At 71.0% G+C, this 55,521-nt stretch carries 50 protein-coding genes and 3 tRNA genes (1 of these 53 running past the window's edge); 34 read left to right on the top strand and 19 right to left on the bottom strand.

Going from position 1 to position 55,521, the window contains the following annotated elements; all coding sequences use genetic code 11:
• Positions 1-201: 201 nt before the first annotated feature.
• The 6 genes from ACFWPA_RS08375 (at position 202) to ligA (ending at position 7,547) form a co-directional block, all read left to right on the top strand.
• Positions 202-972 carry a GNAT family N-acetyltransferase gene (locus ACFWPA_RS08375; protein ID WP_378506544.1) on the top strand — a complete coding sequence of 257 codons (771 nt, stop codon included), beginning with the start codon at positions 202-204 and terminating at the stop codon, positions 970-972.
• Complete coding sequence (locus ACFWPA_RS08370; RefSeq protein WP_378569975.1) at positions 969-1,850, top strand: lysophospholipid acyltransferase family protein; 882 nt, start codon at positions 969-971, stop codon at positions 1,848-1,850. Before ACFWPA_RS08375 ends, ACFWPA_RS08370 begins: the two co-directional genes overlap by 4 nt.
• A gap of 63 nt (positions 1,851-1,913) precedes the next feature.
• Positions 1,914-3,191, top strand: a complete 1,278-nt coding sequence (locus ACFWPA_RS08365; RefSeq protein WP_378569974.1) for a cysteine desulfurase family protein — start codon at positions 1,914-1,916, stop codon at positions 3,189-3,191.
• Positions 3,191-4,297 (top strand): tRNA 2-thiouridine(34) synthase MnmA, encoded by a 1,107-nt coding sequence (gene mnmA, locus ACFWPA_RS08360; RefSeq protein ID WP_378569973.1) that lies wholly within the window; start codon positions 3,191-3,193, stop codon positions 4,295-4,297. Before ACFWPA_RS08365 ends, mnmA begins: the two co-directional genes overlap by 1 nt.
• Positions 4,294-5,325 (top strand): methionine synthase, encoded by a 1,032-nt coding sequence (locus ACFWPA_RS08355; protein WP_378569972.1) that lies wholly within the window; start codon positions 4,294-4,296, stop codon positions 5,323-5,325. The genes mnmA and ACFWPA_RS08355 overlap by 4 nt, the downstream gene beginning before the upstream one ends.
• A gap of 98 nt (positions 5,326-5,423) precedes the next feature.
• Positions 5,424-7,547 (top strand): NAD-dependent DNA ligase LigA, encoded by a 2,124-nt coding sequence (ligA, locus tag ACFWPA_RS08350; protein ID WP_378506549.1) that lies wholly within the window; start codon positions 5,424-5,426, stop codon positions 7,545-7,547.
• A 57-nt stretch (positions 7,548-7,604) separates the two neighbouring features.
• Here ligA and soxR read toward each other — a convergent pair whose 3' ends face one another.
• Entirely contained in the window at positions 7,605-8,084 is a 480-nt protein-coding gene (soxR, locus tag ACFWPA_RS08345) for a redox-sensitive transcriptional activator SoxR (RefSeq protein WP_378506550.1), read from the bottom strand.
• A gap of 285 nt (positions 8,085-8,369) precedes the next feature.
• Between soxR and ACFWPA_RS08340 the strand changes: the two genes are divergently transcribed.
• Positions 8,370-8,858: a GNAT family N-acetyltransferase gene (locus ACFWPA_RS08340; protein ID WP_378506551.1), complete on the top strand. Its 489-nt coding sequence runs from the start codon at positions 8,370-8,372 to the stop codon at positions 8,856-8,858.
• A gap of 13 nt (positions 8,859-8,871) precedes the next feature.
• Here the strand turns inward: ACFWPA_RS08340 and ACFWPA_RS08335 are convergent, their stop codons facing one another.
• Positions 8,872-9,522 carry an amino acid-binding protein gene (locus tag ACFWPA_RS08335; RefSeq protein WP_378506552.1) on the bottom strand — a complete coding sequence of 217 codons (651 nt, stop codon included), beginning with the start codon at positions 9,520-9,522 and terminating at the stop codon, positions 8,872-8,874.
• Between the two features lie 291 nt (positions 9,523-9,813).
• Here ACFWPA_RS08335 and gatC point away from each other — a divergent pair, with 291 nt between their 5' ends.
• Both gatC and gatA read left to right on the top strand, forming a co-directional pair.
• Positions 9,814-10,113, top strand: coding sequence for an Asp-tRNA(Asn)/Glu-tRNA(Gln) amidotransferase subunit GatC (gene gatC, locus ACFWPA_RS08330; RefSeq protein ID WP_378506553.1), 300 nt, complete (start codon positions 9,814-9,816; stop codon positions 10,111-10,113).
• Positions 10,110-11,594: an Asp-tRNA(Asn)/Glu-tRNA(Gln) amidotransferase subunit GatA gene (gene gatA / locus ACFWPA_RS08325; protein WP_378506554.1), complete on the top strand. Its 1,485-nt coding sequence runs from the start codon at positions 10,110-10,112 to the stop codon at positions 11,592-11,594. The genes gatC and gatA overlap by 4 nt, the downstream gene beginning before the upstream one ends.
• An 80-nt stretch (positions 11,595-11,674) precedes the next feature.
• On the opposite strand, the gene ACFWPA_RS08320 is transcribed toward gatA, so the two are convergent.
• Both ACFWPA_RS08320 and ACFWPA_RS08315 read right to left on the bottom strand, forming a co-directional pair.
• The gene (locus ACFWPA_RS08320) at positions 11,675-13,021 is read right to left on the bottom strand and encodes an alpha/beta-hydrolase family protein (RefSeq protein WP_378569971.1); all 1,347 of its coding nucleotides are present in this window, start codon (positions 13,019-13,021) and stop codon (positions 11,675-11,677) included.
• A complete protein-coding gene (locus ACFWPA_RS08315; RefSeq protein WP_378569970.1) occupies positions 13,021-13,686 on the bottom strand; it encodes a hypothetical protein in 666 nt (221 codons plus the stop codon). Before ACFWPA_RS08315 ends, ACFWPA_RS08320 begins: the two co-directional genes overlap by 1 nt.
• 188 nt (positions 13,687-13,874) lie before the next feature.
• Between ACFWPA_RS08315 and ACFWPA_RS08310 the strand changes: the two genes are divergently transcribed.
• The 5 genes from ACFWPA_RS08310 to ACFWPA_RS08290 all read left to right on the top strand — a co-directional run bounded on the left by ACFWPA_RS08310 (position 13,875) and on the right by ACFWPA_RS08290 (position 19,746).
• Complete coding sequence (locus tag ACFWPA_RS08310) at positions 13,875-15,101, top strand: sensor histidine kinase (RefSeq protein ID WP_378506743.1); 1,227 nt, start codon at positions 13,875-13,877, stop codon at positions 15,099-15,101.
• A 9-nt stretch (positions 15,102-15,110) separates the two neighbouring features.
• Positions 15,111-15,773, top strand: a complete 663-nt coding sequence (locus ACFWPA_RS08305) for a response regulator (protein WP_378506557.1) — start codon at positions 15,111-15,113, stop codon at positions 15,771-15,773.
• Between the two features lie 77 nt (positions 15,774-15,850).
• Positions 15,851-16,882 (top strand): ATP-dependent 6-phosphofructokinase, encoded by a 1,032-nt coding sequence (locus tag ACFWPA_RS08300; RefSeq protein WP_378506558.1) that lies wholly within the window; start codon positions 15,851-15,853, stop codon positions 16,880-16,882.
• A 90-nt stretch (positions 16,883-16,972) separates the two neighbouring features.
• On the top strand, positions 16,973-18,481 hold the full coding sequence (gatB, locus tag ACFWPA_RS08295) for an Asp-tRNA(Asn)/Glu-tRNA(Gln) amidotransferase subunit GatB (RefSeq protein WP_378569969.1): 1,509 nt from the start codon (positions 16,973-16,975) through the stop codon (positions 18,479-18,481).
• Between the two features lie 65 nt (positions 18,482-18,546).
• A complete protein-coding gene (locus ACFWPA_RS08290; RefSeq protein WP_378506560.1) occupies positions 18,547-19,746 on the top strand; it encodes a cation:proton antiporter in 1,200 nt (399 codons plus the stop codon).
• A 20-nt stretch (positions 19,747-19,766) separates the two neighbouring features.
• Here ACFWPA_RS08290 and ACFWPA_RS08285 read toward each other — a convergent pair whose 3' ends face one another.
• Positions 19,767-20,906: a PQQ-dependent sugar dehydrogenase gene (locus tag ACFWPA_RS08285; RefSeq protein ID WP_378506561.1), complete on the bottom strand. Its 1,140-nt coding sequence runs from the start codon at positions 20,904-20,906 to the stop codon at positions 19,767-19,769.
• A 77-nt stretch (positions 20,907-20,983) separates the two neighbouring features.
• On the opposite strand from ACFWPA_RS08285, the gene ACFWPA_RS08280 reads away from it, so the two are divergent.
• Positions 20,984-21,787 (top strand): DoxX family protein, encoded by an 804-nt coding sequence (locus ACFWPA_RS08280; RefSeq protein ID WP_378506562.1) that lies wholly within the window; start codon positions 20,984-20,986, stop codon positions 21,785-21,787.
• Between the two features lie 72 nt (positions 21,788-21,859).
• On the opposite strand, the gene ilvD is transcribed toward ACFWPA_RS08280, so the two are convergent.
• Together ilvD and ACFWPA_RS08270 are read right to left on the bottom strand one after the other, a co-directional pair.
• Positions 21,860-23,701 carry a dihydroxy-acid dehydratase gene (gene ilvD, locus ACFWPA_RS08275; protein ID WP_378506563.1) on the bottom strand — a complete coding sequence of 614 codons (1,842 nt, stop codon included), beginning with the start codon at positions 23,699-23,701 and terminating at the stop codon, positions 21,860-21,862.
• 88 nt (positions 23,702-23,789) lie between these two features.
• Positions 23,790-24,311, bottom strand: a complete 522-nt coding sequence (locus ACFWPA_RS08270; protein WP_378506564.1) for a PH domain-containing protein — start codon at positions 24,309-24,311, stop codon at positions 23,790-23,792.
• 286 nt (positions 24,312-24,597) lie between these two features.
• Here ACFWPA_RS08270 and ACFWPA_RS08265 point away from each other — a divergent pair, with 286 nt between their 5' ends.
• The 5 genes from ACFWPA_RS08265 (at position 24,598) to ACFWPA_RS08245 (ending at position 31,136) form a co-directional block, all read left to right on the top strand.
• Complete coding sequence (locus tag ACFWPA_RS08265; protein ID WP_378506565.1) at positions 24,598-26,538, top strand: acetolactate synthase large subunit; 1,941 nt, start codon at positions 24,598-24,600, stop codon at positions 26,536-26,538.
• On the top strand, positions 26,535-27,038 hold the full coding sequence (gene ilvN / locus ACFWPA_RS08260; protein WP_378506566.1) for an acetolactate synthase small subunit: 504 nt from the start codon (positions 26,535-26,537) through the stop codon (positions 27,036-27,038). Before ACFWPA_RS08265 ends, ilvN begins: the two co-directional genes overlap by 4 nt.
• A gap of 63 nt (positions 27,039-27,101) precedes the next feature.
• Complete coding sequence (gene ilvC, locus ACFWPA_RS08255; protein ID WP_378506744.1) at positions 27,102-28,103, top strand: ketol-acid reductoisomerase; 1,002 nt, start codon at positions 27,102-27,104, stop codon at positions 28,101-28,103.
• Positions 28,104-28,434: 331 nt separating this feature from the next.
• Positions 28,435-30,027, top strand: coding sequence for a phosphoglycerate dehydrogenase (gene serA, locus ACFWPA_RS08250; RefSeq protein WP_378506567.1), 1,593 nt, complete (start codon positions 28,435-28,437; stop codon positions 30,025-30,027).
• 95 nt (positions 30,028-30,122) lie between these two features.
• Entirely contained in the window at positions 30,123-31,136 is a 1,014-nt protein-coding gene (locus ACFWPA_RS08245) for a 3-isopropylmalate dehydrogenase (RefSeq protein WP_378569968.1), read from the top strand.
• A 235-nt stretch (positions 31,137-31,371) separates the two neighbouring features.
• Here ACFWPA_RS08245 and ACFWPA_RS08240 read toward each other — a convergent pair whose 3' ends face one another.
• On the bottom strand, positions 31,372-32,571 hold the full coding sequence (locus ACFWPA_RS08240; protein WP_378506569.1) for an MFS transporter: 1,200 nt from the start codon (positions 32,569-32,571) through the stop codon (positions 31,372-31,374).
• 76 nt (positions 32,572-32,647) lie between these two features.
• Here ACFWPA_RS08240 and ACFWPA_RS08235 point away from each other — a divergent pair, with 76 nt between their 5' ends.
• The 5 genes from ACFWPA_RS08235 (at position 32,648) to ACFWPA_RS08215 (ending at position 35,457) form a co-directional block, all read left to right on the top strand.
• A complete protein-coding gene (locus ACFWPA_RS08235) occupies positions 32,648-33,421 on the top strand; it encodes a fumarylacetoacetate hydrolase family protein (RefSeq protein ID WP_378506570.1) in 774 nt (257 codons plus the stop codon).
• Between the two features lie 87 nt (positions 33,422-33,508).
• Entirely contained in the window at positions 33,509-34,981 is a 1,473-nt protein-coding gene (gltX, locus tag ACFWPA_RS08230; protein ID WP_378569967.1) for a glutamate--tRNA ligase, read from the top strand.
• Between the two features lie 139 nt (positions 34,982-35,120).
• Positions 35,121-35,192 (top strand) — tRNA-Gln (locus tag ACFWPA_RS08225).
• 86 nt (positions 35,193-35,278) lie between these two features.
• Positions 35,279-35,354 (top strand) — tRNA-Glu (locus ACFWPA_RS08220).
• Between the two features lie 30 nt (positions 35,355-35,384).
• Positions 35,385-35,457: transfer RNA gene (locus ACFWPA_RS08215), tRNA-Glu, on the top strand.
• A 58-nt stretch (positions 35,458-35,515) separates the two neighbouring features.
• Here ACFWPA_RS08215 and ACFWPA_RS08210 read toward each other — a convergent pair.
• The 3 genes from ACFWPA_RS08210 to ACFWPA_RS08200 all read right to left on the bottom strand — a co-directional run bounded on the left by ACFWPA_RS08210 (position 35,516) and on the right by ACFWPA_RS08200 (position 37,122).
• Complete coding sequence (locus ACFWPA_RS08210) at positions 35,516-35,683, bottom strand: DUF5302 domain-containing protein (protein WP_378506572.1); 168 nt, start codon at positions 35,681-35,683, stop codon at positions 35,516-35,518.
• 121 nt (positions 35,684-35,804) lie between these two features.
• The gene (locus ACFWPA_RS08205; protein ID WP_378506573.1) at positions 35,805-36,302 is read right to left on the bottom strand and encodes a PPOX class F420-dependent oxidoreductase; all 498 of its coding nucleotides are present in this window, start codon (positions 36,300-36,302) and stop codon (positions 35,805-35,807) included.
• A gap of 100 nt (positions 36,303-36,402) precedes the next feature.
• Complete coding sequence (locus ACFWPA_RS08200; protein WP_378506574.1) at positions 36,403-37,122, bottom strand: IclR family transcriptional regulator; 720 nt, start codon at positions 37,120-37,122, stop codon at positions 36,403-36,405.
• 159 nt (positions 37,123-37,281) lie between these two features.
• On the opposite strand from ACFWPA_RS08200, the gene leuC reads away from it, so the two are divergent.
• From leuC to ACFWPA_RS08185, 3 genes are all read left to right on the top strand, one after another.
• Entirely contained in the window at positions 37,282-38,715 is a 1,434-nt protein-coding gene (leuC, locus tag ACFWPA_RS08195; protein WP_378506745.1) for a 3-isopropylmalate dehydratase large subunit, read from the top strand.
• Between the two features lie 28 nt (positions 38,716-38,743).
• The gene (leuD, locus tag ACFWPA_RS08190; protein WP_378506575.1) at positions 38,744-39,358 is read left to right on the top strand and encodes a 3-isopropylmalate dehydratase small subunit; all 615 of its coding nucleotides are present in this window, start codon (positions 38,744-38,746) and stop codon (positions 39,356-39,358) included.
• A 153-nt stretch (positions 39,359-39,511) separates the two neighbouring features.
• The gene (locus ACFWPA_RS08185; protein ID WP_378506576.1) at positions 39,512-40,231 is read left to right on the top strand and encodes an HU family DNA-binding protein; all 720 of its coding nucleotides are present in this window, start codon (positions 39,512-39,514) and stop codon (positions 40,229-40,231) included.
• Positions 40,232-40,299: 68 nt separating this feature from the next.
• Here the strand turns inward: ACFWPA_RS08185 and ACFWPA_RS08180 are convergent, their stop codons facing one another.
• The 3 genes from ACFWPA_RS08180 to cofC form a co-directional block, all read right to left on the bottom strand.
• Positions 40,300-41,244, bottom strand: coding sequence for an NUDIX domain-containing protein (locus ACFWPA_RS08180; RefSeq protein ID WP_378506577.1), 945 nt, complete (start codon positions 41,242-41,244; stop codon positions 40,300-40,302).
• A gap of 28 nt (positions 41,245-41,272) precedes the next feature.
• A complete protein-coding gene (locus ACFWPA_RS08175) occupies positions 41,273-43,438 on the bottom strand; it encodes an RNA degradosome polyphosphate kinase (RefSeq protein WP_378569976.1) in 2,166 nt (721 codons plus the stop codon).
• A gap of 124 nt (positions 43,439-43,562) precedes the next feature.
• A complete protein-coding gene (cofC, locus tag ACFWPA_RS08170; protein WP_378569966.1) occupies positions 43,563-44,222 on the bottom strand; it encodes a 2-phospho-L-lactate guanylyltransferase in 660 nt (219 codons plus the stop codon).
• Positions 44,223-44,341: 119 nt separating this feature from the next.
• Between cofC and ACFWPA_RS08165 the strand changes: the two genes are divergently transcribed.
• Both ACFWPA_RS08165 and ACFWPA_RS08160 read left to right on the top strand, forming a co-directional pair.
• Positions 44,342-45,340, top strand: a complete 999-nt coding sequence (locus ACFWPA_RS08165; RefSeq protein ID WP_378506579.1) for an NAD(P)H-dependent glycerol-3-phosphate dehydrogenase — start codon at positions 44,342-44,344, stop codon at positions 45,338-45,340.
• A 51-nt stretch (positions 45,341-45,391) separates the two neighbouring features.
• Positions 45,392-46,498: a D-alanine--D-alanine ligase family protein gene (locus ACFWPA_RS08160; RefSeq protein ID WP_378569965.1), complete on the top strand. Its 1,107-nt coding sequence runs from the start codon at positions 45,392-45,394 to the stop codon at positions 46,496-46,498.
• 161 nt (positions 46,499-46,659) lie between these two features.
• On the opposite strand, the gene ACFWPA_RS08155 is transcribed toward ACFWPA_RS08160, so the two are convergent.
• Positions 46,660-47,253 carry a DUF3515 domain-containing protein gene (locus ACFWPA_RS08155; protein ID WP_378506747.1) on the bottom strand — a complete coding sequence of 198 codons (594 nt, stop codon included), beginning with the start codon at positions 47,251-47,253 and terminating at the stop codon, positions 46,660-46,662.
• 35 nt (positions 47,254-47,288) lie between these two features.
• On the bottom strand, positions 47,289-47,522 hold the full coding sequence (locus ACFWPA_RS08150) for an Lrp/AsnC ligand binding domain-containing protein (RefSeq protein WP_378506581.1): 234 nt from the start codon (positions 47,520-47,522) through the stop codon (positions 47,289-47,291).
• Between the two features lie 201 nt (positions 47,523-47,723).
• Here ACFWPA_RS08150 and ACFWPA_RS08145 point away from each other — a divergent pair, with 201 nt between their 5' ends.
• Positions 47,724-48,632 (top strand): thiamine-phosphate kinase, encoded by a 909-nt coding sequence (locus ACFWPA_RS08145; protein ID WP_378569964.1) that lies wholly within the window; start codon positions 47,724-47,726, stop codon positions 48,630-48,632.
• Between the two features lie 9 nt (positions 48,633-48,641).
• On the opposite strand, the gene ACFWPA_RS08140 is transcribed toward ACFWPA_RS08145, so the two are convergent.
• Positions 48,642-50,087, bottom strand: coding sequence for a DUF1254 domain-containing protein (locus ACFWPA_RS08140; protein WP_378569963.1), 1,446 nt, complete (start codon positions 50,085-50,087; stop codon positions 48,642-48,644).
• Between the two features lie 243 nt (positions 50,088-50,330).
• On the opposite strand from ACFWPA_RS08140, the gene ACFWPA_RS08135 reads away from it, so the two are divergent.
• The gene (locus ACFWPA_RS08135; protein WP_378506584.1) at positions 50,331-51,026 is read left to right on the top strand and encodes a uracil-DNA glycosylase; all 696 of its coding nucleotides are present in this window, start codon (positions 50,331-50,333) and stop codon (positions 51,024-51,026) included.
• A gap of 92 nt (positions 51,027-51,118) precedes the next feature.
• Here the strand turns inward: ACFWPA_RS08135 and ACFWPA_RS08130 are convergent, their stop codons facing one another.
• Together ACFWPA_RS08130 and rpmB are read right to left on the bottom strand one after the other, a co-directional pair.
• Complete coding sequence (locus tag ACFWPA_RS08130) at positions 51,119-51,916, bottom strand: enoyl-CoA hydratase/isomerase family protein (RefSeq protein ID WP_378506585.1); 798 nt, start codon at positions 51,914-51,916, stop codon at positions 51,119-51,121.
• A 115-nt stretch (positions 51,917-52,031) separates the two neighbouring features.
• Complete coding sequence (gene rpmB, locus ACFWPA_RS08125; protein ID WP_378506586.1) at positions 52,032-52,223, bottom strand: 50S ribosomal protein L28; 192 nt, start codon at positions 52,221-52,223, stop codon at positions 52,032-52,034.
• 214 nt (positions 52,224-52,437) lie between these two features.
• Between rpmB and ACFWPA_RS08120 the strand changes: the two genes are divergently transcribed.
• The gene (locus ACFWPA_RS08120) at positions 52,438-54,072 is read left to right on the top strand and encodes a DAK2 domain-containing protein (RefSeq protein WP_378506587.1); all 1,635 of its coding nucleotides are present in this window, start codon (positions 52,438-52,440) and stop codon (positions 54,070-54,072) included.
• Positions 54,073-54,101: 29 nt separating this feature from the next.
• Positions 54,102-55,521: the 5' portion of an ATP-dependent DNA helicase RecG gene (recG, locus tag ACFWPA_RS08115; protein WP_378569962.1), read on the top strand. It continues 920 nt past the right edge of the window; the window shows 1,420 of its 2,340 coding nt (coding positions 1-1,420); its start codon is at positions 54,102-54,104; its stop codon lies beyond the right edge, outside the window.

The raw sequence follows: 55,521 nt of genomic DNA, 5'->3' as shown, positions 1-55,521 counted from the left end.
TCTGGTCGGTCGGCGGGTCCTGCGTCTTCTCCAGGAAGTGCGTCACGCGGTCGTCGGCGTCGGTGGTGACGCAGCCGAACGCGCGCGGATCGGACCCCGCTCCCGATGGGGGCGGGGCCGCCGCTGTTTCTTCACCCCGCTGCCATCGACGCGACACGTCGGTGACGCCCGGACGCCTCCCGCCGCGTCGACGCTGATGGCATGACCGTCACCGAGGTCCAGGCCACCGGCCGCTATTCGCTGCACCTGTCCTCCGACCGCGAACACCGGGATGCCGCGCAACGGTTGCGGCACACCGTGTTCGCCGCGGAGCCGGGATTCGTCCATGATGCCGCCGACGGACGCGAGGCCGACCGGTTCGACGAGTACTGCGAGCACCTGCTGGTACGCGACGAGATCACCGATGAGACCGTCGGCTGCTACCGGATACTCACCGCGGATGCCGCACGTGCGGCCGGGGGGTGGTACACCGCAACGGAATTCGACATCTCCGCCCTCGCCCCGCTGCACGGCGAGATGGTCGAGTTGGGGCGTGCGTGTGTGCACCCCGGGCACCGCAACGGGGCGGTCCTCGCGATGATGTGGGCGGGGATGCTGAATTACCTCGACCTCGCCGGTCCCCGGTGGGCGCTCGGGTGCGTGTCGGTGCCGATGCGGATGCCGGGCGACGCGGACGACGGCGCGAACGTCCGGGCGGTCCGCGACCGTCTGCTCGCCGAGCACGCGAGCCCGCCGAATCGTCGGGTCCGCCCGCTGCGCCCGGTCCCCGGGATGGCCGGGCCCGCGCCCACCGCCCGGCCGGTGCTGCCGCCGCTGTTGCGCGGCTACCTGCGGCTCGGTGCCCGGATTTGCGGGGAGCCCGCCCACGACCCGGGCTTCGGCGTCGCCGACTTCGTCGCGCTGCTCGGCGCGCACGACGTCGACCCGCGCTACCTGCAGCGGCTGCGGTCGGTTCCGGTGACGGTGCGATGACCCACGCCTGGATGCCGTCCAGCCCGTGCGGCGACGGGTGCGTCACCGACCACGGCCGCCGCGCTGGCCCGGTGCGCACCGGGCTCCGGTGCGTGGGGGTGGCGGTGCTGGTGTCCGGGTTGCCGGTTCTCGTGGCTACCGGGGCCCTGCCACCGCGGTGGCGATCCGGACTGCATCGCGGCTACGCCCGTTCGGTGCTGCGGATCCTCGGGCTGCGACTGCGGGTTCGCGACGAGCGGGACCCCGCCCCGGGCGCCGGGGGAGTGCTCGTCGTCGCCGCACACGTCTCCTGGCTGGACGTGCTCGCGTTGACCGCCGTCGACCCCGGCACCTACGTCGCCCGCGCGGACCTGCTCGACTGGCCGCTGATCGGGCCGCTCACCCGGCGCCTGCGGGTGGTGCCGATCGACCGGGCGCGGCTGCGTGCGCTGCCCGCCGTCGTCGACGAGGTCACCGCGCTGCTGCGCCGAGGGCGGCGCGTCGTCGTGTTCCCCGAGGGCACCACCTGGTGCGGGCGGGCCGGTGGCCGCCTGCGGCCCGCCCTGTTCCAGGCCGCGATCGACGCGGGCACACCGGTCGCCCCCGTCGCGCTGCGGTACGTCGGGCCGGGCGGGCCGGCGACCGGGGCCTGCTTCGTCGGCGAGCAGACCCTCGTCGGCTCGCTGGTTCGGGTGGTCCGGCTGCGCGACGTGCACATCGACGTCCGGCTGGCCCCGCTCCAACGGCCCGGCACCGACCGGCGGGAACTGGCGACCCGCTGCGAGCGACTCGTCCGGGGCGGGCATGGACCGTTCCGGAACGGCGGCAGCCCGACCGGTTCGTCGTCCGCCGACGCGGCGCCCCCCGCGGGGGCGGTCCGCTCACCGGTCGCCGCCTGAACCCGCCTACCTGCACGGTCGGCGTCCGGCACCCGATCGGTGACGGGCTATCCTGGTCGGGTCATGACTTCGCCCCGCCCCCACTCCACCGGAGCCGGTGAACCCGATCGCGCGCCAGCACCGCGATCCGCGCCGGTGTACCTCGATCACGCCGCAACCACGCCGATGTTGCCGGAGGCGATCGCCGCGATGAGCGCCGTGCTCGCCACGGTCGGCAACGCGTCCTCACTGCACGGTTCCGGGCGGGCGGCCCGCCGCCGGGTCGAGGAGTCGCGGGAGTCGATCGCCGCCGACCTCGGGGCCCGGCCGTCGGAGGTCATCTTCACCTCGGGCGGTACCGAATCCGACAACCTTGCCGTCAAGGGCATCTACTGGGCTCGCCGCGACGCCGACCCGCGACGCAGGCGGATCGTGACCAGCACCGTCGAGCACCACGCGGTGCTCGACGCGGTGGAGTGGCTCGCCGCGCACGAGGGCGCCGAGATCACCTGGCTGCCGGTCGACGCCGACTGCCGCGTGGACCCCGCGGATCTGCGCCGGGAACTCGAGGCGCACGCCGACGAGACCGCGTTGGTCACCGTCATGTGGGCGAACAACGAAGTCGGGTCGGTCATGCCGATCGCTGAACTTTCGTCTATTGCAGCAGAATTCGGCGTGCCGATGCACAGTGATGCGGTCCAGGCCGCCGCGCAGCTGCCGGTCGACTTCGCCGCAAGCGGACTGTCCGCACTCAGCGTGGCCGCGCACAAGTTCGGTGGCCCGCACGGGGCCGGTGCGCTGCTCCTCGGCCGTCAGGTGCCGTGCGTTCCGCTGCTGCACGGCGGCGGGCACGAACGGGACCTGCGCGCGGGCACACTCGACACGGCGGCCACCGTCGCGTCCGCGGCGGCACTGCGGACGATGGTGTCGGACAGGGAGTTCCGTGCCGCGGAGCTCGCTCGTCTGCGTGACCGGCTGGTCGACGGCGTGCGGGCGGTTGTTCCGGACGCGGTGCTCAACGGCCCGCTCGGAGCCGACCGGCTGCCGGGCAACGCGCACTTCACCTTCCCCGGCTGCGAGGGCGACTCGCTGCTGATGCTGCTGGACGCGTCCGGCGTCGAGTGTTCGACCGGATCCGCATGCACGGCCGGGGTGGCCCGCGCCAGTCACGTGCTGATCGCGATGGGGATCGACCCCAGGATCGCGCGCGGGTCGCTGCGTTTCTCGCTCGGGCACACGTCCACCGATGCCGACGTCGACGCGTTGCTGGCGGCACTGCCGCAGGTCGTCGACCGGGCCCGCGCCGCGGGGATGGCCGGGGCCGGGTCACGGCGACTTCAGGGCACGAGAGGATCACACTGATGCGGGTACTGGCGGCGATGAGCGGTGGTGTCGACTCCGCGGTGGCCGCGGCGCGAGCGGTCGAGGCCGGACACGAGGTCGTCGGCGTCCACCTTGCGCTGTCGACGGCCCCGGGCACCCTGCGCACGGGATCGCGGGGCTGCTGCTCGAAGGAGGACGCGGGCGATGCGCGCCGCGCCGCGGACGTGCTCGGAATTCCGTTCTACGTCTGGGATTTCGCCGATCAGTTCAAGGAAGACGTGATCGACGACTTCGTCGCCGCCTACGCGGCGGGGGAGACGCCGAACCCGTGCCTGCGGTGCAACGAGAAGATCAAGTTCGCCGCGCTCGCCGACCGGGCCATGGCACTCGGATTCGACGCGGTCGCCACCGGGCACTATGCGCGACTCGCCGACGGCGTCCTGCGGCGCGCCGTGGACGCGGACAAGGACCAGTCGTACGTGCTGGGGGTACTGACCGCCGAGCAGCTGTCCCGCGCAATGTTCCCGGTCGGGGACACTCCGAAGCCGCGGATCCGGGAGGAGGCCGCCGCGCGCGGGCTCGCGGTCGCGGACAAGCCCGACAGCCACGACATCTGCTTCATTCCGTCCGGGGACACCCGGGCGTTCCTCGGCGCGAAGATCGGGGTGCGCCCGGGCAAGGTGGTCGACGCCGACACCGGCGCCGAACTCGCCGACCACGACGGCGTGCACGGGTTCACGATCGGCCAGCGCAAGGGGCTCGGTGTCGCGGGACCCGCCGCCGACGGGCGCCCGCGCTACGTCACCGCGATCGAACCGGACACCGGGACCGTGCGGGTCGGGTCCGCGGAACGCCTCCAGGTGTGGACGATCCGCGCCGAGCGGCCGATCTGGACGTCCGGGTCCGCGCCTGCCGGTCCCGTCGAGTGCACCGTGCAGGTGCGCGCGCACGGCGGGCTGGCGGAGGCGGTCGCGGAGCAGGTCGACGGCGGCCTCGAGGTGCGACTGCGCGAGCCCGTGACCGGTGTCGCCAGGGGGCAGGCGGTGGTGCTGTACCGCCGCGACTCCGCCGGTGACATCGTGCTCGGCAGTGGCACCATCGCCGGGGCCGGCGGTTCGGGCGAGCCCGACAGCGAATTGCGTTGACCGACACGGTGTTCCCGGTCGGCGTCGCGACGGGAGTAGGGTCCTGGCCCGGCGTCGACCCGCGCAAGGCCGCGGCCGTCGTCGTCGGTGAGGCCGCGCAGCTGCCGCACCTGGTTGAGCTGCCTGCGCGTGGTCTCGGCGCCGACATGATCGGTCGGGCCGCGGCCCTGCTCGTCGACCTGCCGCTGGACACCTCCACCACCGGCTACCGGGTCGCGCAGCGGACCGGACCGGTCACCCGACTCGCGCGGGACCTGCTCGCCCGCGACCTCGACGCCCTCGAGGAGGCGTGGGAGCTGGCCGGTCACCGCGGCAGTGAGCAGCCGGTGAAGGTCCAGGCCGTCGGACCGCTGACGCTGGCGTCGCAGCTGGAACTCGTCGGGGGGCACCGCGCGCTCACCGACCCCGGTGCGCTCCGGGATCTCACCGAATCGTTGGCCGAGGGCCTGCGCGGGCACGTTGCCGAGGTGCGGCGGCGCCTGGGTTCCCCGGTGCTGGTCCAGCTCGACGAGCCGGGACTCCGGTCGGTGCTGGACGGGACGCTGACCGGGGTGTCGATCCTGCAGACGCCGCGAGCCCTGCCAGAACCGGAGGCCCTCGCGGTCCTCCAGCAGGCGATCGCGACGGTGCCGGTCCCGGTCCTCGTGCACTGCTGCGCCGCGTCGCCCCCGCTGGACCTGCTGCGCCGCAGCGGCGCAGCCATGGTGGGGCTGGATGCGGGTGTGCTGCGGGCCGCGGACCTGGACGGGGTCGGCGAACTGCTCGACTCCGGGCTGTCGCTGGCGCTGGGCCTGGTTCCGACCGCGGCACCGGAGCGGACGCCGTCCTGGCGTGAACTCGCCCGGCCCGCGGCGGTCCTCGTCGACCGTCTCGGCTTCCCCCGCTCCGCCCTCGCCGAGCGCGTCCTCGTCACGCCGGCCTGCGGGCTTGCCGGCGCGAGCGGCGCCTGGTCCCGCGAGGCGCTGCGCCGTTCCGCCGAGATCGCGCGCGCCTTCGCCGACGGCGCGGACCTCACCGCGAAGGATTGAATGGGGGTTCATGGGCCATCCGGGCGCAGGAAGTGGCACGTGAACCCCCGTTCAACGCATGGGGCGGGGTGTCGGTGGGCTGGGATAGCCTTTCTGGCGTGACGGAGAACGTGGCAGCTGCGGCCGACCCCGACCGAGACGTCGAGTCAGCGACCGCCGAGGAACGCGACGAGTGGCAGCGGCTCGCGGAGGAGGTGCGCGAGCATCAGTTCCGTTACTACGTTAAGGATGCACCGACCATTACCGACGGTGAGTTCGACGCGTTGCTGCGGCAGCTCACCGACCTGGAGGAGCGGCGTCCCGAACTGCGGGCCGCCGATTCGCCGACCCAGCTCGTCGGCGGCGGCTTCGCGACCGAGTTCACCGCCGTGGACCATCTCGAGCGAATGCTCAGTCTCGACAACGTCTTCGACGAGGCCGAACTGCGGGCCTGGATCGCACGGATCGAGGGGGAGCTGCCGGGTGACGCGGCGCCGCACTACCTGTGCGAGGTGAAGATCGACGGGGTCGCCCTGAATCTGGTGTATGAGAACGGACGACTGGTCCGTGCCGCCACCCGCGGTGACGGCCGCACCGGTGAGGACGTCACCCTGAACGCCCGCACCATCGACGACATCCCCCACACCCTCACCGCGAGCACGGAGTATCCGATCCCGGCCCTGCTCGAGGTGCGCGGCGAGGTGTTCTTCCGGCTCGAGGACTTCGCGGCGCTCAACGCCTCCCTCGTGGCGGAGGGCAAGGCGCCGTTCGCGAACCCCCGCAACTCCGCGGCCGGGTCGCTGCGGCAGAAGAATCCGGCGGTCACCGCGAAGCGCAGGCTCGGGATGATCTGCCACGGACTCGGCCGCACGGAGGGCTTCGAACCGGTCAGCCAGCACGACGGCTACACCGCCCTCGCCGCCTGGGGGCTGCCGGTCTCCACGCACACCGCGCGGGTGCAGGGCGCGGACGCGGTGGTTGCCAGGGTCGGCTACTGGGACGAGCACCGGCACGACGTCGAGCATGAGATAGACGGCCTGGTCGTCAAGGTCGACGAGATGTCGTTGCACCGCAGGCTCGGCGCGACCTCCCGGGCCCCGCGGTGGGCGATCGCCTACAAGTATCCGCCGGAGGAGGCGACCACCAGGCTGCTCGACATCCGGGTCAGCGTCGGTCGCACCGGCCGCGTCACCCCGTTCGCGTACATGGAACCGGTCACCGTCGCCGGGTCGACGGTGTCCCTGGCGACGCTGCACAACGGGTCGGAGGTCAGGCGCAAGGGCGTGCTGATCGGGGATACCGTGGTGATCCGCAAGGCGGGCGAGGTGATTCCGGAGGTGCTTGGCCCGGTGGTGGATCTGCGGGACGGCACCGAACGCGAGTTCGTGATGCCGACCCACTGCCCGGAGTGCGGCACCGAGCTCGCCCCGGCGAAGGAGGGCGACGCCGACATCCGCTGCCCCAACCAGCGGTCCTGCCCGGCCCAGCTGCGGGAACGGGTGTTCCACGTCGCCGGGCGCGGCGCATTCGACATCGAGGTCCTCGGCTACGAGGCCGCGACCGCGCTGCTCGAGGCGGGCGTGATCGGGGACGAGGGCGACCTGTTCGCCCTCACCGCCGACGAGCTGATGCGGACGGCGCTGTTCACCACCAAGGCGGGCACGCTGTCCGCGAATGGGAAGCGGTTGCTCGACAACCTCGACCGCTCGAAGACGCAGCCGCTGTGGCGGGTGCTGGTCGCCCTGTCGATCCGGCACGTCGGCCCGACCGCGGCCCGCGCGCTTGCGTCGGCGTTCGGCAGCCTGGCACGGATCGAGGCGGCGTCGGTGGAGGAGCTCGCCGCGGTCGACGGTGTCGGCGGCACGATCGCGGCGGCCGTCGTCGAATGGTTCGGCGTCGACTGGCACCGTCGGATCGTCGAGAAGTGGCGCGCGGCGGGCGTGTCGATGGAGGACGAACGCGACGAGTCGATCGAGCGCACGCTGGAGGGCCTGTCGATCGTCGTCACCGGGTCGCTGGTCGGGTTCACCCGGGACGGTGCGAAGGAGGCGATCCTGCAGCGCGGCGGCAAGGCGGCCGGATCGGTGTCCAAGAAGACGGCGTTCGTCGTCATCGGCGACGCTCCCGGATCGAAGGCGGACAAGGCGGAACAGCTGGGGGTGCCGATCCTCGACGAGGCGGGATTCGTTCGGCTGCTCGACGGTGGGCCCGCTGCCGTCGCGCCCACCGACACCGACGGGTGACCCGCCGATCGTCGGCGGGTCCGCACCGGATCCTATGGGCGGCACCGTGATTCGGCCCTAGTGATGGCCGTGGTGACCGCCGTCGTCGCGGTGCAGTGCCTCGGGGAGGAAGGCGGCGCCGGGTCCGTAGGTCGCGGCGGCGTCGTTCGGATTGGACAGCGCGCAGGTCTGCAGGGACAGGCACCCGCAGCCGATGCACGACTCCAGGCCGTCGCGGAGCGCCTCGAGTGCCTCGATCTGCTCCTCGATGCGACCACGCCAGCTCCGGGACACCCGCGCCCAGTCGGACCGGGTTGGTGCGCGGCCGCCGGGGAGGGTGCTCATCGTGGCGGCGATCTCGTCGAGGGTGAGCCCGATGCCGCGGGCCGCCCGAATGAACGCGATCTTGCGGAGCACACTGCGCTGATAGCGGCGCTGATTCCCGGTCGTGCGGGTGCTCTCGATCAGGCCCTGGGTCTCGTAGTAGCGCAACGCGGACGGCGCGAGCCCGCTGCGTTCGGACACCTCGCCGACGGTCAGCAGATCCGTGGTGCGCACCCGCGCCTCCCTCTTCCCGGCAGATGAAGTCGACTTCAGCTTCCGCTTCGGGCGGCCGCGCGGCAAGGTGAACGCCCTCACACCGCGGCGAGCCCGGTGGTGAACATCACGCGCCGGCCCGGACCCGCCGTGGGCGGGTGCGCGCCGCCGCGTCACAGGTTGCGTTTGTGCAGGTCAATGCGGTTTGGGCGGGGGTGGGGGAGCCTTCGGGGGAGGGGCGACGCGCCGTGACCTGCGTGTCCGAGGTGCTTGAGGCCGGTGTCGGGGTGCTGCGATAGTGACGCCATGATCACCGTGCGCCCCGCCGACCCCGCCGACTTCGACGCCGTGGCCGCGCTGACCGTCGACTCCTACGTCGGGGGCGGATTCGTCGCCGAGACCAGCACGTACGTCGAGCGATTGCGCGACACCGCGTCCCGAGCCGAGGACGCCGAGGTCCTGGTCGCCGAATGGGACGGCGAGGTCGTCGGCTCGGTCACCATCGCCGAACCGGGCAGCCCGTTCGCCGACGTGGCCCGGCCCGGCGAACTCGAGTTCCGGATGCTCGCGGTCTCGTCCGCGGCCCGCGGCAAGGGGGCCGGCTCGGCGCTGGTCCGGCACGTCCTCGACACCGCATACGACCGCGGATTGCAGGCGGTGGTGCTCTCCACCGAGCCCGAGATGATCGAGGCCCGCCGCATCTACGATCGCAACGACTTCGTGCCTGCCCCGGAACGCGACTGGGCGCCCGCGCCCGGCGCCGACCTCACCGTCCTGGTCCGCGAGATCGTCTGACCGGTCGGGCGGATCAGCCCAACACGGTCGCGACGATGCCCGCGAGATAGCCGAGCCTGGCGACCTCGGACGGGCGGAACTCCGGGCCACCGGAGCGTCCCAGCATCAGCACCCGCCCCGACGAGCCGAGCGGCGCGGCGGCGAGGGTCGTGTCCATGTCCCGCCAGATCCCCGGCACCCAGTCGGCGCCGCCGTCGAGGATCGTCGGCTTCCGCAGTGGCATCCACGGCACGTCACCGGCATGCGTCTCCGGGGCGCCCGTGCTGCCGACGACCCGGAACGCGCCGTGCGGACCGACCCCGACCACGGTCGCCCAGCTGACCCGCAGCACCCGGGCGGCACCGTCGACCAGCACCTGCAGACGGTCGTCGCGGGCGGTCGCGACCTGGTCGATCAGTTCCAGCTCACGGTGGGTGTCGAGCAGGCCGGTGTAGGGGCGGATCGAGTCGACCCGCACCCCCGACAGGTGCTCGGCCGCGGTGATGAGGGTGTCCGGCAGCGACCCGTGCGCGACATCGACGACGAGATCATCGACGGCGAACCCCGAGCCCCGCTCGACCACGTCGAGGGAGAGGATGTCCGCGCCGACGGAACCGAGTGCAACGGCCAGTGCGCCCAGGCTGCCGGGTCGATCGGGTAGCTGGACACGCAATAGGTACGACACGGAATTCCTTTGTCACGACTGTTCGCCGTCGGCGAGGCCGCTCGGCCACCGGCGAACGGGAGTCGTCGATGCCCCCGCGCGAACCATCCTTCCATCACGGACCGACTCCGCGGCGGCGCGTGCGGCCGCGACGGGTCAGCCCTGCTCGCAGCGGAACCGTCACAGCGGCGGACATCGAGACGTTCCTGCGTCGAAACGGATCGGCCGCCCCGGGCGCTGCGTGCAGCCGGTTCCGGCGCAGCCGATAGGCTGGGGCGGATCTCCTGACGCCGACCTGAAAGGGGCCCACGGGTGCCTGCCATCTCCCGCGACGAGGTTGCTCACCTCGCCCGGCTGTCCCGGCTCGCGCTGTCCGACGCCGAACTCGACGAGTTCGCCGGCCAGCTCGATTCGATTCTCAGCCACGTCAAGACCGTCGCGGAGGTCGCCGCGGACGACGTCCCGCCGACCGCGAACCCGTACGCGCTGCTCAACGTGACCCGCCCCGACGTGGTGGTGCCGGGACTGACGCCCGAGCAGGCGCTGTCCGGTGCGCCCGCCGTCGAGCAGGAGCGTTTCGCCGTCCCGCAGATCCTGGGAGAAGAGCAGTGACCGCCGACCTGACCACCCTCGACGCCGCCGTCCTCGCGTCGAAGATCCACGCCCGCGAGGTGTCCTCCGTCGAGGTCACCCAGGCGCACCTGGACCGGATCGCCGCCGTCGACGGCGAGTACAACGCGTTCCTGCACGTCTCCGGTGACGCGGCGCTGACCGCGGCGAAGCAGGTCGATGAGGCGTTGGCCGCGGGTGGGGCCCCTGCCTCGCCGCTGGCGGGCGTCCCGCTGGCACTCAAGGACGTCTTCACCACCACCGACGCGCCCACCACCTGCGGGTCGAAGATTCTCGAGGGTTGGGTCGCGCCGTACGACGCGACGCTCACCACGAAGCTGCGCGCGGCCGGGATCCCGGTCCTCGGCAAGACGAACATGGACGAGTTCGCGATGGGCTCGTCGACGGAGAACTCCGCGTACGGTCCGACCAGGAACCCGTGGGACACCGGCCGGATCCCCGGCGGTTCCGGCGGCGGCAGTGCCGCGGCGCTGGCGTCGAATCAGGCGCCGCTCGCGATCGGCACCGACACCGGCGGCTCGATCCGGCAGCCCGCAGCGGTGACCGCGACGGTCGGGACCAAGCCGACCTACGGCACCGTCTCCCGGTTCGGTCTCGTCGCCTGCGCGTCCTCGCTCGACCAGGGCGGCCCGTGTGGCCGCACCGTCCTGGACACCGCGCTGCTGCACGAGGTGATCGCCGGACACGACCCGCGCGACTCCACCTCCATCGACGCCCCGGTCCGTCCCGTCGTCGAGGCGGCCCGCCGCGGCGCGACCGGCGACCTGACGGGCGTTCGCGTCGGCGTCGTGAAGGAACTGCACTCGGACAGCTACCAGCCAGGCGTCCTCTCCTCGTTCGATGCCGCCGTCACGCAGCTGACCGACCTCGGTGCCGAGGTGGTCGAGGTGTCCTGCCCGAACTTCCTGCACGCGCTGGCCGCCTACTACCTGATCCTGCCGAGCGAGGTGTCCTCCAACCTGGCCCGGTTCGATGCGATGCGCTACGGAATGCGGGTCGACGACGGCACCATGAGCGCCGACCAGGTGATGGCCGCGACCCGCGCCGCCGGTTTCGGCAAGGAGGTCAAGCGGCGCATCATGATTGGCACCTACGCGCTGTCGTCGGGCTACTACGACGCCTACTACGGCTCCGCGCTCAAGGTGCGCACCCTGATCGCCCGCGACTTCGACGCCGCCTACGAGAAGGTCGACGTCCTCGTCTCGCCGACCAGCCCGTTCACCCCGTGGAAGCTGGGGGAGAAGGTGGACGACCCGCTGGCGATGTACCTGTCCGACCTGTGCACCCTGCCGACCAACCTGGCCGGCCATTGCGCGATGTCGGTGCCGTCCGGGTTGTCCGCGGACGACAACCTGCCGGTCGGCCTGCAGATCATGGCCCCGGCACTCGCCGACGAACGGCTCTACCGGGTCGGTGCCGCGTACGAGGCCGCCCGCGGACCGATCGGCTCGCCCGTCGCCTGACCGTGTTCGACCGGCTCGGCCCGGACCCCGCCATCGGGGCCCGGGCCGAGCGTCGTTCGGGGGCGCGCGTCGGGCCCCCGTCAGCAGGTCGGAAGTCGGGTGCCCTGGTCGGTGCCGTAGCGGTGCCCGTGGCCCGGTGCGGCATCGAGTGCGGTGAGCAGGTCGACGCTGGTCTGCAGGAAGCTCAGCACCGGAAGCCACGCCGGTGTCGGGGCGTCCGGCCGGACACCGGCGAGCCGGGGCGGCGCGACCAGCAGCCGCGGCGACCAGTGCACGACGGGGTCCGACGAATTGGCCAGCACCACGGTGTCCGCGGTCGGGACCCGGCCCGCCGGTGGGCCCGCGACGAGATTGCCGCACGCGGGCACCGCGACCGGTTCGGACAGCGCCGCGTCGACACCCACCGCGCCGAGGCTCTGCCCATACAGGTGCAGGCGGGGCCGCCGGTCCTCGGGGAGCAGCGACACCCGGTGGGCCACCGCCCGGTACAGGGCGCGGGCCGCCTCCTCGGCGCTGCCCCGGTCGAACACGAACGTCACCCAGCTCGGCGCCGCCGAGTACTGCACCGCGACCTCCGCGACGTCACCACCGAATCGCCGCTCCATCCCGGCGATCGCCCCGGCGTCGATCCACCCCGACCCCGTCGGCACCGCGATCACCAGATGGGAGCGGGTCAGCCCGCCGGACCGCTCCAGGTCGGCCACCGCGAGTGTCACCCGCGCCGCGAGATCGGGTGCGCTGTCGAGCCCGACATAGGTGCGGGTCACCCCGTCGGCCGCGGGGGCGGTGACGAAGCGGCGGCCCTCAACGCCGAGGCTCTCCCACCCCACCGGGGAGGCGGTGCTGCCCGACATCGCCGGCGAGGTCGGCTGCCGCAGCACCGGTTCGGGACCGTCGGCCGAGGCGACCGCGGGCGCCGTGCACGAGGTGACGGCGAGCACGCAGCCGAGCAGCCCCGCGATGAGGCGGTACCGGCCGAGCCGGCGGGCCGCGGACCGCAGCAGCGCCGCCGCACCGGTGATCGACGCGGCGACCGCGACGGCTCCCGCCGAGACCAGAACCCAGTGCGCGACACCGACGTCGGGGAGCCCGGTCGCGGCGCGCAGCCCGCTCTGCCAGCGGGCAGCACCGGTCAGCGCCGCCCCGAGGGTGGTGAGCGCCGCCGCCGCAACCCAGCCCCGCACCGTCACCGACGCCGCGGCGCGGTCGCCGCGCAGCCGCCGCCACCCGGCGCCGGCCACGACACCGAGCACCGCGAACACGCCGGTGACCCCGGCCTGCACCGGAGCCGACCGGGGAAGCAGCGACGGCATCAGGGAGGCCACGATCAGCGCGGTGACGGCCACCGTGCTCGACACCCGGGGCAGCGCGGACGCCGCCGTGACGGAGAGTCGGGCACCGACCGCGGTGCGGGGAAGCGTCGTCATCACGCCCGCACCGCCCGCGACGCGCCGGCGAGGACCGGCGCCGCCGCCGCGTGTGCCCTGCCGCGCCGTCGGTGCGCCGCCGCGAGCGCGGCCCCCAACAGCGCCGCCCCACCGACACCGGCAGCAATCGGGCCGACCGGCTCCCGGACCGGGACGCCGAAGCCCTGCCGCCACGAGTTCGCCTGCACCGCCGCGACGGCGGCGTCGGCGACGACACCGCACGACGCGCGAGTCAGGTCGTCGGGGCGGGTCGTGCACGCGTCGTGCATACGCTGCCCGAGCTGCCGGTCCAGGCTCCGCCGCGCCCATCCGCCCAACGGGGTCCCGGTGCGGTCGGCGTACCGGAGCAGGTCGTAGCCGAGGTCGTGGCCCCGGCAGGCGCCGTCGAACTCGGCGGGCAGGGGGACCGGTGACGAGCACTGCCCGTTCGGATTGACCAGCATGGCGCCGTCGGTGACCGGGCGGTAGCCGGCGACGTCGGCGAAGTCGTCCGGGATCGCGGCGGCCGCGGCGTCGGCGCCGCCCCCGACGAGCGCCTCGACCGCACGGGCCACCTGAGACGGTGCCTCCGCCCGGGCGGAGGCCTGCACCGGCGGCGGTGCGAGCGCGGCGGACAGGGCGATGGCGCTGCCCGCGGTGAACACGGCCAGGGTGGATTTGCGCATGGCATCGACGCTAGAAACGGCGCCCACCTGCGAACATCCCTCCCGGGGTTGGTTCGTCGGTGGCACCCGCGGTACGGCCGACCGCGGGGTTCGATACCCCGGTACTGGGGCGATCTCCCCCCGTGGTGTGAGGACAATCCGGCCCGGCCTTCCTAGTGTTCTCGGGTGTGGGTAGAACGAAACGAGCATTGGACGCGGCCGCACGGGACGCCGCAGCGACGGCGGGCCCCCGGCTCGCCAGGCTGAACCGATCCCAGCGATGGGATGTCGGTATCGCCTTCGTGACGGCGGTCCTGTTCACCATCGCGTGGCCGACACTGCAGGTGACACACCACGTCCCGGCCGGGGTGCAGCCGGTGGTCGCCGGTCTCGCCGCGCTGCCGCTGGTATTCGTGCGGGCGAACCCCGCACTGGGATGGTCGATCTCGGCGGCGGGGGCGCTGGTGATCCCGCTGGTGTACGACCGCGTCCCGGACTACGACTTCCCGTGGCAGGTCGTGCACGTGATGGTGCTGATGGCGCTGCTGCTCGCGGTGAGCATGCGTTCGCCGCTGCCGATCGTCGGGGTGGCCTGGCTCGCGACGACGCTGCTGTTCCTCGCGAACGCGCCGGGGCAGGACGGGCGCGGCTGGGCGGTCGGGCTGACCGCCCTCGTCGTGTTCGGTCTGCTGATCCGGTGGCTGGTCCTCTCCCGCAGGCAGCTCGCCCTGCAGGAGGAGGAGACGGAGGTGGAGCGCGCCCGCCGCGCGGTGCTCGAGGAACGCGCCAGGATCGCGCGGGACCTGCACGACGTCGTGGCCCACCACATGTCGCTGGTGGTGGTGCAGGCGCAGAGCGCACCGTACCGGCTGGCCGACCTGTCCGATGAGACGCGGGCCGAGTTCGACTCGATCGGGGCCACCGCCCGGGACGCGCTCAACGAGATCCGCGGCATGCTGGGGGTGCTCCGCAGCGACGGCCACACCCCCGACAGCGCCCCGGTGCCCGGCATAGACCGGATCGACGACCTGATCGACGGCAGCCGGCGCGCGGGCATGACGGTGACCGTCGAGCGGGGGCCGCTGCCCGCCCTCCCCGAGACGTGCGGTCTCGCGGTGTACCGGATCCTGCAGGAGTCACTCGCGAACGCGGCACGGCATGCCCCGGGTGCCGCCGTCCAGGTCGGCCTCACCGGGGATGCCACGACGACCGAACTCGTGGTGACGAACGGCGCTGCCGCGCAGGAGGTGTCACAGGCGGGCAGCGGCGGCGGGCACGGCATCGTCGGGATGCGGGATCGGGCCCTGTCCGTCGGCGGCACCCTGACCGCCCATCCCGTCGCCGGGGGCGGCTTCGAGGTGCGGGCCCGGATCCCGTCGTTTGTGGGTGGCCTGGTGCCCGGTCCACAGTTCGGTCCGGTCGCCGGGCACCCCTAGGCTGGCCGGGTGGCGATCACGGTCTTCATTGCGGACGATCAGGCGATGGTGCGGCAGGGCTTCGGGGCGCTGCTCGCCGCGCAACCGGACATCAGCGTCGTCGGGGACGCCCCGAACGGCAAGGTCGCGGTCGAGGAGGTGCTCCGGCTGCGGCCCGACGTGGTGCTGATGGACGTCCGGATGCCGGAGCTCAACGGTCTCGAGGCGGCCGAGCGGATCCTCGCCGCGTCGGTGCAGCCGCCGGTCCGGGTGCTGATGCTGACCACCTTCGACATCGACGACTACGTGTACGAGGCGCTGCGGGTCGGGGCCAGCGGCTTCATGCTCAAGGACGCCCCCGCCGACGAGTTGATCCGTGCGGTCCGCGTCGTCGCGGACGGCGAGGCGCTGCTCGCCCCGTCGGTCACCCGGCGGTTGATCGCGGACGTCGCGGCCCGGCGGGTGGCACGCAGGACCGAGCCGGCGCAGCTCGCGACGCTGACACCCCGCGAACGGGAGGTGCTCGAACTGATCGCGCGGGGCCTGTCCAACACCGAGATCGCCGAGTCCCTGTTCGTTGCCGAGCAGACCGTCAAGACCCATGTCGGGAAGGTGCTCGCGAAGCTGCACCTGCGGGACCGCGCCCAGGCGGTGGTCCTCGCGTACGAGACGGGTGTCGTCACCCCCGGCTGATCCCGTGGCCGGGATGACGCCGCCGTCCGGCGGGGGCAGGATGGGGCACGGACGACGCGCGCGGACAGGGGTGCCCGATGACCACGGTCGGAATTCTCACCAGCGGGGGCGACTGCCCCGGATTGAACGCGGTCATTCGCGGCGCGGTCCTCAAGGGCACCACCGTGTACGGCCAGCGGTTCGTCGGATTTCTGGACGGCTGGCGGGGTCTGGTTGAGGGCACCATGATCGACCTCGACCGGCCGACCGTTCGCGGCCTGTCACACGAGGGCGGCACCATCCTGGGCACCAGCCGATTCGGCCCCTATCAGGGCCCCGGTGGGGGCGCGCACGCGATCGCGGGCACGATGGAGCGGCTCGGCGTCGACGCGGTGATCGCCATCGGCGGCGAGGGCACCGCCGCCGCGTCGCAACGCCTCTACGACGAGGGCATCAAGATCGTCGGCGTCCCGAAGACCATCGACAACGACCTCGACGCGACGGACTACACGTTCGGTTTCGACACCGCCGTCGAGATCGCGACCGAGGCGATCGACCGCCTGCGGACCACCGGCAACTCGCACAAACGGTGCATGGTGCTCGAGGTGATGGGTCGCGGCGCAGGCTGGATCGCTTTGCACTCCGGGACCGCGGGCGGCGCCCACGCCATCCTGATCCCCGAACATCCGGAGAGCATCGAACAGATCTGCACCTGGGTGACCAGCGTCCGGGACCGCGGCCGCGCCCCGATGGTTGTCGTCGCCGAGGGTTTCACCCTCCCGGACATGACCGAGGCGCACTCGACGAAGGGCCGCGACGGGTTCGACCGGCCCCGGCTCGGCGGCATCGCCGAGGTCCTCGCGCCGATGATCGAGGAACGGACCGGCATCGAGACCCGCGCCACCGTGCTCGGCTACATCCAGCGCGGCGGCGTCCCCACCGCGTTCGACCGGGTCCTCGCGACGCGGCTCGGGATGGCCGTCACCGACCTGGTTGCCCGGCAGGAGTGGGGAAAGATGGTCGCGCTGCACGGCACCGACATCGCGGCGGTGCACTTCGACGAGGCGCTCGCCGACCACAAGAGTGTCCCGCTCGGCCGGTATCAGGAGATGCGGGTCATCTTCGGCTGAGCGGGCGCGGGTCGAGTCGGGCGCGGGTCGTCCCCGGCGGAGCCGGATGCGGGTCGTAACGGCGTGGCGGGGGCGAATAAACTCGGGGCCATGACTGCCGCCATGTCCGATGACCTGCTCGCCTACGACGACGTGCTCGCGACGTTCGAGCCCGTGATGGGCATGGAGGTGCACGTCGAACTGCACACCGCAACCAAGATGTTCTGCGGCTGCCCGACCACCTTCGGCGCAGAGCCGAACACCCAGGTGTGCCCGGTGTGCCTCGGCCTGCCCGGGTCGATGCCGGTGGTGAACGCGGCCGCGGTCGAGTCCGCGATCCGGATCGGGCTCGCGTTGAACTGCTCGATCACCCCGTGGGGCCGGTTCGCGCGGAAGAACTACTTCTACCCGGATCAGCCGAAGAACTACCAGATCTCGCAGTACGACGAGCCGATCGCCACCGACGGCTACCTCGACGTGGTCCTCGACGACGGCAGCACCTGGCGGGTCGATATCGAGCGCGCGCACATGGAGGAGGACACCGGCAAGTCGCTGCACGTCGGCGGCGCGACCGGACGCATCCACGGCGCGAGCCACTCGCTGCTCGACTACAACCGGGCAGGCGTGCCGCTCGTCGAGATCGTCACCAAGCCGATCACCGGCGCCGGGGAACGCGCCCCGGAGGTCGCCCGCGCCTACGTCACCGCGCTGCGGGATCTGCTCAAGGCCCTCGACGTCTCCGACGTCCGGATGGACCAGGGGTCGATGCGCTGCGACGCGAACATCTCGCTGATGCCGATCGGCGCGCCGGAGTTCGGCACCCGCACCGAGACCAAGAACGTCAACTCGCTCAAGTCCGTCGAGGTGGCGGTCCGCTACGAGATGCGCCGCCAGGCAGCGGTTCTCGTCGCGGGCGGCGAGGTGATCCAGGAGACCCGGCACTTCCAGGAGGCGGACGGCACCACCTCCGCGGGCCGCCGCAAGGAGACCGCCGAGGACTACCGCTACTTCCCGGAGCCGGACCTCGAGCCGGTCGCCCCCGACGCCGCGTGGGTCGAGGAACTGCGCGGCACGCTGCCGGAGCTGCCGTGGCTGCGGCGCGCCCGCATCCAGGCCGAGTGGGGGGTCTCCGACGAGGAGATGCGCGACCTCGTCAACGCGGGCGCCCTTGACCTGGTCATCGCGACCACCGAGGCGGGTGCACCGGCATCGGAGGCGCGGTCGTGGTGGGTCGCGTACCTGTCGCAGCAGGCCAACTCCCGCGGCGTCGAGCTGGGTGCGCTCGCGATCACCCCGGCGCAGGTCGCGACCGTCATCGCGCTCGTCGCCGACGGCAAGCTGACGAATAAGCTGGCCCGCCAGGTCATCGACGGGGTGCTCGATGGCGAGGGCGAACCGGAGCAGGTTGTCGCCGCCCGCGGACTCGAGGTGGTCCGGGACGACTCGGCGTTGCAGGCCGCCGTCGACGAGGCGCTCGCCGCGAACCCCGACATCGCCGAGAAGATCCGCAGCGGCAAGGTCGCTGCCGCGGGCAAGATCGTCGGTGACGTCATGAAGGCCACCCGCGGACAGGCCGACCCGGCGCGGGTCAAGGAACTCGTCATCGCCGCCTGCTCCTGAACCGAATCCGCCGCACCGCGGCGCGCTGACCGGAAACCGGGGGCGCTGGCCCGATAATCGGGTCCATGCCCTCGGTATCGGCCTCGCTGTTCTGGATAGCCCTGTGCGCGGTGATCGCGCCGCTGCTCGCCGGTCTGGTGCCGCGGAAGCTGGTGCCCGAGGTGGTGCTGCTGCTGATCGCGGGCATCATCATCGGGCCGCACGTGCTCGACCTCGCTGCGGCGGGGCCGGAGATCGGTCTGCTGCGTGAACTGGGTCTGGGGATGCTGTTCCTGCTCGCCGGGTTCGAGATCGACACCGACGAGTTGACCGGGCGCGGCGGCCGCCGCGCGCTGGTCACCTGGCTGGTGTGCCTGGTGTTGGCGTTCACCGTGATCGGGATTCTCGGGGCGACCGGCGCGATCGACGCGGAGGTCGCCGTCGCGATCGCGCTCACCTCGACGGCGCTGGGCACGCTGCTGCCGATCCTCAAGGACAGCGGGGTCATCGCCACCCCGCTCGGCCGGACCGTCCTCAACCACGGCGCGGTCGGCGAGCTGGGGCCGGTGGTCGCGATGGCGGTGCTGCTCGGGTCGCGCGGGACGATCGGATCGGTGATCGTGCTCGGCCTGTTCACGGCCGCCGCGGTCGCGGTCGCGTTCATCCCGGCCGCGGTGCGCCGCGAGGGGTCGAAGGTGCTTTCGATCATCCGGCTCGGCTCCGAGACCACCGCGCAGACGACGGTGCGCCTGACGATCCTGCTGCTCGTCTCGCTCGGCGCGCTGGCCGCGCTCTTCGACGTGGACGGCATCCTCGCCGCGTTCGCGGCCGGGTTCATCCTGCGCCGGGCCTTCCCGCGCGGGGACGAGAAGCTCGAGGCCAAGCTCGACGGGTTGGCGTTCGGGCTGCTGATCCCGATCTTCTTCGTGACCTCGGGCATGGCCATCGACGTGTCCGCCGTCGCCGCGAATCCCGGTGTCCTGGTGGTCTTCTTCGTCCTGATCCTGCTGGTGCGGGGGGTGCCGGTGTTCGTGGCCGAACGCTTCGACCGCGGCCCCGACGGGACGGCGACGCCCCCGCAGGTGCTGGCGCGGGCCCGGGTCGGGCTGTACGCCGCGACCGGCCTGCCGCTGATCGTCGCGGTGACTCAGGTCGCGGTCGACGCCGGGCAGATGACCACCGCGAATGCGTCAATCCTGGTCGCGGCGGGCGCGATCACGGTGCTGCTGCTGCCGACCGCGGCGTCGCTGCTGGACCGGCGGCCTGCCCCGACACCCGCAGGCTGACCGCCGCCGCGGCGTGGCGATCAGTCGAAGCCGCCGCCGCCCTGGGGTGCGGGGATTCGGACCACCCGGTCGTCGTTCGGCCCAGGAGCCTCGCCGCCGGACCTGTTGACGGTCGATACCCAGACCTCGCTGTTCGCGCCGAGCGCGGCACCGCCGAGCCGGCCGTACTTCTCCTGCGCGATCAGCGACGGCGCGGCCTGCGCGGCACCGGTCCGTCCGTCGATCGGGAGCACAGCGAGGGCCTTGCCGTCGCCGAGCGCCACCGCGACCCCGCCGTCGACGGCGGTGCAGCCTGCGACACCGGGCCGGTCCGGCCACGTCCACACCGGCGTTCCGGTCGCGCCGTCCGCCGCAACGCGCTGCAGCCGATCCTCGAGGACGGTCCGGTCGGTGACCCACACGCCACCGCCGAGGGGATTGACGCACACGTCTCCTGCCGTGCCGATCCCGGAGAGCAGCACCTGCGGCGCCGGATGGTCCTGCGCAGGGGTGAGCCCGGTGACCCGGAGCAGCTTCCCGGCGAGCGAGGCGGGGTCCGTTGCGGCCGCGGGGTTTCCGGCGTTGCCGGTGAGGACCGCGAGTTCGCTCGGCCCGGTGAAGACGAGGGCGCCCGCGTTGCCACGTGCGCCGCGCGGGATGCCGGTCAGGACGTCCTTCGGGGTGTCACCGGGGGCGACTCGCACCACCCGGTTGTCGCCCGCCGTGGTGATGTAGGCGTACAGGAGGTTGTCCTCGGCGTAGGTGGGGGACAGGGCGATGTCGAGCAGGCCGCCGTCGCCGGAGCCGTCGACGGCGACCCGCGCCACCTCCTGGACCGGCGCGCCGGGCGCGACCCGCAGGATCCGTCCGGTCCGGCGCTCGGTGACCAGGGCGGACTGGCCGCCGGGCAGCATCGTGACCGAGGCGGTGGTGTCCAGGCAGGTGGCGATGACCGCGGGGTCGGGATCGACGCACGGCGCGGGCTCCGTTGTCGTCTCGCCGGGGGTCGTGGTCGGCGGCGGTGTGCCGGGCGACCGGGGTTCGACGTCGCCCGCGGAGAACGTCGGCACCGGAGTGAACGGGGTCGATGCGCTGTCGTCGAAGCGTGCGCAGCCGGTGAGGGCAACCGCGGCGAGCGTGGACAGCGCCGCGGTGCGGTACGCCGCACGAGAGATCGCCATACCTGGCACGGTACGACAACGGTCCGCCCGCGCGCCGAACCGGTCGGCGGTGACCCACCCGTTCTACGCTGGATTTCGTGACCGACAACCCGCGACAGCACAAGGACAGTGACGGCTTCGGGCCCGCGGCGGCGAGCCCGTTCGACCAGCCGACGGAACGGTTCCCCACGAGCGATGACGACCTCGGGTTGATGCCGACCGAACAGATCCCCTCGTACGGGGGCGGCGACCACCCCGACCCGGCGCCGCCGCACCCGACCGAGGAGTTGCGGACGGCGGACTCCTACGACCGCGAGCTTGCCGCGGCACTGGCCGCGCCCGTAGCGGCGCCGGAGGCGGTGCCCCCGGCGGCGGCGCAACGGACCCCGCGCGGCACCCTCGACCTGGGCCTCCTCGTGCTGCGGGTCGCGGTCGGTGCGGTTGCCCTTGCGCACGGTCTGCAGAAGCTGTTCGGGATCTGGGGTGGCCCGGGACTCGACGGCTTCGAGGCCTTCCTCGTCGAGTCGGGCTTCGAGCAGGCGCGGTGGCTGGCCCTGGCCGGGGCGATCGGTGAGGTGGCCGCCGGGGCGCTGCTGATCCTCGGGCTGTTCACCCCGCTCGCCGCGGCCGGTCTGCTCGCCGTCCTGATCAACGCCTGGTGTGTCACCCAGGCGGCGGAACCGGGCCTGCAGTGGTTCGCCCCGGACGGGCCCGAACTCGAACTGCTGCTGACGGCGATGCTGGTCGCGATCGTGCTCACCGGCCCGGGCCGCATCTCCGTCGACGGCCGCCGCAAGTGGGCGACCAGACCGCACGTCGGGTCCTTCGTGGTGCTGCTGCTCGGCGTCGCGGGCGGGGTGTGCCTGTGGATTTTCCTCAACGGGGCGAACCCCCTGTCCTGACACCCGAACGGGTGAGGGGCACCTTGGACCGGTCGGACCGGTCGAAGGTGCCCCTCACCCGAGGCGGTGTGGCTACGGGACCTGCCGGACCGCACCCTTGTCGGCGGAGGTCGCGAGCGCGGCGTACGCGCGCAGAGCGGTCGTGACGGTGCGCTGCCGGTCGACGGGCTGCCACGGTCGCTCGCGGGCCTCCATCTTGGCGCGCCGCTCGGCGAGGACCGCATCGTCGACGAGCACCTCGAGGGCGCGGGTGGTGACGTCGATGCGGATCTGGTCGCCGTTCTCCACCAGCCCGATGACGCCGCCCGCCGCCGCCTCGGGCGAGATGTGCCCGATCGACAGGCCCGAGGTGCCGCCGGAGAAGCGGCCGTCGGTGACGAGCGCGCACACCTTGCCGAGGCCCGCGCCCTTGAGGAATGCGGTGGGGTGCAGCATCTCCTGCATCCCGGGGCCGCCCTTCGGGCCCTCGTAGCGCACCACGATCACGTCGCCCGGCTTGATCTGCTTCTGCAGGATCACCGAGACCGCCTCCTCCTGCGACTCGACGACGACCGCCGGGCCCTGGAAGGAGAACAGGTCCTCGTCGATTCCCGCGGTCTTGAGGATCGCGCCGTCGACGGCGATGTTGCCGCGCAGCACGCACAGGCCGCCCTCGACGGTGTACGCGTGCTCGAGGTCGCGGATGCAGCCACCCGCGGCGTCCGTGTCCAGTGCGCTCCACCGGTTCGCCGTGGAGAACGGCTCGGTGGTGCGGACTCCGCCCGGCGCGGCGTGGAAGAGTTCGATGGCCTCGTCGGACGCCTTGCCGGAGCGGATGTCCCAGGTGTCGAGCCACTCGTCGAAGCTCGCGGTGTGCACCGTGGACACGTCGGTATGCAGCAGTCCGGCGCGGCGCAGTTCGCCGAGGATCGCGGGAATTCCGCCCGCCCGGTGCACGTCTTCCATGTGGTAGTCGGAATTCGGGGAGACCTTCGACAGGCACGGCACCCGACGGCTGATCGCGTCGATGGTGGTCAGGTCGAAGTCGACCTCGCCCTCCTGCGCGGCGGCGAGGGTGTGCAGCACCGTGTTGGTGGAGCCGCCCATCGCGACGTCGAGCGCCATCGCGTTCTCGAACGCCTTGGGGGAGGCGATATTCCGGGGAAGCACCGACTCGTCCTCGTCGCGGTAGTACCGCAGCGCGGCCTCGACGACGGTGGTGCCCGCGCGGGAGAACAGCGCGCGCCGCGCCTCGTGGGTGGCCAGCGTCGACCCGTTGCCGGGCAGCGACAGCCCGAGCGCCTCGGTGAGGCAGTTCATCGAGTTCGCGGTGAACATCCCCGAGCAGGACCCGCAGGTCGGGCAGGCGCTGCGCTCGACCTCGTCGAGCCCGTCGTCGGTGACGGCGTCGTTCGCGGAGGCGGAGATGGCGGTGATCAGGTCGGTGGGGGCTTGCGCGACACCGCCGACGACGACCGCCTTGCCCGCCTCCATCGGTCCGCCGGAGACGAACACCGTCGGGATGTTCAGGCGCATCGCGGCGTTGAGCATGCCGGGGGTGATCTTGTCGCAGTTGGAGATGCACACCAGCGCGTCGGCGGTGTGCGCGTTCACCATGTATTCGACGGAGTCGGCGATGATCTCGCGGCTCGGCAGCGAGTACAGCATGCCGCCGTGGCCCATCGCGATGCCGTCGTCGACGGCGATGGTGTGGAACTCGCGCGGCACGCCGCCCGCGGCGCGGACCGCCTCGGCGACGATGTCGCCCACGTTCTTCAGGTGCACGTGACCCGGGACGAACTGCGTGTAGGAGTTCGCGATCGCGACGATCGGCTTGCCGAAGTCGGAGTCCGTCATGCCGGTGGCGCGCCACAGCGAGCGGGCTCCGGCAGCATTGCGTCCGACGGTGGTGGTGCGTGACCTCAGCGGGGGCATGGGCGTCCTTCGCTCATCGGGGCGCGCACCGGTCCGGTGGGCTGGGGCCGGAGAACGCGCCGGGTATCCCCCCAACGGTACGCGCGGGTCAGTGGGCGTCGGGAGCCGACTCCGCCTCGTTGCCAGTCGACTCCGCCTGCTCGGCGTGCTCCCGGTCGTGGCGTTCGCGTTCGATCCGGTCGGCGACGGCGTACGGGTCGGTGACGCGGCCGCCGCTTGCCTCGGCGATCAGCGGCAGGCGGCCGAAGGTGACGACCGGCAGCGACTTCTCGGTGCCGTCGGTCAGTTCGGCACGCGCCCAGCCGCCGCGCTTGGGGAACCGGAATCCCTTGATCTCGTCCCAGGAGATGACCTCGCTGCTGAACACCCGGCGGACGTGCAGCCCGCTGGCGTCGACGACGGTCCGGACCCGCAGCATCCAGTAGGCGACGCCGACCGGGACGAGCCAGAGGACCGACACCCACGGCGGGCTGGCGAAGATCACGAAGCTCAGGCCGAAGGCGAGCAGCAGGACGCCGAGCAGTCCGAGGCTCGAGATCTGAATGGAGTGGCGGACCGGTTCTGCGGTGGGGGCGGGTCCGCGGGTGTGGGAGGATGGGGACGGTGGCACGGGCTGCGATGGGGACGACACCACACCATTCTCGCATTCGCAGCTGGCGCTCTCACATTCTGGGACAGCATGCTCAAAAAAGTTGACTGTTCACCCTTGACGCGCCTACCTTCTATCGCGTGAAGCAGAATGAGTTGCTCGTAATCGGCCGGCGCGTCGTCGCCTGAGTCGATACTTCCGTCAACTCGCACAGCACGACGCGCCACCCTCGTACAGCAGACAATGCTGACGGGGGTTTTTTGTTGCCCGGAATCAGCTCGAACCGTCAACACCAGAGGAATCACCAGTGAGCGCACCAACCGCACGGCCGCAGCCAACGCCGCGCAAGGCCGGGGCTCAGCCCGGACCGACGACGGCAGCCCCCCAGCCCGGCAACCGACGCCAGGTCGCACCCGAGCGGGTCACCGGCGCCCAGTCCGTGGTCCGGGCACTCGAGGAGCTCGAGGTGGACACCGTGTTCGGCATTCCCGGCGGCGCGGTCCTCCCGGTTTACGACCCGCTGTTCGACTCGCAGAAGGTGCGGCACGTCCTGGTCCGGCACGAGCAGGGCGCCGGCCACGCCGCGACCGGGTACGCCCAGGCCACCGGCAAGGTCGGTGTCTGCATGGCCACCTCCGGCCCCGGCGCGACGAACCTGGTGACCCCGCTCGCCGACGCGCAGATGGATTCGGTTCCCGTCGTCGCGATCACCGGGCAGGTCGCGCGCAGCCTGATCGGCACCGACGGCTTCCAGGAGGCCGACATCTCCGGCATCACGATGCCGATCACCAAGCACAACTTCCTCATCACCGATCCGATCGACATCCCGCGGATCATCGCCGAGGCGTTCTACCTGGCGTCCTCCGGTCGGCCGGGCGCGGTCCTCGTCGACATCCCGAAGGACATCTTGCAGTCGCAGACCACCTTCTCCTGGCCGCCCGAGATGCGGCTGCCCGGCTACCGTCCGGTGTCCAAGCCGCACGGCAAGCAGGTGCGGGAGGCGGCCCGCCTGATCGCCGAGTCGGCGTCGCCGGTCCTCTACGTCGGTGGCGGCGTCATCAAGGCCGAGGCGTCCGCGGAGCTGCTCGAGCTCGCCGAGCTCACCGGGATCCCGGTCGTGACCACCCTGATGGCCCGCGGCGCGTTCCCCGACAGCCACCGGTTGCACTGCGGCATGCCCGGCATGCACGGCGCCGTCGCCGCCGTCGCCGCGCTGCAGCGCTCGGATCTGCTGATCACCCTCGGCGCGCGGTTCGACGACCGGGTCACCGGTCAGCTCGACTCGTTCGCCCCCGACGCGAAGGTCATCCACGCGGACATCGACCCCGCCGAGATCGGCAAGAACCGGTACGCGGACGTGCCGATCGTCGGCGACTGCAAGGAGGTCATCGTCGAGCTGATCGAGGCGATCCGCGCCGACCTGGCCACCGGAACCACCTTCGACCTCGGCGCGTGGTGGGAGTACCTGGACGGCCTGCGCACCACCTACCCGCTGGCGTACGGCAAGCCGTCCGACGGTGCGCTCTCGCCCGAGTTCGTGATCGAGGCGGTCGGCAGGCTCGCCGGTCCCGACGCCGTCTACTGCGCGGGCGTCGGCCAGCATCAGATGTGGGCCGCCCAGTTCGTCAAGTACGAGAAGCCGCGCACCTGGCTCAACTCCGGCGGCCTCGGCACCATGGGGTACGCGGTCCCGGCCGCGATGGGCGCCAAGATGGGCGCCCCGGAGAAGGAAGTGTGGGCCATCGACGGCGACGGCTGCTTCCAGATGACCAACCAGGAGCTCGCGACCTGTGCGGTCGAGGGCGTGCCGATCAAGGTTGCCCTGATCAACAACGGCAACCTCGGCATGGTCCGGCAGTGGCAGACCCTCTTCTACGAGGAGCGGTACTCGAACACGAACCTGGGCACCCACGGCGCGGTCCGCATCCCCGACTTCGTCAAGCTCGGTGAGGCGCTGGGCTGCCACGCCATCCGGGTCGAGCGGGAGGAGGACGTCGAGGCGGCGATCCGCGAGGCGCAGTCGATCAACGACAAGCCGGTCGTGATCGACTTCATCGTCGGTGCCGACGCCCAGGTGTGGCCGATGGTCGCGGCGGGCACCAGCAACGACGAGATCCAGGCGGCGCGGGGCATCCGTCCGCTGTTCGATGACGACGAGTCGGTGGCCGAGCCGACCGTCATTCACCAGGCGATGGAACGCGAGCAGCGTTCGGCCGCGTCCGCTGCAGCGGGAGAGGAAGACAAGTGAGCACCAGCCACACCCTGAGCGTTCTCGTCGAGGACAAGCCGGGCGTGCTGGCCCGGGTGGCCGCACTCTTCTCCCGGCGTGGATTCAACATCGAGTCCCTCGCCGTCGGCGGCACCGAACTGCCCGACATCTCGCGGATGACGATCGTCGTCACCGTCGACGAGTTCCCGCTCGAGCAGGTGACGAAGCAGCTCAACAAGCTCGTCAACGTCATCAAGATCGTCGAGCAGGAGGGGGAGGCGTCCGTCGCGCGCGAGCTGGTGCTCATCAAGGTGCGCGCCGACGCCAGCGTCCGCACCCAGGTCATCGAGGCGGTGAACCTGTTCCGCGCCAAGGTGATCGACGTCTCGCCGGAGTCGCTCACGGTCGAGGCGACCGGTACCCGGTCCAAGCTCGACGCGCTGCTCCGGATGCTCGACCCGTACGGCATCCGCGAGATCGTGCAGTCGGGTGTCGTCGCGGTCGGACGTGGCCCGAAGTCGATCACGGCCACCCGCTAGCTAAGTTCTACTCATTCCCGCAAGGCTGTATCCAGAGGAGAGGTAATACCAGTGGCAGTCGAGATGTTCTACGACGATGACGCCGACCTGTCGATCATCCAGGGCCGCAAGGTCGCGGTGATCGGTTATGGCAGCCAGGGCCACGCGCACTCGTTGAGCCTGCGCGACTCCGGGGTCGATGTCCGCATCGGTCTCAAGGAGGGCTCCAAGTCCCGCGCGAAGGCCGAGGAGCAGGGCCTGACCGTCGGCACCCCGGCCGAGGTCGCCGAGTGGGCCGACGTCATCATGCTGCTCGCGCCCGACACCGCGCAGGCGTCGATCTACACGAACGACATCGAGCCGAACCTCAAGGACGGCGACGCGCTGTTCTTCGGACACGGCCTCAACATCCACTTCGACCTGATCAAGCCCCCGGCCAACGTCACGGTCGGCATGGTCGCGCCGAAGGGCCCGGGCCACCTGGTGCGTCGTCAGTTCGCCGACGGCAAGGGCGTCCCGGCCCTGATCGCGGTCCACCAGGATCCGAAGGGCGAGGGCCAGGCCCTGGCGCTGTCCTACGCGAAGGGCATCGGCGGTACCCGCGCCGGCGTCATCAAGACGACCTTCAAGGAGGAGACCGAGACCGACCTGTTCGGTGAGCAGGCCGTCCTCTGCGGTGGCACCGAGGAGCTCGTCAAGACCGGCTTCGAGGTCATGGTCGAGGCGGGCTACGCCCCCGAGATGGCCTACTTCGAGGTGCTGCATGAGCTCAAGCTCATCGTCGACCTGATGTACGAGGGTGGCATCGCCCGGATGAACTACTCGGTGTCCGACACCGCGGAGTTCGGCGGCTACCTGTCCGGTCCGCGGGTCATCGACGCGGGCACCAAGGAGCGGATGAAGGCGATCCTCGCGGACATCCAGTCCGGCGAGTTCACCCGCCGCCTCGTCGCCAACGTCGAGAACGGCAACACCGAGCTCGAGGGCCTGCGCAAGGCGAACGCCGAGCACCCGATCGAGGTCACCGGCAAGAAGCTGCGCGACCTGATGAGCTGGGTCGATCGCCCGATCACCGAGACCGCCTGAGCGGCTTCGCCACTGTGCGTGATTTTTACCCCGATCGGGGTAAAAATCACGCACAGGCGCGGTAGCGCGGGGCCCGATGCCCTCCCGGACAGTGCACCTGTTCCGGAGGGCATCGGGCCCGTCCGCTTTCCGGGGGCGAGGCGGCCGACACGCGTACCCGGTGATGCGCGTGCGGATCGTTCCCGCGTCCACGATGTGGTACTGCCGACCCGCGGGGTGATACCGAACTGTGGGGGCAACTAAGCTGTCCGGGTCACGAACTTTGCGGGCACCGCACCGCGCCCCGGTTCGGTGACGATCCGCCCAGACACCTAACACAGGGAGTTCGCTCGTGAGCCAGAATGGCCGTCCCGTTGTCCTGATCGCCGACAAGCTCGCACAATCGACCGTCGATGCGCTCGGAGACGGTGTCGAGGTGCGCTGGGTGGACGGCCCCGACCGTCCCGCCCTGCTGGCCGCCGTGCCCGAGGCGGACGCCCTGCTCGTGCGTTCCGCGACCACCGTCGACGCCGAGGTCCTCGCCGCGGCCGCCAAGCTGAAGATCGTCGGCCGCGCCGGCGTCGGGCTGGACAATGTCGACATCCCGGCCGCGACCGGGCGCGGCGTCATGGTCGTCAACGCGCCGACCTCCAACATTCACTCGGCCGCCGAGCACGCCGTCTCGCTGCTGCTCTCGACCGCCCGTCAGATCCCGGCCGCCGACCGCACGCTGCGGGAGAAGACCTGGAAGCGCTCCAGCTTCAACGGCACCGAGATTCTCGGGAAGACCGTCGGCGTCGTCGGCCTTGGCCGCATCGGTCAGCTGTTCGCGCAGCGTCTCGCCGCGTTCGAGACCAACCTCATCGCGTACGACCCCTACCTGCCCGCGGCCCGCGCGGCGCAGCTGGGTATCGAGCTGGTCGACATCGACGAGCTGGTCGAGCGTGCCGACTTCATCTCGGTGCACCTGCCCAAGACCAAGGAGACCGCGGGCCTGATCAACGCCGAGCGCCTGGCCAAGGCCAAGGACGGCGTCATCATCGTCAACGCCGCCCGCGGTGGTCTGATCGACGAGGACGCGCTGTACGACGCGCTCGTGAACGGCAAGGTTCGCGCCGCCGGTCTCGACGTGTTCAACACCGAGCCGTGCACCGACTCCAAGCTGTTCGACCTCGACAACGTCGTCGTCACCCCGCACCTTGGCGCCTCCACCTCCGAGGCCCAGGACCGCGCGGGCACCGATGTCGCCAAGTCCGTGCTGCTGGCCCTGGCCGGCGAGTTCGTGCCGGACGCCGTCAACGTCTCCGGCGGCCCGGTCGGCGAAGAGGTCGCGCCGTGGCTCGAGCTGGTCCGCAAGCTGGGCCTGCTCGCCGGCACGCTGTCGACCGAGGCCGTCCAGAACGTCCAGGTGATCGCGAGCGGCGAGCTGTCCGCCGAGAACGTCGACATCCTCGGTCTCGCCGCGCTGCGCGGCCTGTTCTCCGCGAGCAGCGACGAGGCCGTCACGTTCGTCAACGCCCCGCAGCTCGCCGAGCAGCGCGGCGTCACCGTCGAGGTCGAGAAGCACAGCGAGGCGCAGACGCACCGCAGCGCCGTCGAGGTGCGCGCGGTCGCCGCCGACGGCACCGTCACCACCGTCGCCGGTGCGCTGACCGGCCTGCAGCAGGTCGAGAAGATCGTCGCCGTCAACGGCCGCAGCTTCGACCTGCGGGCCGAGGGCCACAACATCGTCGTGCACTACACGGATCGGCCGGGCGTGCTCGGCATCCTCGGCACCGTGCTCGGCACGGCGGGCATCGACATCCAGGCCGCTGCGCTGAGCCAGGACGCCGAGGGCGAGGGCGCCACCGTGATCCTGCGCGTCGACCGCGTCGTCGGTGACGCCGAGGTCGCGCAGATCACCTCGCAGCTCGACGCGCGTGTGGCGCAGGTCGACCTGTCCTGATCGTCCCGGTCTGACCACGTGGCCGCGACCGTTGACGAAACGGTCGCGGCCACAGTCAGATTCACCCCCAGTAGCTACGAGAAGAGAGTGTGTTCATGAAGCTTGCGGTCATCCCCGGTGACGGCATCGGTGTCGAGGTCACGGCCGAGGCGCTGAAGGTGCTGCGGAAGCTGGTTCCCGACGTGGAGACCACCGAGTTCGATCTCGGTGCCAAGCGGTACAACGAGACCGGCGACCTGCTGCCGGACGCGGAGCTGGAGTCGATCCGTCAGCACGACGCGATTCTGCTCGGCGCGATCGGTGATCCGCGGTACGTTGCCCCCGGCATCCTCGAGCGTGGCCTGCTGCTGAACATGCGCTTCCTGCTCGACCACCACGTGAACCTGCGCCCGGCCCGCACCTACCCGGAGTCGACGTCGCCGCTGGCCGCGAACCCGGACATCGATTTCCTCGTCGTCCGGGAGGGCACCGAGGGGCCGTACACCGGCAACGGTGGCTCGATCCGGGTCGGCACCCCGCACGAGGTCGCCACCGAGGTGTCGGTCAACACCTGGTTCGGTGCCGAGCGCGTCGTCCGCGCCGCCTACGAGCTGGCGCAGAAGCGTCGCAAGCATCTGACGCTGATCCACAAGACGAACGTGCTCTCCAACGCGGGCCGCATCTGGACCCGCGCGATGGAGCAGGTCGGCGCCGAGTACCCGGACGTCGAGACCGCGTACTGCCACATCGACGCCGCGACGATCTACATGGTCACCGACCCGGCGCGGTTCGATGTGATCGTCACCGACAACCTGTTCGGCGACATCATCACCGACCTGGCAGGCGCGGTCACCGGCGGTATCGGCCTCGCCGCGAGCGCCAACATCGACGCCTCCGGCACCAACCCGTCGATGTTCGAACCCGTGCACGGGTCGGCCCCCGACATTGCGGGCCAGGGCATCGCCGACCCGACCGCGGCGATCCTGTCGGCTGCGATGCTGTTGCGCCATCTCGGTCGCGAGGACGACGCGGCGCGGATCGAGCGCGCGGTCGAGGCCGATCTCGCTGCCCGTGGCGACGCGCCGATCGTCACGACCGACGTCGGCGACCGGATCGCGGCCGCGGTCTAGTACGCGCCACACACGCGCCCGCGAGCCGTCCGGCTCGCGGGCGCGTGTGTGTCTGTGGACCGGTCGTCCGAGGCCGGTTCAGCCGAGCGAACGTGCCGTTCATTCGACCAGATCGACTGAACGCTTCCGTTCAGTCGATCAGATCGAGCGGATGATCCGTTCACTCGGGCGGTGTGGAGCGGATGGGCCCGGTGGTCCGATCGTCGGGACGGTGCGCGCGCCTCGGCCGGGCGGATCAGGTGCGGGCGGGGTGGTGGGTGGGGACCAGGGGTGCCGCGGCGGCGGGCATCAGGGCGGCGACAGCGAACGCGGCGGGGAACCCGATCACGCCGATGACCGCGCCGAAGACCGGGCCGACGGCCGCCGCGGCGATGAACTGTCCGGTGTTCTGGATGCCCAGTGCCCGGCCGCTCCAGTAGGGTCCCGCGATCTCGGCGACCGCGGTGAACGCGAGACCGTTCGGAGCGACGGTGGTCACCGACGCGACGACCAACAGTGCAACGGCGACCGGGGACCCGGTTGCCGCTGCCGCCGCCAGGGCGAGCATCGACACCGAGACGGCCAGTGCGACCGTCCGCAGGGGGCGCAGTCGGCTGCCGACCCGGTCGGACCAGACGCCGGCGGCGACGCGTCCCGCCGCGCCGAGGAACTGTGCGGCGGTGATGACGATGCCCGCGGACGACTCCGACCACCCCCGGTCGGTCACCAGCCAGACCAGGGCGTAGGTCCACACGACGTACTGCGGGACCACCAGCAGGATCGAGGTGGCGTGGATGCGTTGCAGCGTGCCGGTCGTCCGGTACGGGTTGGCGAGCAGGCCGAGGTCGGCGGCGTCACCGGGCGCGGGCCGCGGCGGATCCGCGATCCAGATCGCGCATGCCGCGGCCGCCAGCGCACACGCCGCGGCGGGGAAGGCCAGCGCCCAGCCGATGCCGTGATCGCGGGCCAGGACCGGGACGGTCATCGCGGCGACCGCGACACCGAGCGGCAGCGACATCTGGCGGATGCCCATCGCGAGTCCGCGCTGGTGGGGCGGGAACCAGCCGACGACGACGCGTCCACTGGCGGCGTTGGCCGCGGCGGCCGCTGCGCCGCCGAACGCCAGCAGCACCGCGAGTGCGGGCAGGGCCGTGACGACGGTGGCGGCGGTGGTGGACGCGGCGGCCAGCGCCAGCCCGGCGGCCAGGACGACGCGCTCGCCGTATCGGTCGGCCAGCGCGCCCCAGGCGACCAGGGTCAGCATCACGCCGACGATCGGTGCCGACGCGAGCGTGCCGGCCTGCGCGAGGGTGAGGCCGTACTCGTCGTGCAGCGTGGGGATCAGGAACGCGGTCCCGTTCACCAGGACCGCCTGCGCGGCCTGGGCGGCGACGCCGAGCCCGAGCATCGCCGCGCGGCGCGTGGTGCTGACGGTGTGCTGCGCGGTATCGGTCATGACGTCACGCTACGACCGTGCTTCTCATGTAGTGAAATTGATGTCCCAAAATATGGAATAGGTCTAGGATTCGGGCATGCGCCTAGGTCGAATTGCCAGCCCGGATGGGGTCGCCTTCGTCTCGATCGAGGGGGAGGGGGACGCGCGCACGGCGAAGGAGATCGCCGAGCATCCGTTCGGCACCCCGACGTTCACCGGCCGCAGTTGGCCCCTCGCGGACGTGCGCCTGCTCGCCCCGATCCTCGCGAGCAAGGTGATCTGCATCGGCAAGAACTACGCCGCGCACGCCGCCGAGATGGGCGGCGAGGCGCCCGCCGATCCGGTCATCTTCCTCAAGCCCAACACCGCGATCGTCGGCCCCGGCGCACCGATCGTGCTGCCGCCGAGTTCCAGCGAGGTCCACCACGAGGGTGAGCTGGCCATTGTCATCGGCCGCCCCTGCAAGGATGTGCCCGCGGCGAAGGCGCTCGACGTGGTGCTCGGCTACACCGTCGCCAACGACGTGTCCGCGCGTGACCATCAGCGCCACGACGGCCAGTGGACCCGGGCGAAGGGGCACGACACGTTCTGCCCGTTGGGGCCGTGGATCGAGACCACCCTCGACGCCTCCGACGTCGAGATCCGCACCGAGGTGAACGGCGAACTCAGGCAGCGCAGCCGCACTTCGCTACTGCTGCACGATATTCCGAAGATCATCGAGTGGATCTCGGCGGTCATGACGCTGCTGCCGGGCGACGTCATCCTGACCGGAACACCGGAAGGCGTCGGGCCGATCGTCGCGGGCGACAGCGTCAGCGTGACCGTCGAGGGGATTGGGACGCTCACCAACCCCGTCGTCGCGAAAGGCTGATCGGGCGGCCCGACGGTGCGGGGGAGGACTAATCTGGGAGGGACCCGCGGTCTCAACGAGACCGTCCTCCTCCAACCCAAGTGAGCCATGACCACCAGCGAAGTGCGCGTCCGTTTCTGTCCGTCTCCCACTGGAACCCCGCACGTCGGGCTCGTCCGCACCGCCCTGTTCAACTGGGCGTACGCGCGGCATCACGGCGGCAAGTTCGTCTTCCGCATCGAGGACACCGACGCGGCGCGCGACTCGGAGGAGTCGTACCAGGCGATCCTCGACGCGCTGCGGTGGCTCGGCCTGACCTGGGACGAGGGCCCCGAGGTCGGGGGGCCGCACGAGCCGTACCGGCAGTCGCAGCGCCGCGATCTGCACCTCGAGGTCGTCGCGAAGCTGGTCGAGGCGGGCGAGGCATACGAGTCCTTCTCGACGCCGGAGGAGGTGGAGGCGCGGCATCACGCGGCAGGCCGCGACCCCAAGCTCGGGTACGACAACTTTGACCGCACCCTGACCGAGGAGCAGCGGGAGCTGTACCGGTCCGAGGGGCGTAAGCCGGTGATCCGGTTGCGCATGCCCGACCACGACCTGACCTGGGTGGACCTGGTCCGCGGTGAGACGACGTTCAAGGCGGGCACGGTCCCGGACTTCGCGCTCACCCGTGGCAACGGCATCCCGCTCTACACGCTCGTGAACCCCGTTGACGACGCGCTGATGAAGATCACCCATGTGCTGCGCGGCGAGGACCTGCTGTCGTCGACGCCGCGGCAGCTCGCGCTGTACGAGGCGTTGCGGCGCATCGGTGTCGCCGATTTCACACCGGAGTTCGGGCACCTGCCGTTCGTGATGGGGCAGGGCAACAAGAAGCTGTCCAAGCGGGATCCCGAGTCGAATCTCTTCATTCACCGCGACCGCGGCTTCCTCCCCGAGGGGCTGCTGAACTACCTGGCCCTGCTCGGCTGGAGCATCGCCGACGACCGCGACGTCTTCTCGCTCGACGAGATGGTCGCGGCCTTCGACATCGCGAAGGTCAACTCCAATCCCGCGCGGTTCGACCAGAAGAAGGCCGACGCGATCAACGCCGAGCACATTCGGTTGCTCGACTCCGCGGACTTCGCGGCCCGGCTCCGCGCGTACCTGACCGCGCACGGTCACCCCGTCGACGCCGTGACGGCCGAGCAGTTCGACACCGCCGCGGAGCTCGTGCAGACCCGCATCGTGGTGTTGTCGGACGCCTGGGACCTGCTCAAGTTCCTGTTCGTCCCCGACGCCGACTTCGCGATCGACGAGGCCGCCGCAGCGAAGAACCTGGGCGCCGACGCGGCGCCGGTGCTGGATGCGACCATCGCCGCACTGGACGGGCTCGGCGCGTGGGCGACCGCCGACCTCGAGGCCGCCCTCAAGGCCGCGCTGATCGACGGTTTGGAGCTCAAGCCGCGCAAGGCGTTTGCTCCGGTGCGGGTCGCGCTGACCGGGTCGCACATCAGCCCGCCGCTGTACGAGTCGATGGAGCTGCTGGGCCGCGAGAAGACCCTCGGCCGCCTGCTGGCGGCCCGCGCGAGCATCGTCTGACCCTCCGCCGGCTGGTCGGGTGGCTCAGATTGGGCTCCTGACCAGCCGATTTGGAGAATGGCGGGTGGGCTTTGCTAAAGTTCTCCTCGGTTCGAACGACAGCAACCGCCGCGCAGCGGAGGCCGTCGGGAGAAGCCATTGGGGTATGGTGTAATTGGCAACACAGCTGATTCTGGTTCAGCCATTCTAGGTTCGAGTCCTGGTACCCCAGCGGAAATTCGGTGAGTGTTCACTGTGCTGTTTCGACAGCACAGCGGCCGTTCGCCGGGTTGCCATGCAGTACACGGCACGTTCCCTGGCCCCGTCGTCTAGCGGCCTAGGACGCCGCCCTCTCAAGGCGGTAGCGCGGGTTCAAATCCCGTCGGGGCTACCACGGAGAGCGTGCCGATCGTCTGCAAGTCCTGGCCCCGTCGTCTAGCGGCCTAGGACGCCGCCCTCTCAAGGCGGTAGCGCGGGTTCAAATCCCGTCGGGGCTACAAAACGAAAGACCCTCCGGTATCCGGAGGGTCTTTCGTCGTTGGACGGGAACGTCCGTCAGCCGCTCTTGCGGCGGAACTCACGCTTGTGGTCGGCGGGGCCATGCGAGTTGTGAATCTTGGAATCGCCTGCCGGTGCGTTGCCGTGCATCGAGTGCTGATGACTCTTGCGCTCGAGTGCCTCCCGGAACTGCTCCTTGATGTGTTCACTCTCGGATTCGGTCACGGTGCGGTCCTCCTCGATCGTCGATCTCCGGTGGATGGGGTCGCACCGTGACCGTACCGCGCCGACGTGCCCCCGTCGCGGCAATATTTCGCGGCACGGATGCGGTCGGGCGGGGGCGGTGTCAGAGAAATTCGGCGGTGCTGCCGCCGAGCGGCATCGACGGCAGGCCGAGCTTGCGGTGGTCCCACGACCGCACTCGGTCCGGCTTCACCCGCACCGCGACTCGCTTGTTGAGCATCATCTCGATCGCGGGATCGACGTCCTTGCGGTACGGGCCGGTGTACCGCTCCCAGATGCTCACGCCGACGGACCACAGGGCGTCGGGATCCTCGACGATCTCGGCGGTGCCCTCGAACGAGACGCCGCGCAGGGTGTCGTAGGTGTGGCCGTCCTCGATCATCACCGTGATGCGGTTGTCGCGGCGCAGGTTCACCGCCTTCTGCGACTTCGCCTTCGTCTCGAACCACACTTCGCCGTCGATGATCGCGTACCACATGGCAATCAGGTGGGGTGCGCCGTGCGGGCCGATGGTGGCCATCGTTGCGACGCGGCTGTGTTCGACGAACTCGGTGATCTCGGCGTCGGTCATCGTGACCTGTGCCCGCTGGTTGGTGCCCACTGCGACGGTCCTCCGGTTTCGGATTTTCTGGAACGTGTTCTCACGCAGCACTGTGCCACGTGGGTGTCCGCCGGGGGAGGGGATGGGCGCCGAATCCCACTCAGAGGCGCTTGTGCAGCGCTTCCGCGGCGGCGAGCAGGTCCGCCGCCCACCTGGCGCCGGGGCGTCTGCCCATCCGGTCGATCGGTCCGGACACCGAGATCGCCGCGACGACGCTCCCGGTGCGGTCGCGGACCGGGGCGGCGACGCTGGCCACGCCGGGTTCGCGTTCGGCCGCGCTCTGGGCCCACCCTCGTTTGCGTACCTCGGTGAGGACCCGCTCGCTGAACAGGGCATCGGGGAGCACGCTGCGTTGGACCTGTGGATCCGACCAGGCGAGAAGCACTTTGGCGCCGGATCCCGCGGTCATGGGCAGCCGGGCGCCGACGAGCACGGTGTCGCGAAGGCCGGTGGGCGGCTCCATCGACGCGACGCAGACCCGCTGCACCCCTTCGCGTCGATAGAGTTGCACGCTCTCGCCGGTGATCTCACGCAGTCGCGGCAGCACCAGGGCGGCCGCCTCGAGCAGATTGTCGTGTGCGGTCGGTGCCAGTTCCGCCAGGCCGGGGCCCGGGCGCCACAGGCCGTCCGCGTCGCGCGCGAGCAGTCGGTGCACCTCGAGGCCGACGGCGAGGCGGTGCGCCGTCGCACGGGGGAGGCCGGTGCGCGTGCACAGCTCCCCGAGAGTGCACGGCGCCTCCGCGACGGCGTGCAGGACCGACATCGCCTTGTCGAGAACCCCGATGCCGCTGACCGCCTCGGGAACGCTATGCTTTCTCATAGGTCGATATTATGCGTCTCGCATTCTGAGATTCCTAATCGGACACTCTCGCGGGATGTGCACGGCAGGACGATGGCAACGACCACGAACCGAGAGATGATGGAGGTCGGATCCTCGGCGGGCCAGCCCATAACCCGCGAGCCGACCGATCACGAAGAGGTGGAGAACATGGCCAGCAGAGGGCGCACTCTTGCGGAGAAGGTGTGGGACGACCATGTCGTCGTCCGGGGCGAAGGGGAGGGCTCGGCGCGTCAGCCCGACCTGATCTACATCGACCTGCACCTCGTGCACGAGGTCACCAGCCCGCAGGCGTTCGACGGACTTCGGTTGGCCGGACGGCAGCTTCGTCGTCCGGACCTGACGATCGCGACCGAGGACCACAACGTCCCGACCGTCGACATCGATCAGCCGATCGCCGATCCCGTTTCGAGACTTCAGGTCGACACGTTGCGACGCAACTGTGAGGAGTTCGGGGTCCGGTTGCACCCGATGGGTGACCTGGACCAGGGCATCGTGCACGTCGTCGGTCCGCAGCTGGGGCTGACCCAGCCCGGCATGACGGTCGTCTGCGGCGACAGCCACACCTCCACGCACGGCGCCTTCGGTGCTCTGGCAATGGGAATCGGCACCAGCGAGGTCGAGCACGTGATGGCGACGCAGACCCTGTCGCTGCGCCCGTTCAAGACGATGGCCATCACGGTCGACGGTGAGATGGCCGATGGTGTCACGAGCAAGGACCTGATTCTCGCCGTGATCGCGAAGATCGGTACCGGTGGGGGGCAGGGCTACGTGCTCGAGTACCGCGGTGAGGCGATCCGCAAGCTCTCGATGGAAGCCCGAATGACGATCTGCAACATGTCGATCGAGGCGGGCGCGCGGGCCGGGATGATTGCACCCGACGAGATCACCTACGAGTTCGTCAAGGGGCGTCCGCACGCCCCGACCGGCGCGGACTGGGATGCCGCGGTTGCCGCGTGGAGCGAGCTGAAGACCGACGACGATGCGGTTTTCGACGCCGAGGTCCACATCGACGCGTCGGCGCTGACCCCCTTCGTCACGTGGGGAACCAACCCGGGCCAGGGTGCTCCGCTGGGGGAGCGGGTGCCGAACCCGGAGGACATCGTCGACGAGAGCGACCGCGCGGCAGCCGAGAAGGCCCTGGCCTACATGGGGCTGGAGGCGGGCACGCCGCTCCGCGAGGTCTCCGTCGACACCGTCTTCGTCGGTTCGTGCACCAATGGGCGGATCGAGGATCTGCGTGCGGTCGCGGGAGTTCTCAAGGGCCGCAAGGTTGCCGACGGGGTCCGCATGCTGATCGTTCCCGGTTCGATGCGGGTGCGGGCCGAGGCTGAGGCGGAGGGGCTCGGTGAGATCTTCACGGCAGCAGGGGCGCAGTGGCGTCAGGCCGGCTGCTCGATGTGCCTTGGCATGAACCCGGACCAGCTCGCCTCGGGTGAGCGCTCGGCGTCGACGTCGAATCGAAACTTCGAAGGCAGGCAGGGCAAGGGCGGTCGCACCCATCTGGTTTCGCCGCTCGTCGCCGCCGCAACCGCGGTGCGCGGGACGCTGTCGGCGCCGGCGGACCTCGACTAGAGACTCGGAACAGGTAGGAGATATTTCGATGGAAGCCTTCACCACTCACAAGGGCATCGGCGTCCCGCTGCGACGGTCCAATGTCGACACCGATCAGATCATTCCCGCGGTGTACCTAAAGCGCGTCACGCGTAGTGGTTTCGAGGACGGGCTGTTTGCCGGCTGGCGTGCCGATCCCGGATTCATCCTGAACCTCGCCCCGTACGACAAGGGCACCGTACTGGTAGCGGGACCGGACTTCGGCACCGGCTCCTCCCGTGAGCACGCGGTGTGGGCGCTGTCGGACTACGGATTCCGGGTCGTCATCGCATCGAGGTTCGCGGACATCTTCCGTGGCAACGCGGGCAAGGCCGGTCTGCTGGCCGCTCAGGTGGAGCAGTCCGACGTCGAACTGCTCTGGAAGGCGCTCGAGGAGCAGCCCGGTCTGGAAATTGTCGTGGATCTCACGTCGCGCACGGTGAGTGCTGGAAGTCTGGTGGTGCCCTTTGCCATTGACGACTACACGCGCTGGCGTCTGCTGGAGGGACTCGACGACATCGGATTGACGTTGCGCCAGGTAGACGCGATTTCCGAGTTCGAAAAGTCAAGGCCGTCATGGAAACCGACCACCCTTCCGGCCCGGGTCGACGGCAGCGACGGGTAGGGGCGCTAAGCACATCGGACGCCGGAAATGGGTAGCCACGCCGCTGAGAGAGGCATGAGAATTGGCGTGGCACATAGACTCTTGCCCATTTCCGGTTTACCGTGTTTGCTAGTCGGTCCGTCAATGGGCCATTGGTTTGCGGAGGAACATCCAATGAACAAAGCAGAGCTCATTGATCAGCTGACCGAACGGTTGGAGTCTGATCGTCGTAGCGCCACCGATGCGGTCGAGCACATCGTCGACATCATCGTCCGCGCGGTGCACGCCGGCGAGAACGTCACCATCACCGGCTTCGGTGTCTTCGAGCAGCGTCGTCGTGCGGCGCGGGTCGCGCGTAACCCGCGCACCGGTGAGACCGTCAAGGTTAAGCCGACGTCGGTGCCTGCCTTCCGCCCTGGCGCCCAGTTCAAGTCCGTCATCGCAGGAAAGCAGAAGCTGCCCGCGTCCGGCCCGGCCGTGAAGCGTGGTGCGGCCGCCGCGGCTCCCGCGAAGAAGGCCGCCGCGAAGAAGACGGCGGCGAAGAAGGCCGCGCCCGCCAAGAAGGCCGCCGCGGCGAAGAAGGCCACGGCCACCAAGGCGACGGCCGCGAAGAAGACCACCGCAGCCAAGAAGGCCGCCCCCGCCAAGAAGGTCACCGCGGCGAAGAAGGCCACGGCCACCAAGGCGACGGCCGCGAAGAAGACCACCGCAGCCAAGAAGGCCGCCCCCGCCAAGAAGGCCACGGCCACCAAGGCGACGGCCGCGAAGAAGACCACCGCCGCCAAGAAGGCCGCCCCCGCCAAGAAGGCGACCGCAGCCAAGAAGGCCGCCCCCGCGAAGAAGGCACCGGCCAAGAAGGCCCCCGCGAAGAAGACCACCGCCCGCAAGCGGTAGGCCTCGACGCACGGAAGAGGGGGACGACGGGCAACCGTCGTCCCCCTCTTCTTTCGTGTCAGTGCCGTTCAGGCCTCGGGGAGGGCGCTGTCGACATGGTTCGCGTCCACCAGTCGGCCCCCGGACATCGACAGCACCCAGGTGCTGCCCTTTCGATTGCGCGCGGCGGGGAGGGTGACACCGTCACGATCGGCCCAGCGCTGCAACAGATCGGGGATGACCCGGCCCTGGCTGCAGATCACCTGGACCCCGCCGCGGGCCGCGATCTTGCGCACGAGGGACTGCGTCGTCGCCGGATCGTCCAGGTACGACTCCTCGGTCAGCGCCGGTTCCACCCCGATGCCGACCCCGAGGTCGCGGGCGAGGGGTTCGACGGTTTGCACACAGCGGACCCGGTCGGCGGCGTGGATCTCGGTGGCGCCGAAGGCCCGCAGCAGCGTCGAGAGCGCCTCGGCCTGCCCGCGCCCGACCTTGTCCAGGGGCCGCTGGGTGTCATCACCCTTGTATCGGGTGCGCCGACCCGCCTTCGCGTGCCGTACCAGCAGCACCGTTGTTGTGTCGGCGGGAACCTTGAGGAAGCGGCGGGTCACCTTGAGATCCACCGGGTACGACAGTGCGGCCGGAACGTCCTCGGGGGGGAGCCACCGCAGTTCGTCGACCTCGTCGTTGGGCACGAACAGGCCACCGCGCGCCTCGGCCGCCCAGTAGTCCACCCGCTTGCGTTTGCGATGTCCGGGTACCTCGTAGGCGACCCGGGTGACGTGCCTGCCCAGCTGGACCCTCAGGCCCGTCTCCTCCTCGACCTCGCGCAGCGCGGCAACCACCGGTGTCTCACCGGGATCGAGCTTGCCCTTAGGGAAGGACCAGTCGTCGTACTTGGGGCGGTGGATCAGGGCGATCTCGATCTCGTACGGGTTGGTGGGCGACTTTCGCCACAGCACCGCCCCCGCCGCGAAGATGTTCGCCTTGATCGACGTCGACCCGGCCTTCGGGCCATCCGACTTCGTGCTCACGGAGTTCCTCCTGTCGGGTGGTCGGGGCCTATGCCGTGCGGCCGCGTCGGCTGCACATCAGTTCCTCCTGATGCTCGCGCACCTGCTCGCCGCGGGCCGGGGACGCCGCCCAATGCCCGTCGGACTGCAGCACCCAGCACCGGGTCGTCGGGTCGAGCGCGGACTCGAAAATCTCGCCGAGTTGGCCGGTGAGGCGCGGATCCTTGACCTGGGCCATCACCTCGACCCGCCGATCGAGATTGCGGTGCATCATGTCGGCGCTGCCGATCCAGAACTCGCCAGCGCCCTCGAAGTGCATGATCCGGGAGTGCTCGAGGAACCGGCCGAGAATCGAACGGACCTCGATGTTCTCGCTCAGGCCCGGCACCCCCGGCCGCAGTGCGCAGATCCCGCGGACCACGACCCGGACCGGGACGCCCGCCTGCGAGGCGCGGTAGAGCGCGTCGATCACCTGTTCGTCGACGAGCGCGTTGGCCTTGAGTCGGATGCCCGCCGGTCGACCGGCCAACCGGTGCTCGATCTCGGCATGGATGCGAGCAACGATGCCGGCACGAACCCCGTGCGGGGCGACGAGAAGGTTGCGGTAGTTGGCCTTTCGGGAGTACCCCGTCAACGTGTTGAACAGGTCGGTCAGGTCGGCGCCGATCTCGGGGGCCGCGGTGAGCAGCCCCACGTCCTCGTAGAGTCGCGCGGTCTTCGGGTTGTAGTTGCCGGTGCCGATGTGGCAGTAGCGGCGGATTGTCGACCCCTCGCGCCGGACGACGAGGCAGGTCTTGCAGTGCGTCTTGAGTCCGACGAGTCCGTACACGACGTGCACGCCCGCCTGCTCCAACTTGCGTGCCCACTTGATGTTCGCCTGCTCGTCGAACCGGGCCTTGATCTCCACGAGCGCGACCACCTGCTTGCCCGCCTCGGCCGCGTCGATGAGCGCATTGACGATCGGGGAGTCGCCCGAGGTGCGGTACAGCGTCTGCTTGATGGCGAGCACCTGCGGGTCAGCGGCCGCCTGCTCGATGAACCGCTGCACGCTGGTCGAGAACGAGTCGTACGGATGGTGCACGAGGACGTCACCGTCGCGCAGCGTCGAGAAGACGCTCTTGGGTGTCTCGCGTTCGCCGAACGCCGGGTGGGTGGCGGGGACGAACGGGGCGTCCTTGAGCGCGGGCCGGTCGACGCCGTACACCTGCCACAGGCAGGACAGGTCGAGCAGGCCCGGCACCTGGATCACATCGCCGGGGTCGACGTCGAGTTCGCGCAGCAGCAGCTCGAGCATGTGGTCGGTCATGTCGTCCGCGACCTCGAGCCGGACCGGGGATCCGAAGCGGCGGCGGGCAAGTTCGCGTTCGAGGGCCTGCAGCAGGTCCTCGTCGCGGTCCTCCTCGACCTCGAAGTCGGCGTTGCGGGTGATCCGGAACGCGTGGTGCTCGACGATCTCCATGCCGGGGAACAGCACGTGCAGGTGCGCGGCGATCAGCGCCTCCATCGGCAGGAACGCGGGGATCGCCCCCGGTCCGTCAGCTCGGGTGACCCGGACGAAGCGGTCCACGTTGTCGGGCACCTTCACGCGGGCGAAGTGTTCGCCCCCGGTGGACGAATCCTTCACCGTCACCGCGAGGTTCAGGCTCAGCCCGCTGATGTAGGGGAACGGGTGGGCGGGATCGACGGCCAGCGGTGTCAGCACCGGGAAGACCTGGTCCCGGAAGTACTCGGAGAGCCGGCCTGCCTCGTCCTCGTCGAGGTCCGACCACCGGATGATCGAGATGCCCTGCCGCGCGAGCTGCGGGAGCACCTGGTCGAGGAAGGTGCGGGCGTGCAGTTCGGCGATCTCCTGGGTGCGTTCGCCGATCAGCGCCAACTGCTCGCGCGGGGTCAGCCCGTCGGCGGAGCGCACCGACAGCCCGGTCTCGTCGCGGCGCTTGAGCCCCGCGACGCGCACCATGTAGAACTCGTCGAGATTCGACGCGAAGATCGCGAGGAACTTGGCCCGCTCGAGCAGCGGAAGGGACGGGTCCTCCGCGAGCGCGAGAACCCGCGAATTGAAGTCGAGCCAGCTGAGTTCGCGGTTGAGGTAGCGATCGTCGGGGAGCGGCGCCACCGAACCGTCGACCGACCGGGGTGTCGCGGCGGGGGGCGCGGTCGGGATCACCGGGAGGTGTCCGGCGACGGGTGACGGGCCGAGGACCTCGCCGTCGATCGCCGTCTTCTTGGCCGTGTCGGGTCCCGCGCCTTCGCCGTTGCTCACGGCTCGATCATCCCCCAGATGGCGAGGAGGCGACAATCCGACGACGGCGATTCGAGATGAACGTCGAGCGACCGTTTCACCACCCGAGCGCGCGAAGCACCCGCGCCGTCTCCGGGCCAGCGCCCAACGCGGCCGCGGCGTCGAGATCGGCTGGCGTGTCCACATCGAGGCGCAGCCCTGGCCAGTTCCCCGTCAACGCCGCTGCCCCCGAATCGATGTGTTTGCGCGCCGAATCCGCACCGAACTGCGGTGCGAGATCGGCCGCCGTCGCGGCGATCAGGGCGGCCGTCCCGGTGCCGTGATGATCGACGACCACCGCACGCCGGTGCGGCAGCGCGGCCGTCACCGCGGCGGTAAGTTCGTCCGCGGACAGGCACGGCAGGTCGCCCTGGAGGGCGACGATCGGCACCCCCGGCATGCCGAGCCGCCGAGCGGCCGAGTGCAGCACCGAATTCAACGGGTCGACGGCGTGCTCGTCGGGGTCCGCCAGGTGCGCCGCGCCCGCGGTCTCGGCGACGGCAGCCACCGCCGCGTCCGGGGTAATCACCGTGACACCCGCGACGGCATCCGAGGACCGCGCGGCGGTGAGCGTGTCGCGCAGCATCGCCAGCACCAGCGCGGCCCGCTGCGCGCGGTCGAGACGGGACGCCAGCCTGGACTTCGCGCGCCCGAGGTCCTTGACGGCGATCACCACGTGGGCGCGCACCGCCGTCGAGGGTGGGGGTGCGCCGGTCATGCCGCCAATCCTGCCAGTGCCACCGACGGCGGACACGGGGGCGTCATGCGCACCGCCGGTCCCCACCCCGGTACTACTGTCGTCACTGCCAACATGGAGCGGGAACGGTCGGAGGGCAGATGGTCAGGGCGGCGGTACTGGGTGCGGGTTCGTGGGGAACGGCGTTCGCGAAGGTGCTGGCGGATGCCGGGACCGAGGTGACGATGTGGGCCCGTCGCGAGGAGGTCGCCACCGCGATCACGACGACCCACGCCAATCCCTTTTACCTGGAGGGTGTCGCGCTGCCGACGACCGTGACCGCCACCAGCGATCACACCGCGGCGGTCGACGGCGCGGATCTCGTGGTCCTCGCCGTGCCCTCCCAGACGCTGCGCGAAAACCTCGCCGGCTGGGCGCCGGCAATCGGACCGGACGCGACCCTGCTGTCGCTGGCCAAGGGTATCGAGTCGGGCACGCTGATGCGGATGAGCGAGGTGATCACGGAGGTCGCGGCAGTGCCGCCGGGGCGGGTGGCCGTGCTCTCCGGCCCGAACCTCGCGCGCGAGATCGCGGTCGGTCAGCCCTCCGCCACCGTGATCGCGTGCGTCGATCACGATCGGGCTGTTGGAGTTCAAAAGGCGTGTGCCACAGGATATTTGCGGCCGTACACCAACGTCGACGTGGTCGGCTGCGAGATCGGTGGTGCCTGCAAGAACGTCATCGCGCTCGCGTGTGGCATGGCGTCCGGGCTCGGATTCGGGGAGAACACGAACGCCTCCATCATCACCCGCGGCCTCGCCGAGATGATCCGGCTCGGTGCCGCGCTCGGCGCCAACCCCGCGACGCTCGCCGGCCTGGCCGGTGTCGGGGACCTGGTGGCGACCTGCTCGTCGCCGCTCTCCAGGAACCGAACCTTCGGCGCGCACCTGGGGCAGGGCGGCACCCTGGCCAGTGCCCAGGCCGCGACCAAGGGGCAGGTGGCCGAGGGCGTCAAGTCGTGCACCTCGGTGCGCGCGCTGGCAGCACGGCACGACGTGGAGATGCCGTTGACCGACGCCGTCCACAAGGTCTGCCACGAGGGACTGTCCGTGCCCGAGGCGGTCGGCATGTTGCTCGGCCGCCGAATCAAACCCGAGTAGGTCGCAAACCCGCGTGCGCCGACCGCCCGCCGCCAACGGTAGGGTTTCCGGGTGAACAATCCTCGTACCAGGGTCGCGGTCGTCTTCGGTGGCCGAAGCAGCGAGCATTCGGTGTCCTGCGTGTCCGCGGGCAGCGTCCTGCGCAACCTCGATCCGGACGTCTACGACGTGGTGCCGATCGGCATCACCCCGGACGGTGCGTGGGTGCTCGGCTCCACCGACCCGGACACGCTGACCATCGACGGTCGCGCGCTGCCGTCCGTCGACGCGTCGGGTGCCGCCCTGACGCTGACCGCGGACCCCACCCGGCCCGGCGCGGTGGTCGCGCTCGACCCCGAGCGGGCCGGTGAGATCCTCGCGTCCGTCGACGTCGTGTTCCCGGTGCTGCACGGCGCCTACGGCGAGGACGGCACCATCCAGGGCCTCCTTGAGCTTGCCGGTGTGCCCTACGTCGGTCCCGGCGTGCTGGCCAGCGCGGCGGGCATGGACAAGGAGTTCACGAAGAAGCTGCTCGCCGCAGAGGGGCTGCCGATCGGCCACCAGGTGGTGCTGCGGCCGGGTGCCGCGACGGTGACCGCGGCGGACCGGGAGGCGCTCGGGCTGCCGGTCTTCGTCAAGCCCGCCCGCGGGGGTTCCTCGATCGGCATCACCCGGGTCACCAGCTGGGACGGGCTCGATGCGGCGATCGCGCATGCCCGCAGTCACGACCCGAAGGTCATCGTCGAGGCCGCGATCATCGGCCGCGAGGTCGAATGCGGCGTCCTCGAGTTCCCGGACGGCACCGTGCGGTCGAGCGTCGTCGCGGAGATCCGCATGCCCGAGATCACCGACGATGACGGCGCGTTCTACGACTTCGACACCAAGTATCTCGACGACATCTGCGAGTTCGACGTGCCCGCCAAGCTGGACGACGCCGTCGGCGACGAGATCCGCGCGATCGCGGTGCGCGCGTTCGAGGCACTCGACTGCCAGGGCCTCGCCCGCGTCGACTTCTTCGTCACCGAGAACGGCCCGGTCATCAACGAGATCAACACGATGCCGGGGTTCACTGCGATCTCGATGTTCCCGCGGATGTGGGACGCGGCCGGTGTCGACTACCGGACGCTGGTGTCCACGCTCGTCGACACCGCGCTCGCGCGCGGGACCGGCCTGCGCTAACGCGCCCCGAGCCGCCCCGAGCGCCCCGAGGTCCCCTCCACCCCGACCCGCCCCCACCCCGAGTGAACGGAAGCGTTCAGTCGATCTAATCGACTGAACGTGCCGTTCACTCGGCGGTGGGGGCACCGTCTCCGGGCCCGCCGACTGATCGAGGGACGCGATCAGGGGTTGGGGATCGGCGCCGGGTCGATCGGCGTCGCCTCGAGGGCGCCCGACAGCGCGGCGGACGTGTCCTGCAGCGGCGTCGGGCCAAGCCCGTGCGGGATGGTCACCGCGACGTACACGCCCCGGTCCACGGCGAACCAGGTGCTGGCGTCGAGGCCTTCGTCGCCCGGAATCTCCAACCACTGCACACCGTCGACGAGCTGCAACGCGCTGGCCGCGTCGAACTCGCTCGGCCGGTCGAGGCCGCACCGCAGCACGATCTCCTGCGCGTCGGCCGACTGCCACGCCGCTGCGCCCTCCGGGGCGGGATCCACGAGTTCGGCGCGGCTGAAGTCGCCCAACCGGTCCGGCAGCGTGTCGATCAGTGCGGTGCATTCGGCGGACCCGGACGCGGGCGCGGGCACCGGGCCGAGCGCGACCGGATCGAGCGCCGGGTTGCGGTTCGCCACGATGGCCGCGACGACGATGCCCCCGACCAGCGCGACGGGCAGCGCGACCGCGGCGGCGATCAGGGCGGGGCTGCGGCGGGTATCGGACGGATCGGTGGCGTCGGTGGTGCTCACGGTGCTGTTCTGTGCCGTTTCGTTCAGGGGATTGTTGTCGTCGGGGATTGGAGACGGGATGCTCACGCGGTCGTGGCCACCTCGCAGGTGAGGGTGCGGGTGATTCCGGCGACCCGCTGGATCCGCTCGACGACCGGGGTGAACCCGGAGCCGGCCCCGTCATCGACACGGACCACCACGTCGTAGGGGCCGGTCACGTCCTCCGCGGTCAGCACCCCCGGCAACTGCCGGATGCGGTCGGCGATCACCGTCGCCCTGCCCACCTCGGTCTGGATCAGTATGTACGCCTGCGCCACCGGTGGGCCCCTTCCCAGTGCAGGGCCCCGCCGCCTCGGTAGAGTCGCGGTGGCCCTGGCTGTCGTGCTCGGCCGGATCGAGTCCCGGCCGCCTCCCAGGGTACCGCGACCGCTTTCGACGAAAGGCCCGTCATCGACACACCGGCTTCGGAGCAGTTCCCGGACCGCGGACCCACCGTTGCGGATCTCGGGGAGTTCGCCGTGATCGACCGGGCGGTGGCCGGACGCGTCCAGCCGGACACCACGGATCTCGGACCGGGCGACGACGCCGCCGTCGTGCGCGCCGCCGACGGGCGGGTGGTGGTGTCCTCGGACATGTTGGTGCAGGGCAGGCACTTTCGGTTCGACTGGTCCACCCCCGAGCAGGTGGGGCGGAAGGCGGCCGCGCAGAACGCCGCGGACATTGCGTCGATGGGGGCGTGGCCGACCGCGTTCCTCGTCTCGCTCGGCTGCCCGCCGGACACCCCGATCCGGGTGGCGGACGCCCTGAGCGAGGGGATCTGGGCGGAGGCGTCCGCGCTCGGCGCCGGGGTGGTCGGGGGGGACACCGTCCAGTCCGATCAGGTGGTGCTGTCCCTCACGGTGCTCGGCGACCTGCGAGGCCGCGACGCGGTGCTGCGGGCGGGTGCCCGACCCGGGGACCAGGTGGCGGTCACCGGGCGGCTCGGGTGGTCCGCCGCCGGCCTCGCCCTGCTCGTCGCCGACAACCGCGACTTCCCGGAACTTGTTGATGCGCACCGTGTTCCGACGCCTCCCTACCGCCGTGGTCCGGACGCAGCCGAGGCGGGCGCCACGGCGATGACGGACAACTCCGACGGCCTCGTCGCCGACCTCGGGCACCTGTGCGCGGCGTCCGGGGTACGGGTCGACCTCGACCCGGCAGCCCTGACCCCGGACCCGCCGCTGCGTGCCGCCGCCCAGACGCTGGGCGTGGACCCGTCCGCCTGGGTGCTGACCGGTGGCGAGGATCACTCCCTCCTCGCGACCTTCCCCCGCGGCGCGGCCCTGCCCGACGGGTGGCGCCGCATCGGCGTCGTGCGGGCCGGTGCCGGTGTCACCGTCGGCGGGCGCGCGTGGTCGGGGTCGGGAGGCTGGCAGAGTTTCGGCTGACCCGCGGGATCAGTCGAGCGGTTCGAATTCGCCAAGCGTCCAGGTCCGGTCGAACCACGGCTCGAGCGGGCCATACAGGCGAAACAGCGGAAACCACGACTTGCCGGGCAGCGTCTCGACCCAATTGGATTCCCTGCCCGCGGGCGGGGTCGGGCCGAAGAACAGGTCGTGTGAGCCGTCCTCGTTGGCGACCAGGTCGCCGGAGTTGCTCGCCACCGCAGGCCAGATCGTCGACGGAACCTGAATCAGCGACCGGGTCTGGGTGTCGTACACGTCCACCGCCCAGAAGTTCTTCACCGGCGGATTGGGGTCGACGTGCAGCCGGTAGCTGCGGCCGCCGTCGAGGATATCCCCGCGCGCGTCGTGCACGGTGTAGGCGTAGGCCGAACCCGCTCCGACCTTGGCGTGCGCCATCGCCGGGGTGATGACGGTCGCGATGTAGTGGAACTGCGTGCGCGCGTCGAGAAGTCGGGCGCCGTCACGGAGAAATTCGTGGTTGCCGCCGACGAAGGCGTTGTTCCACGACCCGTACAGCGACGCCTCCGGATCCCGCGGCGCGAAGGACAGTGCCCGCGCCATCCCGGCACCGATGCGGGCCGCGCTATCGAGGATGCCGCGCATCCGGTCGTCCGGCTCGAACGGCGTGCCCTTCACGATGCCGATCGCCGCGAGCTGGCCGGCCCGTTCCGGGTCGAGCGCCTCGGTCGGCTCCTCCTGCACGAGTTCGTCGACCTCGAAGAAGAACGACAGGTCGTTCGCGTGGACCGTGTTGAAGGGCGCCTCCTCCACCCAGTTGACCCACTCGTTGGCTGGCGGGGAATCCGCCTCACCCAGCGGGTAGATCCGGGTCCGCTGCATGTCGGCGACGCCGCCGAGCGCGCGCAGCACGACCCAGTTCGTATGGGTCGGGCTCCGCAACACGAAGTAGCCGTCCGGCACCTCGCCGGTGTAGCCGGGCGGGAGGAACAGGTAGTTGCCGCCAAGGCCGTGGTCGGGTCCGGGAATGCCCATGTCGGTGACGTAGCGGAACCAGAAGTCGTCGACGACGCACATCGAGTTGGGTGGCGCCTCGATCACCGTAGGCCCCCAGGCCTTGAGGTCGAGGAAGGTGGTGCCGTAGGTGGTTTCGGTGTTCGGAGTCAGCGCGAGCCCGCGTGAATTCGCCCGCGGATCCGAGTAGCCGATCGTGCGCGGGGAGTCGATGCCCAGCGTGCGGAGGCCGCGGCGGAACGCGACCAGCGACGCACCGGGCACGCAGTTGAGGAACACGTCGATCCCGCGAATCAGGTCCAACGCGTCGTAGATCGACGTCACCGTGTCGGGGAGCGGCACCCCGTCAAAGAACCGGAGGTGCCCGAACGGGGTGTCGATGCCGTCCGGCGACGAGATCGACGCGATCGCGTCGGTCAGGCCCGGCGGCGTCGAACCGGGAATGGACGTGTCGTGATTCACCATGTGCAGCACCTCTCGACTGAACCGATCCGTGTCACCACACGATAGGGATTCCGGTGGCAGGGCCGCCTCACTCGATGGGGGTGAATCCGGAGGCCAGGCCCGCGCCGGGGCACCATCACCCGGGGCGTATGGGCGTCGATAGGCTGACCGCATGACCAACAGTGCACGCGGACAACGCCCGTCCACGGTCCGATCTCGCCTCGGGCGCAGTGGGACGGCCGCCGCCGGTCGCGGGCTGCACCGATGACGCCCCGTCCGCTCGATGAGCTGGTCGAGCCAGGCTGGGCGCAGGCGTTGGCGCCGGTTGCCGATCGGATCGCGGCGATGGGGGAGTTTCTCCGCGCCGAAAACGACGCAGGCCGCGGCTACCTGCCCGCGGGGGAGCACGTGCTGCGCGCGTTTGCCCAGCCGTTCGACGAGGTGCGGGTCCTCGTGGTCGGTCAGGATCCGTATCCCACCCCGGGACATGCGGTGGGACTGAGCTTTTCGGTGGCGCCGCAGGTGCGTCCGGTGCCGCGGAGCCTGACCAACATCTTCACCGAACTCGGGTCGGACCTCGGCGTCCCGACCCCGTCGACCGGCGATCTGACACCGTGGGCCAAGCAGGGGGTGCTGCTGCTGAACCGGGTGCTGACCGTGCAGCCGGGTCAGGCCGCATCCCATCGGCGCAAGGGCTGGGAGGAGGTCACCGAGCAGGCCATTCGCGCGTTGGTGGACCGGACCGATCCGAGCGGGCGGCGGCGTCCGCTCGTCGCGGTCCTGTGGGGTCGGGACGCCGGGACGCTCAAGCCGATGCTGGGGGACACCCCGGTCGTGGAGTCCGCGCATCCGTCCCCGCTGTCCGCGTCCCGCGGCTTCTTCGGGTCGAGGCCCTTCAGCCGCGTCGACCGGCTCCTCGAGGATCAGGGGGAGAAGCCGGTCGACTGGCGGTTGCCCTGACCTGCCACCCGCCGAGCGAACGGATCATTCGGTCGATCTGATCGACTGAACGCTTCCGTTCACTCGGCCGGGCGGGGTGGGCGGGTCGGCGGTCAGCGCAGGGACGTGAAGTCGGGGGCGCGCTTGGCGACGAACGCGTCGACGCCCTCGCGGCCCGTTGCGCCGCCGGACGCAGCGGAGATCGCCGCCGCCTCCGCGTCGAGCTGATCCGACAGGGTGGACTCCTCCGACCGGGCGAGGAGCTCCTTGATGCCCGCGTAGGACGCGGTCGGCCCCGTCGCGAGTCGCTGCGCCAGCTGTTGGGCCTGCTCCTGCACCTCATCGTCGGCGACGACGCGGCTCAGCACGCCGAGGCGGACGGCCTCGTCCGCGTCGAGGACGGCATCGGTGAGGAGGATCTCGCGGGCCCGGCGACTGCCGACGATCCGCGGCAGGTTCCAGGACATGCCGCCGTCCGGGGTGAGCCCGATTCCGGGATAGGCGGGGCGCAGTTTCGTCGAGGCGCCGCCGAGCGCGATGTCCGCCGCGCACACCAGGCTCATGCCTGCGCCCGCCGCCCAGCCGTGCACCGCCGCGACGACGGGAACCGTCGCGGCGGCCAGCAAGCGCACGAGGTCGTGCAGTTCGTTGGCGATGCCGAGGATGTAGGCGGGTCGGTCGTCGGCGGCGGCGAACGCCCGGACGTTACCGCCCGCGCAGAAGTTCGCGCCGTCACCGACGAGCAGGATCGCGCCTGCGGCGATCTCGCCTGCGGCGAGTGCGCGCAGCGCGGTGGTGCCCTGGTTGACCGCGTCGGAGTCGAGTGCGGTGCCGTTGTCGGCGGTGGCAATGGCGATGCGAAGCACGTCGCCGACAAGGCGGACGTGGGTAAGGCCGTCGAGAGAAGTCACCGTTGTACCCTATCGGGGCGCCGGAACCGGGTGTGCGCAGCTCCCGGTGGTCGACAGACGACTGTGCCCCCGACACCGGAGGGTGTCGGGGGCACAGTCGATGCTGGGATGAACCTCAGCCGCGGACGACCTTGCCCGCCTTCAGGCAGGAGGTGCACACGTTGAGCTTCTGACGGGTACCGGTTCCAACCTGGGCCCGGACAGTCTGAATGTTCGGGTTCCAGCGACGGTTGGTACGCCGGTGCGAGTGCGAGACCGACTTACCGAAGCCGGGTCCCTTGGCGCAAACGTCGCAGACGGCAGCCATAGTCGCGAACTCCTTGATGTGATGCGGATGGTTTTCAGTTGCGAGCAGGGGACACTGGAGCGCCCCGTGCCAGGCAACCGTGCCAGATTAGCTGGCGCACCCCCGAAAGGCCAAACCGGGTCCGTGGGGTGCGTCGAGGTGAGCGGGCTGTCGGGCCCTGCCGCTAATCTTGCGGCACCGATGATACCGAAGTCACGCGGAGGACGACATCGAGGTGCGCGAGGCCCTGCAGCAGCTGGACGGTGCGGCGTTGCGTCGCTGGGCTTGGGGCTGCGTCGAGGGGCTGACCGGCCGCTGCGAGGACATCAACCGGCTCAACGTCTTCCCGGTTCCGGACTCGGACACCGGCACCAACATCCTGTTCACGATGCGCTCCGCGGTCGACGCGGCGGCGTCGGTACCGGACGGTGCACCGTCCTCCGCGGTCGCCGCGGCCCTCGCCCGCGGAGCGGTGACCGGCGCCCGCGGCAATTCGGGAGTGATCCTGTCCCAGGTGCTTCGGGGGATCGCCGAGGTGGCCCGCGGCGAGCGACTCGACGTCGCCGCCGTGCGCAACGCCCTCAACGAGGCCGCTGTCCTCGCCGCCGAGGCAATCAGCACCCCCGTCGAGGGCACCATCGTCACCGTTCTGCGGCACGCCGCCGCGGCAGCGGACGACCGCCCGGCAGGTGCCGCGCTCGGCGCCGTGGTGACGGCGGCCGCGGAGGCCGCGGTCGAGGCGCTCGCCCGCACCCCGGAACAGCTCGCCGAGCTTGGCAGGGCGGGTGTCGTCGACGCGGGCGGGCTCGGGCTGGTTGTCATCCTGGATGCGCTCGTCGGGGTCGTCACCGGGACCGTCCCGGACCGGTCCGGGCTCGCACTCGACGCCCCCGTGACGGCGGGGGCGGCGCCCGTCGCGCCGCCCGCACCCTGCGCCGGGGACCACAGCGGTCAGGACTACGAGGTGATGTACCTGCTCACCGACTCCGACGCGCGGCGGGTCGGGACGCTGCGCCTGCGGCTCGGTGACCTCGGTGACTCCGTGATCATCGTCGGCGATGGTGCCGGGGCGTGGACGGTGCACGTGCACTGCGTCGACCCGGGCGCCGCCGTCGAGGCGGGTCTGGAGGCCGGGTCCGTGCGCCGGGTCCGGATCGCCTGCTTCGCGCTCGACGCGCTGCGCGGGTCGCGGCCGGCGGCACACCCGCCGACGACGGGCAGGCGCATTCTGGCGGTGGTGGACGGCGACGGTGCCGCGGACCTGTTCGCCGCCGAGGGTGCGCGGGTGCTGCGCGCGAACCCGCCGGTTACCCCGCAGCGGTTGCTGACCGCGATCCGCGGTCTCGACTGCGCGGAGGTGCTGGTCCTGCCGAACGGGGCGCTGCCCGCGCAGGAACTGGTCACGGTCGGCGCGGCCGCCCGCGACGACCACCGCTCGGTGCTGCTGCTGCCGACCTCGTCGACGGTGCAGGGCCTCGCGGCGCTCGCCGTGCACGACGACGGCCGGGCCGCCGCCGACGACGCCTTTGCGATGTCGGAGGCGGCCGCGGCCACCCGGTGGGGCTCGGTGCGCGTCGCCAGGGAGCGCGCGCTGACGTTGATGGGTACCTGCGCGGCCGGTGACGGACTCGGCCTGATCGGGCACGAGGTGGTGGTCATCGCCGCCGACGCGGCCGACGCCGGGCGCAGGCTCCTCGACCAGGTGCTCGGCATCGGCGGGGAACTGGTCACGCTGCTGGTGGGGGCACAGGCGCCCGCTGTGCTCGCCGACGCCCTTGTCGACCATGTCGCGCTGCACCATCCCGGCGTCGAGGTGCACGTGTATCCCGGCGGACAGGACGGCGACCTGCTGCAGGTCGGCGTCGAGTAGGACCTCGAGGCAGGACGAGAAGACTCACGATGGCAACCCTCACCGATCGCATTGATCACCTGCTCGGCGCCAAGGCCGCCGAGCCGCTCGCGCAGGACTTCGAGATCCACACCGTCGAGGACCTGCTGCGGCACTACCCGCACCGCTACGCGACGCAGGGTGCGGAGCTGGGGGAGAGCAGGCCGCCCGAGGGCGCCCACATCACGCTGGTCGCGACCGTCGCGAAGGCCGACGTGGTGTCGTTCAAGAACCGCAACGGCAAGATGCTCCGCACCGTCCTCGAATCCGACAAGCAGCGGGTCGAGGCCACGTTCTTCAACCCGCAGAAGGTGGCGCACGTGATCCGGCCGGGCGTGCGGGCGATGTTCTCCGGCACCGCGAAGTACTTCCGCGAGCAGCTGCAACTGACGCACCCGAGCTACCTGATCTTGCCGGCAGGCGACGGCGAACCCACGGTCGGTGGGCGGGTACGCGGAGCCGGGGAGCTGGCCGGGATGGCGCGCAGCGCGCAGGGCTCCGACGCGGGCGTCGACATGGAGATCTTCGATCGGGAGCTGATCCCCATGTACCGGTCGACGCGGGACGTGGAGACGTGGACGATCGCGAAGTGCGTCCGGCAGGTTCTCGACCAGCTCGACCCGGTGCCCGACCCGCTGCCGGAGGCGACGCGCGAGGAGTTCGGCCTCATGGCCCTCGACGAGGCGCTGCGCCTCGTGCACCGGCCGGAGACCACGCTGGACATCGAGCGGGCGCGGGAGCGGCTGCGCTTCGACGAGGCGGTCGCGCTGCAGCTGGTGCTGGCCCGGCGCAGGCACGCCGTCGACGAGCGGGTGGCCCCCGCCTGCCCGCCGCGACCCGACGGCCTCGCGGCCGCGTTCGACGCGCAGCTGCCGTTCACCCTCACCGACGGTCAGCTCGCGGTGGCGGCGGAGATCGCGGCGGACCTGTCCCGGCCGCATCCGATGAACCGGCTGCTGCAGGGTGAGGTCGGATCCGGCAAGACGATCGTCGCGTTGCGCGCGATGCTGCAGGCGATCGACGCCGGGTATCAGTGCGTGCTCCTGGCGCCGACCGAGGTGCTGGCCGCGCAGCACGCCCGTTCGCTGCGGCAGATGCTCGGAACCCTCGCCCTCGCAGGCGAACTCGGCGCCGCCGAGTACGCGACCCGGGTCACGCTGGTGACCGGGTCGATGTCGGTAGCCGCCAAGCGGGCGGCGCTGAACGAGACGCAGGTCGGGGACGCCGGCATCGTGATCGGCACCCACGCGCTCATCCAGGACGGCGTCGGCTTCTTCAACCTGGGCCTGGTCGTCGTGGACGAGCAGCACCGCTTCGGTGTCGAGCAGCGCGACAAGCTGCGGTCCCGCGCCCGGGAGGGGTTGAGCCCGCACGTGTTGGTGATGACCGCGACGCCGATCCCGCGCACCATCGCGATGACCGTCCTCGGTG

The organism is Rhodococcus sp. NPDC058505, assembly GCF_042720095.1.
Lineage (GTDB): Bacteria > Actinomycetota > Actinomycetes > Mycobacteriales > Mycobacteriaceae > Rhodococcus_G.
Note: the sequence above shows the minus strand (reverse complement) of the source record. Positions and strands in the feature narration are given on the sequence as shown.

Bases quoted from the DNA above. Each gene is read 5' to 3' on its own strand.
- ACFWPA_RS08375 (WP_378506544.1), top strand. From the start codon at position 202: ATGACCGTCACCGAGGTCCAGGCCACCGGCCGCTATTCGCTGCACCTG.
- ACFWPA_RS08370 (WP_378569975.1), top strand. From the start codon at position 969: ATGACCCACGCCTGGATGCCGTCCAGCCCGTGCGGCGACGGGTGCGTC.
- ACFWPA_RS08365 (WP_378569974.1), top strand. From the start codon at position 1,914: ATGACTTCGCCCCGCCCCCACTCCACCGGAGCCGGTGAACCCGATCGC.
- mnmA (WP_378569973.1), top strand. From the start codon at position 3,191: ATGCGGGTACTGGCGGCGATGAGCGGTGGTGTCGACTCCGCGGTGGCC.
- ACFWPA_RS08340 (WP_378506551.1), top strand. From the start codon at position 8,370: ATGATCACCGTGCGCCCCGCCGACCCCGCCGACTTCGACGCCGTGGCC.
- ACFWPA_RS08320 (WP_378569971.1), bottom strand. From the start codon at position 13,021: ATGACGACGCTTCCCCGCACCGCGGTCGGTGCCCGACTCTCCGTCACG.
- ACFWPA_RS08315 (WP_378569970.1), bottom strand. From the start codon at position 13,686: ATGCGCAAATCCACCCTGGCCGTGTTCACCGCGGGCAGCGCCATCGCC.
- ACFWPA_RS08300 (WP_378506558.1), top strand. From the start codon at position 15,851: ATGACCACGGTCGGAATTCTCACCAGCGGGGGCGACTGCCCCGGATTG.
- gatB (WP_378569969.1), top strand. From the start codon at position 16,973: ATGACTGCCGCCATGTCCGATGACCTGCTCGCCTACGACGACGTGCTC.
- ACFWPA_RS08290 (WP_378506560.1), top strand. From the start codon at position 18,547: ATGCCCTCGGTATCGGCCTCGCTGTTCTGGATAGCCCTGTGCGCGGTG.
- ACFWPA_RS08285 (WP_378506561.1), bottom strand. From the start codon at position 20,906: ATGGCGATCTCTCGTGCGGCGTACCGCACCGCGGCGCTGTCCACGCTC.
- ilvD (WP_378506563.1), bottom strand. From the start codon at position 23,701: ATGCCCCCGCTGAGGTCACGCACCACCACCGTCGGACGCAATGCTGCC.
- ilvC (WP_378506744.1), top strand. From the start codon at position 27,102: ATGTTCTACGACGATGACGCCGACCTGTCGATCATCCAGGGCCGCAAG.
- ACFWPA_RS08245 (WP_378569968.1), top strand. From the start codon at position 30,123: ATGAAGCTTGCGGTCATCCCCGGTGACGGCATCGGTGTCGAGGTCACG.
- ACFWPA_RS08240 (WP_378506569.1), bottom strand. From the start codon at position 32,571: ATGACCGATACCGCGCAGCACACCGTCAGCACCACGCGCCGCGCGGCG.
- ACFWPA_RS08235 (WP_378506570.1), top strand. From the start codon at position 32,648: ATGCGCCTAGGTCGAATTGCCAGCCCGGATGGGGTCGCCTTCGTCTCG.
- gltX (WP_378569967.1), top strand. From the start codon at position 33,509: ATGACCACCAGCGAAGTGCGCGTCCGTTTCTGTCCGTCTCCCACTGGA.
- ACFWPA_RS08200 (WP_378506574.1), bottom strand. From the start codon at position 37,122: ATGAGAAAGCATAGCGTTCCCGAGGCGGTCAGCGGCATCGGGGTTCTC.
- leuD (WP_378506575.1), top strand. From the start codon at position 38,744: ATGGAAGCCTTCACCACTCACAAGGGCATCGGCGTCCCGCTGCGACGG.
- ACFWPA_RS08185 (WP_378506576.1), top strand. From the start codon at position 39,512: ATGAACAAAGCAGAGCTCATTGATCAGCTGACCGAACGGTTGGAGTCT.
- cofC (WP_378569966.1), bottom strand. From the start codon at position 44,222: ATGACCGGCGCACCCCCACCCTCGACGGCGGTGCGCGCCCACGTGGTG.
- ACFWPA_RS08165 (WP_378506579.1), top strand. From the start codon at position 44,342: ATGGTCAGGGCGGCGGTACTGGGTGCGGGTTCGTGGGGAACGGCGTTC.
- ACFWPA_RS08140 (WP_378569963.1), bottom strand. From the start codon at position 50,087: ATGGTGAATCACGACACGTCCATTCCCGGTTCGACGCCGCCGGGCCTG.
- ACFWPA_RS08135 (WP_378506584.1), top strand. From the start codon at position 50,331: ATGACGCCCCGTCCGCTCGATGAGCTGGTCGAGCCAGGCTGGGCGCAG.
- rpmB (WP_378506586.1), bottom strand. From the start codon at position 52,223: ATGGCTGCCGTCTGCGACGTTTGCGCCAAGGGACCCGGCTTCGGTAAG.